51 protein-coding genes (1 of these 51 only partly in view) are annotated in these 57,528 nt (G+C 75.1%); 22 read left to right on the top strand and 29 right to left on the bottom strand.

Features of this window, described 5'->3' with window-relative positions; genetic code table 11:
• Positions 1–197, top strand: partial view of a hypothetical protein gene (locus ACI79G_RS17035; RefSeq protein ID WP_456882302.1) — the end only. 271 nt of this gene lie to the left of the window's left edge; only the last 197 of its 468 coding nucleotides appear in the window; the start codon falls outside the window, past its left edge; its stop codon occupies positions 195–197.
• Positions 198–234: 37 nt separating this feature from the next.
• Here ACI79G_RS17035 and ACI79G_RS17030 read toward each other — a convergent pair whose 3' ends face one another.
• Positions 235–1,092: a glucose 1-dehydrogenase gene (locus ACI79G_RS17030; protein WP_456882301.1), complete on the bottom strand. Its 858-nt coding sequence runs from the start codon at positions 1,090–1,092 to the stop codon at positions 235–237.
• 217 nt (positions 1,093–1,309) lie between these two features.
• On the opposite strand from ACI79G_RS17030, the gene ACI79G_RS17025 reads away from it, so the two are divergent.
• Entirely contained in the window at positions 1,310–3,856 is a 2,547-nt protein-coding gene (locus tag ACI79G_RS17025; RefSeq protein ID WP_456882300.1) for a DEAD/DEAH box helicase, read from the top strand.
• Between the two features lie 164 nt (positions 3,857–4,020).
• Positions 4,021–4,521: a hypothetical protein gene (locus ACI79G_RS17020; RefSeq protein WP_456882299.1), complete on the top strand. Its 501-nt coding sequence runs from the start codon at positions 4,021–4,023 to the stop codon at positions 4,519–4,521.
• A 74-nt stretch (positions 4,522–4,595) separates the two neighbouring features.
• Here the strand turns inward: ACI79G_RS17020 and ACI79G_RS17015 are convergent, their stop codons facing one another.
• Complete coding sequence (locus tag ACI79G_RS17015; protein ID WP_456882298.1) at positions 4,596–5,948, bottom strand: ATP-binding protein; 1,353 nt, start codon at positions 5,946–5,948, stop codon at positions 4,596–4,598.
• A gap of 207 nt (positions 5,949–6,155) precedes the next feature.
• Here ACI79G_RS17015 and ACI79G_RS17010 point away from each other — a divergent pair, with 207 nt between their 5' ends.
• From ACI79G_RS17010 to ACI79G_RS17000, 3 genes are read left to right on the top strand one after another with little or no spacing between them, the layout of a single operon-like run.
• Positions 6,156–6,935 carry a sulfite exporter TauE/SafE family protein gene (locus tag ACI79G_RS17010; RefSeq protein ID WP_456882297.1) on the top strand — a complete coding sequence of 260 codons (780 nt, stop codon included), beginning with the start codon at positions 6,156–6,158 and terminating at the stop codon, positions 6,933–6,935.
• Between the two features lie 55 nt (positions 6,936–6,990).
• Complete coding sequence (locus ACI79G_RS17005; protein WP_456882296.1) at positions 6,991–7,737, top strand: hypothetical protein; 747 nt, start codon at positions 6,991–6,993, stop codon at positions 7,735–7,737.
• A complete protein-coding gene (locus tag ACI79G_RS17000) occupies positions 7,734–8,501 on the top strand; it encodes a sulfite exporter TauE/SafE family protein (protein ID WP_456882295.1) in 768 nt (255 codons plus the stop codon). Before ACI79G_RS17005 ends, ACI79G_RS17000 begins: the two co-directional genes overlap by 4 nt.
• A gap of 83 nt (positions 8,502–8,584) precedes the next feature.
• Here the strand turns inward: ACI79G_RS17000 and ACI79G_RS16995 are convergent, their stop codons facing one another.
• Complete coding sequence (locus ACI79G_RS16995) at positions 8,585–9,268, bottom strand: hypothetical protein (protein ID WP_456882294.1); 684 nt, start codon at positions 9,266–9,268, stop codon at positions 8,585–8,587.
• 452 nt (positions 9,269–9,720) lie between these two features.
• Between ACI79G_RS16995 and sbnA the strand changes: the two genes are divergently transcribed.
• From sbnA to ACI79G_RS16965, 6 genes are all read left to right on the top strand, one after another.
• A complete protein-coding gene (sbnA, locus tag ACI79G_RS16990; protein ID WP_456882293.1) occupies positions 9,721–10,815 on the top strand; it encodes a 2,3-diaminopropionate biosynthesis protein SbnA in 1,095 nt (364 codons plus the stop codon).
• A gap of 1 nt (position 10,816) precedes the next feature.
• Positions 10,817–13,972 carry a Pls/PosA family non-ribosomal peptide synthetase gene (locus ACI79G_RS16985; protein WP_456882292.1) on the top strand — a complete coding sequence of 1,052 codons (3,156 nt, stop codon included), beginning with the start codon at positions 10,817–10,819 and terminating at the stop codon, positions 13,970–13,972.
• The gene (locus ACI79G_RS16980) at positions 13,969–16,503 is read left to right on the top strand and encodes a non-ribosomal peptide synthetase (protein WP_456882291.1); all 2,535 of its coding nucleotides are present in this window, start codon (positions 13,969–13,971) and stop codon (positions 16,501–16,503) included. The genes ACI79G_RS16985 and ACI79G_RS16980 overlap by 4 nt, the downstream gene beginning before the upstream one ends.
• Positions 16,500–17,480: a TauD/TfdA family dioxygenase gene (locus ACI79G_RS16975; protein ID WP_456882290.1), complete on the top strand. Its 981-nt coding sequence runs from the start codon at positions 16,500–16,502 to the stop codon at positions 17,478–17,480. Before ACI79G_RS16980 ends, ACI79G_RS16975 begins: the two co-directional genes overlap by 4 nt.
• Positions 17,481–17,509: 29 nt before the next feature.
• A complete protein-coding gene (sbnB, locus tag ACI79G_RS16970; RefSeq protein ID WP_456882289.1) occupies positions 17,510–18,550 on the top strand; it encodes a 2,3-diaminopropionate biosynthesis protein SbnB in 1,041 nt (346 codons plus the stop codon).
• A 102-nt stretch (positions 18,551–18,652) separates the two neighbouring features.
• On the top strand, positions 18,653–19,453 hold the full coding sequence (locus ACI79G_RS16965) for a 4'-phosphopantetheinyl transferase family protein (protein WP_456882288.1): 801 nt from the start codon (positions 18,653–18,655) through the stop codon (positions 19,451–19,453).
• Here ACI79G_RS16965 and ACI79G_RS16960 read toward each other — a convergent pair.
• From ACI79G_RS16960 to ACI79G_RS16905, 12 genes are all read right to left on the bottom strand, one after another.
• On the bottom strand, positions 19,405–21,075 hold the full coding sequence (locus ACI79G_RS16960; RefSeq protein ID WP_456882287.1) for an alpha-amylase family protein: 1,671 nt from the start codon (positions 21,073–21,075) through the stop codon (positions 19,405–19,407). The two genes, ACI79G_RS16965 and ACI79G_RS16960, sit on opposite strands and share 49 nt — an antisense overlap.
• A 10-nt stretch (positions 21,076–21,085) precedes the next feature.
• Positions 21,086–21,619 (bottom strand): GNAT family N-acetyltransferase, encoded by a 534-nt coding sequence (locus tag ACI79G_RS16955; protein WP_456882286.1) that lies wholly within the window; start codon positions 21,617–21,619, stop codon positions 21,086–21,088.
• Positions 21,616–22,665: a TIGR03885 family FMN-dependent LLM class oxidoreductase gene (locus ACI79G_RS16950; protein WP_456882285.1), complete on the bottom strand. Its 1,050-nt coding sequence runs from the start codon at positions 22,663–22,665 to the stop codon at positions 21,616–21,618. The genes ACI79G_RS16955 and ACI79G_RS16950 overlap by 4 nt, the downstream gene beginning before the upstream one ends.
• A gap of 878 nt (positions 22,666–23,543) precedes the next feature.
• Positions 23,544–25,094 (bottom strand): putative bifunctional diguanylate cyclase/phosphodiesterase, encoded by a 1,551-nt coding sequence (locus tag ACI79G_RS16945; RefSeq protein WP_456882284.1) that lies wholly within the window; start codon positions 25,092–25,094, stop codon positions 23,544–23,546.
• Positions 25,095–25,194: 100 nt separating this feature from the next.
• A complete protein-coding gene (locus ACI79G_RS16940; RefSeq protein WP_456882283.1) occupies positions 25,195–25,419 on the bottom strand; it encodes a hypothetical protein in 225 nt (74 codons plus the stop codon).
• Between the two features lie 192 nt (positions 25,420–25,611).
• On the bottom strand, positions 25,612–26,589 hold the full coding sequence (locus tag ACI79G_RS16935; RefSeq protein WP_456882282.1) for a tripartite tricarboxylate transporter substrate binding protein: 978 nt from the start codon (positions 26,587–26,589) through the stop codon (positions 25,612–25,614).
• A 27-nt stretch (positions 26,590–26,616) separates the two neighbouring features.
• Entirely contained in the window at positions 26,617–27,285 is a 669-nt protein-coding gene (locus ACI79G_RS16930; RefSeq protein WP_456882281.1) for a 3-oxoacid CoA-transferase subunit B, read from the bottom strand.
• 73 nt (positions 27,286–27,358) lie between these two features.
• Positions 27,359–28,024 (bottom strand): 3-oxoacid CoA-transferase subunit A, encoded by a 666-nt coding sequence (locus ACI79G_RS16925; RefSeq protein ID WP_448619646.1) that lies wholly within the window; start codon positions 28,022–28,024, stop codon positions 27,359–27,361.
• Positions 28,021–29,715: a thiamine pyrophosphate-binding protein gene (locus ACI79G_RS16920; protein WP_456882280.1), complete on the bottom strand. Its 1,695-nt coding sequence runs from the start codon at positions 29,713–29,715 to the stop codon at positions 28,021–28,023. The genes ACI79G_RS16925 and ACI79G_RS16920 overlap by 4 nt, the downstream gene beginning before the upstream one ends.
• Entirely contained in the window at positions 29,699–30,667 is a 969-nt protein-coding gene (locus tag ACI79G_RS16915; RefSeq protein ID WP_456882279.1) for a Bug family tripartite tricarboxylate transporter substrate binding protein, read from the bottom strand. The genes ACI79G_RS16920 and ACI79G_RS16915 overlap by 17 nt, the downstream gene beginning before the upstream one ends.
• Positions 30,664–32,268 (bottom strand): tripartite tricarboxylate transporter permease, encoded by a 1,605-nt coding sequence (locus ACI79G_RS16910; RefSeq protein WP_456882278.1) that lies wholly within the window; start codon positions 32,266–32,268, stop codon positions 30,664–30,666. Before ACI79G_RS16910 ends, ACI79G_RS16915 begins: the two co-directional genes overlap by 4 nt.
• A 1-nt stretch (position 32,269) precedes the next feature.
• The gene (locus tag ACI79G_RS16905; protein ID WP_456882277.1) at positions 32,270–32,770 is read right to left on the bottom strand and encodes a tripartite tricarboxylate transporter TctB family protein; all 501 of its coding nucleotides are present in this window, start codon (positions 32,768–32,770) and stop codon (positions 32,270–32,272) included.
• Positions 32,771–32,889: 119 nt separating this feature from the next.
• Here ACI79G_RS16905 and ACI79G_RS16900 point away from each other — a divergent pair, with 119 nt between their 5' ends.
• The gene (locus tag ACI79G_RS16900) at positions 32,890–33,804 is read left to right on the top strand and encodes a LysR substrate-binding domain-containing protein (protein ID WP_456882275.1); all 915 of its coding nucleotides are present in this window, start codon (positions 32,890–32,892) and stop codon (positions 33,802–33,804) included.
• A 23-nt stretch (positions 33,805–33,827) separates the two neighbouring features.
• Here ACI79G_RS16900 and ACI79G_RS16895 read toward each other — a convergent pair whose 3' ends face one another.
• On the bottom strand, positions 33,828–34,814 hold the full coding sequence (locus tag ACI79G_RS16895) for a Bug family tripartite tricarboxylate transporter substrate binding protein (protein WP_456882274.1): 987 nt from the start codon (positions 34,812–34,814) through the stop codon (positions 33,828–33,830).
• A gap of 212 nt (positions 34,815–35,026) precedes the next feature.
• Here ACI79G_RS16895 and malQ point away from each other — a divergent pair, with 212 nt between their 5' ends.
• On the top strand, positions 35,027–36,919 hold the full coding sequence (gene malQ, locus ACI79G_RS16890; RefSeq protein ID WP_456882273.1) for a 4-alpha-glucanotransferase: 1,893 nt from the start codon (positions 35,027–35,029) through the stop codon (positions 36,917–36,919).
• 66 nt (positions 36,920–36,985) lie between these two features.
• On the opposite strand, the gene ACI79G_RS16885 is transcribed toward malQ, so the two are convergent.
• A complete protein-coding gene (locus ACI79G_RS16885; protein WP_456882272.1) occupies positions 36,986–38,914 on the bottom strand; it encodes an ExeM/NucH family extracellular endonuclease in 1,929 nt (642 codons plus the stop codon).
• Between the two features lie 231 nt (positions 38,915–39,145).
• On the opposite strand from ACI79G_RS16885, the gene ACI79G_RS16880 reads away from it, so the two are divergent.
• From ACI79G_RS16880 to ACI79G_RS16865, 4 genes are all read left to right on the top strand, one after another.
• A complete protein-coding gene (locus ACI79G_RS16880) occupies positions 39,146–39,460 on the top strand; it encodes a hypothetical protein (RefSeq protein WP_456882270.1) in 315 nt (104 codons plus the stop codon).
• Positions 39,461–39,536: 76 nt separating this feature from the next.
• Positions 39,537–39,734, top strand: a complete 198-nt coding sequence (locus ACI79G_RS16875; protein WP_456882269.1) for a hypothetical protein — start codon at positions 39,537–39,539, stop codon at positions 39,732–39,734.
• A gap of 89 nt (positions 39,735–39,823) precedes the next feature.
• Positions 39,824–40,273, top strand: a complete 450-nt coding sequence (locus ACI79G_RS16870) for a hypothetical protein (protein ID WP_456882268.1) — start codon at positions 39,824–39,826, stop codon at positions 40,271–40,273.
• The gene (locus ACI79G_RS16865) at positions 40,261–41,058 is read left to right on the top strand and encodes a DUF998 domain-containing protein (RefSeq protein WP_456882267.1); all 798 of its coding nucleotides are present in this window, start codon (positions 40,261–40,263) and stop codon (positions 41,056–41,058) included. The genes ACI79G_RS16870 and ACI79G_RS16865 overlap by 13 nt, the downstream gene beginning before the upstream one ends.
• A gap of 12 nt (positions 41,059–41,070) precedes the next feature.
• Here ACI79G_RS16865 and ACI79G_RS16860 read toward each other — a convergent pair whose 3' ends face one another.
• Positions 41,071–42,078 carry an Acg family FMN-binding oxidoreductase gene (locus ACI79G_RS16860; RefSeq protein WP_456882266.1) on the bottom strand — a complete coding sequence of 336 codons (1,008 nt, stop codon included), beginning with the start codon at positions 42,076–42,078 and terminating at the stop codon, positions 41,071–41,073.
• Positions 42,079–42,201: 123 nt separating this feature from the next.
• Between ACI79G_RS16860 and ACI79G_RS16855 the strand changes: the two genes are divergently transcribed.
• On the top strand, positions 42,202–43,080 hold the full coding sequence (locus ACI79G_RS16855; protein ID WP_456882265.1) for a universal stress protein: 879 nt from the start codon (positions 42,202–42,204) through the stop codon (positions 43,078–43,080).
• A 2-nt stretch (positions 43,081–43,082) separates the two neighbouring features.
• On the opposite strand, the gene ACI79G_RS16850 is transcribed toward ACI79G_RS16855, so the two are convergent.
• Both ACI79G_RS16850 and ACI79G_RS16845 read right to left on the bottom strand, forming a co-directional pair.
• Positions 43,083–44,003, bottom strand: a complete 921-nt coding sequence (locus ACI79G_RS16850; protein WP_456882264.1) for a DMT family transporter — start codon at positions 44,001–44,003, stop codon at positions 43,083–43,085.
• A gap of 139 nt (positions 44,004–44,142) precedes the next feature.
• Positions 44,143–44,892: an SDR family oxidoreductase gene (locus tag ACI79G_RS16845; protein WP_456882263.1), complete on the bottom strand. Its 750-nt coding sequence runs from the start codon at positions 44,890–44,892 to the stop codon at positions 44,143–44,145.
• A 78-nt stretch (positions 44,893–44,970) separates the two neighbouring features.
• Between ACI79G_RS16845 and ACI79G_RS16840 the strand changes: the two genes are divergently transcribed.
• On the top strand, positions 44,971–46,515 hold the full coding sequence (locus ACI79G_RS16840) for a helix-turn-helix domain-containing protein (protein WP_456882262.1): 1,545 nt from the start codon (positions 44,971–44,973) through the stop codon (positions 46,513–46,515).
• 9 nt (positions 46,516–46,524) lie between these two features.
• Positions 46,525–47,253 carry a GNAT family N-acetyltransferase gene (locus ACI79G_RS16835; RefSeq protein ID WP_456882261.1) on the top strand — a complete coding sequence of 243 codons (729 nt, stop codon included), beginning with the start codon at positions 46,525–46,527 and terminating at the stop codon, positions 47,251–47,253.
• A gap of 139 nt (positions 47,254–47,392) precedes the next feature.
• On the opposite strand, the gene ACI79G_RS16830 is transcribed toward ACI79G_RS16835, so the two are convergent.
• From ACI79G_RS16830 to ACI79G_RS16820, 3 genes are all read right to left on the bottom strand, one after another.
• Complete coding sequence (locus ACI79G_RS16830) at positions 47,393–48,151, bottom strand: SDR family NAD(P)-dependent oxidoreductase (protein WP_456882260.1); 759 nt, start codon at positions 48,149–48,151, stop codon at positions 47,393–47,395.
• A gap of 167 nt (positions 48,152–48,318) precedes the next feature.
• Positions 48,319–49,056, bottom strand: coding sequence for a DUF5995 family protein (locus ACI79G_RS16825; protein WP_456882259.1), 738 nt, complete (start codon positions 49,054–49,056; stop codon positions 48,319–48,321).
• A 121-nt stretch (positions 49,057–49,177) separates the two neighbouring features.
• Complete coding sequence (locus ACI79G_RS16820) at positions 49,178–51,124, bottom strand: PucR family transcriptional regulator (RefSeq protein WP_456882258.1); 1,947 nt, start codon at positions 51,122–51,124, stop codon at positions 49,178–49,180.
• Between the two features lie 276 nt (positions 51,125–51,400).
• Here ACI79G_RS16820 and ACI79G_RS16815 point away from each other — a divergent pair, with 276 nt between their 5' ends.
• The gene (locus ACI79G_RS16815) at positions 51,401–52,411 is read left to right on the top strand and encodes a DUF2877 domain-containing protein (RefSeq protein WP_456882257.1); all 1,011 of its coding nucleotides are present in this window, start codon (positions 51,401–51,403) and stop codon (positions 52,409–52,411) included.
• A 181-nt stretch (positions 52,412–52,592) separates the two neighbouring features.
• Here the strand turns inward: ACI79G_RS16815 and hisG are convergent, their stop codons facing one another.
• The 6 genes from hisG to ribD form a co-directional block, all read right to left on the bottom strand.
• Positions 52,593–53,459, bottom strand: coding sequence for an ATP phosphoribosyltransferase (gene hisG / locus ACI79G_RS16810; RefSeq protein WP_091217869.1), 867 nt, complete (start codon positions 53,457–53,459; stop codon positions 52,593–52,595).
• 85 nt (positions 53,460–53,544) lie between these two features.
• Positions 53,545–53,808, bottom strand: a complete 264-nt coding sequence (locus ACI79G_RS16805) for a phosphoribosyl-ATP diphosphatase (protein WP_091217871.1) — start codon at positions 53,806–53,808, stop codon at positions 53,545–53,547.
• The gene (gene ribH / locus ACI79G_RS16800; RefSeq protein ID WP_456882256.1) at positions 53,805–54,329 is read right to left on the bottom strand and encodes a 6,7-dimethyl-8-ribityllumazine synthase; all 525 of its coding nucleotides are present in this window, start codon (positions 54,327–54,329) and stop codon (positions 53,805–53,807) included. Before ribH ends, ACI79G_RS16805 begins: the two co-directional genes overlap by 4 nt.
• On the bottom strand, positions 54,326–55,633 hold the full coding sequence (locus ACI79G_RS16795) for a bifunctional 3,4-dihydroxy-2-butanone-4-phosphate synthase/GTP cyclohydrolase II (protein WP_456882255.1): 1,308 nt from the start codon (positions 55,631–55,633) through the stop codon (positions 54,326–54,328). Before ACI79G_RS16795 ends, ribH begins: the two co-directional genes overlap by 4 nt.
• Positions 55,634–55,694: 61 nt before the next feature.
• Complete coding sequence (locus ACI79G_RS16790) at positions 55,695–56,348, bottom strand: riboflavin synthase (RefSeq protein ID WP_456882254.1); 654 nt, start codon at positions 56,346–56,348, stop codon at positions 55,695–55,697.
• Between the two features lie 2 nt (positions 56,349–56,350).
• A complete protein-coding gene (ribD, locus tag ACI79G_RS16785; protein ID WP_456882253.1) occupies positions 56,351–57,439 on the bottom strand; it encodes a bifunctional diaminohydroxyphosphoribosylaminopyrimidine deaminase/5-amino-6-(5-phosphoribosylamino)uracil reductase RibD in 1,089 nt (362 codons plus the stop codon).
• Positions 57,440–57,528 lie beyond the last annotated feature (89 nt).

Here is a 57,528-nt window from a genome sequence, read left to right as displayed (position 1 = left end):
CGCGCGTCGAGGAGCTGCCGGGGAGGTGCGTCGAGCTGCAGCTGGCGCAGGGCCCGGGGACGGCACCGGCGGACGATCCCGGGCGGACCGCCGCCCTGGCCGACGCCGCGTCGCTGGGCTACCAGGCCCGCGGGGTGCGCCCCGACGGCTCGGTGACGCCGTGGAGCGAACCCGTCGTCGCCGGCAGCGTCGGCTGAGCCGGCCCCGGGCGCGTGGCGCGCCCGGGGCCCTCCTTCAGAGGATCGGCTTGCCGCCGGTGACCGCGACCCGCGCGCCCGAGACGTAGGACGCCTCGTCGCTGGCCAGCATCACGTAGACCGGCGCGAGCTCGGCCGGCTGCCCGGCGCGGCCCAGCGGCACCTGCTGGCCGAAGCTCTCCACCTTCTCCTCGGGCATGGTCGCCGGGATCAGCGGCGTCCAGATGGGGCCCGGGGCCACGCTGTTGGCCCGGACGCCCTTCTCGGCCAGCATCTGCGCGAGGCTGGCGGTGAAGTTGGCGATCCCGGCCTTGGTCATCGCGTAGGCGATGAGGTTCGGGCTCGGGTTGTCGGAGTTCACCGACGACGAGTTGATGATCGACGCCCCCGGCTGCATGTGCGGGACCGCGTCCTTGGTCAGCGTGAACATCGCCGTCAGGTTCAGCGCCACCGTGTGGTCCCACTCCTCGTCCGAGATCTCCTCGATCGAGTCGTGGCTCATCTGGAAGGCCGCGTTGTTGACCAGGATGTCGACCTTGCCGAACTCCTCGACCGCCTTCGGGATGATCGTCTTCTGGTGCGCGCGGTCGGCGAGGTCACCGGGGACGAGCACGCACTTCCGGCCGGCCTCCTCGACGTACTTGGCGGTGTCCTTGGCGTCCTCGTGCTCGTTCAGGTACGAGATCAGGACGTCGGCGCCCTCGCGGGCGAAGGCGATCGCCACGGCCCGGCCGATGCCGCTGTCGCCGCCGGTGATCACCGCCGCCTTGCCGGTCAGCCGGCCCGAGCCGCGGTAGCTCTCCTCGCCGTGGTCGGGCTTGGGGTCCATCTGCCCGAGCGTGCCGGGGACCTGCTGCTGCTGCGCGGGCTGGGACTCGGGGCGGGGTTCGGACATGGCACTACCTCCGTGGACGTGGCCGTGGACGTGCGGGACGGCGGTGCGCCGGCGCTCTTCTCACGCCGCCCGGGAGCCGGGTCACCGCCGCGTCCTCCGCCCGCTACCCCCGCACGCACTCCTCCGAACCGGCCCGGTCGCGAACCGGTGGACCCCGCGACCGCCTGCCGGGCCCTGCGCGGGAAGTTCCGCCGCGTCCGGCACGCTGTCCCCCACGATGACCGCCACCGCCCCTCCCCTCCTCGACGACCCGTCGGACCTCTCGGCCCTCCGGGCGCGCGGCGCCGACCCCGACGAGCTGTTCACCTCGTTCGCCGCCTGGGCCCAGGCGCAGGGCACCGTGCTGTACCCGCACCAGGAGGAGGCGCTGATCGAGCTGGTCAGCGGCGCCAACGTCGTCCTCGCGACGCCGACCGGATCGGGCAAGTCGCTGGTGGCCACCGGCGCGCAGTACGCCGCGCTCGCCGAGGGACGGCGCAGCTGGTACACCGCGCCGATCAAGGCCCTGGTCAGCGAGAAGTTCTTCGCGCTGTGCGGCGTCTTCGGCGCCGAGAACGTCGGCATGCTCACCGGCGACGCCGCGGTCAACCGGGACGCCCCGATCATCGCCTGCACCGCCGAGGTCCTGGCCAACGTCGCCCTGCGAGAGGGCGCGGACGCCGACGTCGGCCTGGTCGTGATGGACGAGTTCCACTTCTACGGCGACCCCGACCGCGGCTGGGCCTGGCAGGTGCCGCTGCTCGAGCTGCCGAGGGCGCAGTTCCTGCTGATGAGCGCCACCCTGGGCGACACCGGCTGGCTGCGCGAGGACCTCACCCGCCGCACCGGGCGGCCCACCGCGCTGGTCGCCGGCGCCGAGCGCCCGGTGCCGCTGCACCACTACTACGCGACGACGCCGATGCACGAGACGATCCAGGAGCTGCTGGACACCCGGCAGGCGCCGGTCTACGTCGTCCACTTCACCCAGGCCTCGGCGCTGGAGCGCGCGCAGGCGCTGATGAGCGTCAACGTGTGCACCAAGGAGGAGAAGGCCGCGATCGCCGAGATGATCGGCGGCTTCCGGTTCACCACCTCCTTCGGGACGACGCTGTCGCGGCTGGTGCGGCACGGCATCGGGGTGCACCACGCCGGGATGCTGCCCAAGTACCGGCGGCTGGTGGAGCAGCTGGCCCAGGCCGGCCTGCTCAAGGTCATCTGCGGCACCGACACCCTCGGCGTCGGCATCAACGTGCCGATCCGCACCGTGGTCTTCTCCGCGCTGTCGAAGTACGACGGCACCCGGACCCGGCTGCTCAACGCCCGCGAGTTCCACCAGATCGCCGGGCGGGCCGGACGCGCCGGCTACGACACCGCCGGCACCGTCGTCGTCCAGGCACCCGAGCACGAGGTGGAGAACCTCCGGCAGTTCGCCAAGGTCGCCGAGGACCCCAAGAAGCGCCGCAAGCTGGTGCGCAAGAAGGCGCCCGAGGGCATGGTGCCGTGGTCGGAGGGGACCATGCGCCGGCTGGTCGAGGCCGAGCCCGAGCCGCTGACCAGCAACATGCGCGTGTCGACGGCGATGGTGCTCGACGTCGTCGACCGCCCCGGCGACCCGTTCGCCGCCATGCGCCGGCTGCTCACGGAGAACCACGAGCCGCGCAAGCGCCAGCTGCGGCACATCCGGGAGGCCATCGGCATCGCCCGCTCGCTGCTGCAGGCCGGGGTGCTGGTGCGGCTCGACGAGCCGGAGCCGGACGGACGCCGCCACCGGCTGACCGTCGACCTGCCGCCGGACTTCGCGCTCAACCAGCCGCTGTCGACCTTCGCCCTGGCCGCGATCGAGCTGCTCGACCCGGCCGGCGACACCTACGCCCTCGACGTGGTCAGCGTCATCGAGGCCACCCTCGACGACCCGCGGCAGATCCTGGCCGCGCAGCTGAACAAGGCCAAGGGCGAGGCGGTGGCCCGGATGAAGGCCGAGGGGATCGAGTACGAGGAGCGCATGGAGCTGCTCGAGGAGATCACCTACCCGCAGCCGCTGGCCGAGCTGCTCGAGCACGCGCTGGAGGTCTACACCCGGTCGAACCCGTGGGCGGCCGATGCGCACCTGTCGCCGAAGTCCGTCGTCCGCGACGTGTGGGAGAACGCCTACACCTTCCGCGAGCTGGTCAACGCCTACGGGCTGACCCGCGCGGAGGGCGCGGTGCTGCGCTACCTCTCCGACGCCTACAAGGCGCTGCGCTCCGGCGTCCCCGCGGCCGCCCGCACCGACGAGGTGACCGACCTGGTCGAGTGGCTCGGCGAGCTGGTCCGCCAGGTGGACTCCTCGCTGCTCGACGAGTGGGAGCAGCTGACCAGCCCGGACCAGCCGCTGGACGCGCCGGTCGCCGTCCCGGTCCGCCCGCGGCCGCTGACCGGCAACGAGCGAGCGTTCACGGCGATGGTGCGCAACCAGCTGTTCCGGCGGGTGGAGCTGTTCGCCCGCCGCCGCTGGTACGACCTGGGCGAGCTCGACCGCGGCTCCGGGTGGGACGCCGAGCGGTGGGGCGAGGTGGTGCAGGCCTACTTCGCCGAGCACGCCGAGCTGGGCACCGGCGCCGACGCCCGCGGCCCGGCGCTGCTCATCTGGGACAGGAGCGAGCCCGGGGTCTGGCGGGTGCGGCAGATCCTGGACGACCCGGCCGGCGACCACGACTGGGGCTTCGACGTCGAGGTCGACCTCGAGGCCTCCGACGAGGAGGGCGCCGTGGTGCTGCGCCTGGTCGAGGCCGGCAGGAGGGACTGAGGAGGTCCCCTCCCTGAACCGCCGGTCCGGGTTTAACCGAGGTCTTGCCTCCTCCTGGGCTGCTGCTCGGGATCGCCCGCCTAGCGTCGAGGACGCAGGGATCGACGTCCTGCCGACGACGTGACCCCGCCCCCGGCGACACCGCCGGCTCGAGGGAGGCTCCCGTGGACCTTCGCCTGGTGGCTTTCAACCTCATCGCCCGAGACGCCACGCTGTTGATGCTGCTCGCCAACGACGCCCGGCGCCTGGAGGCGGACGGCGCGGCGGAGGACCCGCCGGCGTCCTGCTCCGTCTCCCTGCGGTGGGCGGTCGACGAGCACGGCTCCGCCCCGGCCGGGTCCGAGCTCCTGACCCTCCAGGTCCACGTCGCCGGGGACGACTCGTGCTCCATGGCGCAGCTCGACCACGTCCTGCAGCGGCTGCGCGCGGCCCTGACGACCGTCGGGCCGAACCCGTGCATCACCGCCCGGTGCCTGACGACGTCCGGCCCGGTCCCGGACAGCCGCTCCGGCACGGTCGTCCGGACCAGCACGTGGCGGATCGCGCCCGTGTCCACCGAGCCGAGGACCGCGGCCGCCACCCGGCTCGCGCCGTGGTGCGTGTGGAGCGAGCCGGACGGGTCCGGCCTCCGGGTGGCCGGTCTCGGCGTCCTCAGCCTGAACTGACCGGGCCCGCACCCCTCCCGGGGTCCGGGCGCGGTCCAGGAGCACCCCCGCCGAGGAGGGTGTGCCCAGGGGGGTCACCGGTCGTACGACCCCGCGGCGGCGACCCCGCGCGCGTCCCGGGTCTCGACCGGGACCGCGGGCAGCAGGAGGGTGAACACGGGTGGCGCCGCACGGGTGAGCTGAAGCCGGCCCTGCCCGGCCTCGGCGAGCCGGCGGGCCAGCGGGAGCCCGATCCCGTGCTCGCCGCGCCGGTCGGCCCGCGGCCCGAACACGGCCCTCCCGTCGTCCGGGACGCCGGGGCCCTCGTCCGAGACGTCGACCGCCACGGCGCCCGTGGCCTCCCGGACGGTGACGGTCACGGTGCCTCGACCGTGGGTGCACGCGTTGTCGACGAGCACGCCGAGCACCTGGCGGACCGCCGCGGTCGACGCCCGGGCCTCCGGCGCGCCGGGGTCGATCCGGACCTCGAGGTCCCGGCCGTGCAGTGCCAGCCGGGCGTCCCACTCCGGCGACAGCTCACCGACCAGCGTGCCGAGGTCGACCGGACCGGTCCGAGCGCCCTGTCCGGCGCGGGCCAGCGTCAGGACCTCGTCGATGATCGCCTCCAGGCGGTCGGCGTCGACCAGGCTCGCGGCGATCGCCGGCCTGGGGTCGACGTCCGTCCGTTCCAGTGCCGCCTCCAGGCGCAGCCGCATCCCGGCCAGCGGCGTCTTGAGCTGGTGGGAGGCGTCGGTCGAGAAGGCGCGCTCCCGGGCGAGCAGGTCGTCCAGGCGGGCCGCGGTCGCCTCGAGCGCGGCGCCGACCGCGTCCGTCTCCTCGATCCCTCCCCGACGGGTCCGGACGCTGAAGTCGCCCTCCCCCAGCCGACGTGCGCTCTCCTCCAGCTCCTCCAGGGGCTGCGCCAGCCGACGGGCCTGCCGGCGCCCGACCAGCCAGGCGACCGTCACCGCGACGGTGGCCAGCCCCGCCATCCCCGCCCACATGAGACCGACCGCACCGAGCACGTCCGCACGGGACGCGGTCACCACCACCGCGCCGATCACCTCGTCGGAGTGGGTGACGGGGACGGCGACCACCCAGAGGTCCCCGTCGGTCACGGTGGAGACCTCGCCGTCGTAGGCCCCGGCCAGGACGCCGGGGTCGCTGTCCCGGACCGCCCCGGCCAGCCGCTGACCGTCCCGGTCGAACACGGCTGCGGCGACGGCCTCGTCGTCGTCCCCGACGTCGTCGAGGACCTCCGGGTCGATCCGGTCGTCGTGGTACACGTCGCCGGCCACGGTGATCGCCAGGTCGCTGGCGTCCCGCACCAGGTGTCCCCACTGGTGCTGCAGCGCGTACTGGAGCAACGCCACGCCCAGCGGCACGGCGAACAGGACCGTGGCGACGACGGAGGTCAGCACGGCCAGGCTGATGATCCGGGTGCGCACGGACGTCGCCTCCGATCGGCCGTGGCCGGGGCTCGGCGGTGGGCACGCGGGCACCCGGCGCGGCGTGCCTGCGGTCGTGTGCCCTCCGGAGTCCCGGAGGCGGCCGCCTGATACCGGCGCGGGGAGGAACGCCCCGTGGACCGGTCCCTCGCACGCCCACTGGATCCGGTTCCCTGCGGGCGTGGCACGCTTCCGGGCGATGACCCGATGACCCTGCTGGAGATGCTGGCGGTCGCCGCGGCAGGGCTGGCCGCGGGTGCCATCAACGCCGTCGTCGGCTCGGGCACGCTGGTGACCTTCCCGGTGCTGCTGGCCGTCGGCCTGCCGCCGGTGACCGCGACGATCAGCAACTCCCTCGGCCTGGTGCCGGGCAACCTCGCCGGCTCGCTGGGCTACCGGCGCGAGCTGGCCGGGCAGCGCTGGCTGCTGCTGCGGCTGCTGCCCGCCTCGGTGCTCGGCGCGCTGACCGGCGCGTTCCTGCTGCTGCACCTCCCGGCGAGCAGCTTCGAGGCGATCGTGCCGGTGCTCGTCGGGCTGGCCGTCGTCCTCGTCGCCGTCCAGCCGCTGGTGTCGCGGGCCCTGGCGCGCCGGCGGGCCGTGGACGAGCCGCCGTCGGGGATCGGCCCCGGCCGGCTGGCCGCGCTGTTCGCCGGCGCCTACACGACCGGCAGCTACGGCGGCTACTTCGCGGCCAGTCAGGGCGTGCTGCAGATCGGCGTCTTCGGGCTGCTGCTGCACGAGTCCCTGCAGCGGCTCAACGCGATCAAGAACGTGCTCACGCTCGCGGTCAACGGGGTGGCCGCCGGGGCCTACGTCGTCGTGGCGACCGACCGCGTCGACTGGCGCGCGGCCGGGCTGGTCGCGGCCGGCTCGCTGCTGGGCGGGTACGTCGGCGCCCGGTTCGGTCGCCGGCTGCCCTCGGCCGTGCTGCGCGGCGCGATCGTCGCGCTCGGGTGCGTCGCGATCGCCGTCCTGCTCACCGGGTGATCCTCCGGGACCGGCCGGTGTCGGAGCCTGCAGGTCCACGAGGCAAGCTGGACCCATGACCGGGAGTGCAGCCGAACGCTTCGACCAGGCCCTGGCCACCACACCGGTCGACCTCGACGGACCCGAACTGCTGCCCTGCCGGCTGGCGCGCGCCAGCGCCGCCGCGCTCGGTGTCGACGGCGCCGGGCTGAGCCTGCACGTGGGCGTGCTCCGGACGCCGATCGGTGCCAGCGACGCGCAGACCGCGCACGCCGAACGCCTGCAGTTCACCGTCGGCGACGGCCCCTGCCTGCGCGCGCAGGACAACGGCTCGGTGATCGCCTTCTCCCTCGAGGACATCGCGCGCAACTGGCCGGAGCTGTGGGCCTCGCTGCTCAACGAGACAACCTACCGCGGCGTGCTCTCGGTGCCGCTGCCCCCACCGATGGGGCCGCTGGTGGTCCTGGACCTGTACGTGCGCGACCCCGCGCGGCTGACCTCCCTCGACCGCGACGAGCTGCAGGCGGTCGCCCGGGTGACCACGCACGAGCTGGCGGTCACGGTGTCCGGGCCGGAGTTCCCCGAGGACGGCAGCAACTGGCTGGAGGGGCCGGACGCGCAGCGGCGCGCCCTCGTCTGGCAGGCCATGGGTCTGGTCGGCATCGCCTTCGGGCTCGACGCCACCGACGCCATCGCCACGATGCGCGCCTCGGCGATCGCCGCGGGCCGGGTGGTGGACGACGTCGCCGAGGACATCGTCGCCGGCCGCCTGGTGCCGGCCGACCTGCGAGCGGCCCCGGACCGCGACGGCCACGGCAGGTGACCCCTGCGGAGTTCGCCCTGCTCGTGCTGGCCGGCGTCGGCGGGGGGCTGACCGGCAGCATCGCGGGCCTGGCCTCGCTGGTGAGCTACCCGGCGCTGCTCGCGGCCGGTCTGCCGCCGGTGGCGGCGAACGTGACCAACACCGTCGCCCTGGTGCTCAACGGCGTGGGCGCGGTGAGCGCCTCCGGGCCGGAGCTGCGCGGGCAGGGACGGCGGCTGCTGCGGCTCGCGAGCGGTGCGGTGCTCGGCGGCGCGGCCGGTGCGGCCCTGCTCCTGCTCACGCCGTCGGACGCCTTCGAGCGCATCGTGCCGTGGCTGATCGCCGGGGCCGCGGTGGCGCTGCTGGTGCAGCGGCCGCCACGGGAGCTGGCCGCCCGAGGGGCCGCCACGCACCCGACGCACCGCGACCCGTGGTGGCTGCCGCTGGCCGTCGCCGCGATCGCCGTCTACGGCGGCTACTTCGGAGCGGCGGCCGGCGTGATGCTGCTCGCGCTGTTCCTGCTGTCGACCGGCGAGGGCCTGGCGGTCGGCAACGCGATGCGCAACGTGGTGCTCGGCCTGGCCAACCTGACGGCCGCGGTGGGCTTCGCCGTGTTCGCCCCCGTCGCCTGGTCGGCGGCGGTACCGCTGGCGATCGGCCTGTTCGTCGGCGGGCGCCTCGGCCCGCGGGTGGTGCGCCGCGCACCGCAGCTGCTGCTGCGCCGGCTCATCGCCCTCGCCGGACTCGGCCTGGCGGTGCACCTCGCCGTCCAGGCCTACGGGTGAAGGACCCCCCTTCCTCCCACACCTCGCAGGCTCAGGCGGAGGGCCCCTGGAGGGTGGCCGTTCCACCACCTCACCGGGGCGGCTCAGTTGCTGACGTAGGCGGCCAGGAAGAGGACGAACGCGCTGGCCAGCAGCAGCAGCCGGGCCGGGGTGAGGCCGTTGATGAGGTTGGCCGTCGCCTCCACCCAGGCCGGCCGGATGCCGGCCTCCCGCGCACCGCGGCGCACCAGCCGGACCTCGTCGGCCAGCAGTGCCCCGGCCGCGCCCAGCATGCCGAGCCCGACGGTGAGGAAGACCAGCGCCAGGCGCTCCCGGAAGGCCTCGGCGACCTCGCCGAGCAGCAGCACGACGACCAGTCCGGTGAGCAGGCCGACCACCGCACCGGCGACGGGGGCCCACGGGCCCATCCGGGTCAGCGGGAACGGGACCCGGGCGCCGATCCGGGGACGGCGGGCGACCGGACCGGTCGGCGGGGCGCCCTCCGCCGTCGCCGGGCCGGGGCCAGCGGCCGGCTGCGGCGGCGCCGGCGGCGTCCCGACCGGGATCGGGCCGGTCGCCGTCGGGCCGGACGGGACCGCGCCGGACGGGACCGGGCCGGACGGGACCGGGCCCGAGGGCACGGGCTCGGACGGCGCGGCGCCCGCGGGGCCGGCACCGGACGGCGTGGCGCCGGACGGGGTCGCCCCGGCCGGGGTCGTGCCGGCGGGCTCGGCCGCGGGCAGCTCGGTGGTCACGGGGGACGACGGGGTGCGGGGTGCCTCGGACATCACCGTCCACGCTAGGCGGAGGGGCCGACGGGGGCAGGGAGGCCGGTGCGGGTGTCGACGCGTCGACACCGCGACACGCGTGCTGAGCAGGGTCCCTGGTCCCGGGCCGTCCGGACTACACCGGATGGCCGATGGAGACGAAACCTCCTCGTAACACAGACTTCCTGGACCACACCGGCTCGACGTCGCCCGGCGGTGCCGTCGGTCCTGCCGGTCCGGCGAGCGCGCAGGGGAGCCCATGGTCCCGACCCAGCCCGAGCGGATGCCCCTCGGACGTCGCTGTCCAGCTTGCCGCGCCGGTCCCGCCCGTCTCCTCTCCTGACCGTCCAGTCCGCCCCCGCTGTATCACCCGCCGCCCGCCGCCCTCTGTGTCAGTGCGAGCGCCACTCAGATCCCGTTCCCCCCGGTTCCCACGAGCAGCCGCGTGCGCTGCCACCCCTGAGGAGACCGTTGTGACCGTCATCTCCGTCCCGCAGGCCTTCAACGAGGACGACCTGTACGTGGACCTGCGGTCGATCGTCGACGTCCCGCTGTACCTCAAGTGCGAGGGCTTCAACTTCGCCGGCTCGATCAAGCTCAAGGCCGCCACCGAGATGGTCGAGGCCGCGGAGCGGGACGGCGTCCTGACGCCGGACTCCGTGCTGATCGAGTCCTCGTCGGGCAACCTCGGCGTGGCGCTGGCCATGATCGCGGCCAGCCGCGGCTACCGGTTCCTCTGCGTGACCGACCCGCGCTGCAACCTGTCGACCCGGCGGCTGATGGAGGCCCTGGGTACCCAGGTGCACACCGTCACCGAGGAGGACCCGGGGGGTGGCGGCCTGCTCGCGGCGCGGAAGAACTACGTGCGGGCGATGTGCGCGTCCGACAGCCGCTACGTGTGGCTCAACCAGTACCGCAACCCGAACAACTGGGGAGCGCACTACCGCCGGACGGCGCCGGCCATCGCCCGTTCCTTCCCCGAGCTGGACGTGCTGTTCCTGGGTGCGGGCACCACCGGCACCCTCATGGGCTGCGCGCGCTGGTTCAAGGCGTGGCACCGGCCGGTGCGGATCGTCGCCGTCGACAGCGTCGGTTCGGTGTCGTTCGGCGGACCGCCGAGCCGGCGGGTGATCCCCGGCCTGGGCAGCGGTGAGCGGCCGGAGATGCTCGACGAGTCCTACGTGGACGAGGTGGTCATGGTCGAGGAGGCGGACACGATCCGCGCCTGCCACCAGCTGGCCCGCCGCGGGTTCCTGTTCGGCGGCTCCACGGGCACGGTGGTCAGTGGGGCGGCGAGCTGGCTGGCCCGCAACGGGAGCGCCGACGTCACGGCCGTCGCCATCGCACCCGACCTGGGCGAGCGCTACCTCGACACCGTCTACCAGACCAACTGGCTCGAGGACCTCTTCGGCAAGGACGTGCTGGACCCGGTCCGGGACGCCCACCCGTTCCCGGAGGGCCTGTCGCGGCCGGCCGAGACCGGCGCCGAGCCGGGTGGCAGCACCCTGGTCTCCTCCCGGCCGGACGCCGACGTCGTCCAGCTGCCCCTGCCGCGGTCGGGGAGCTGACGTGCTGGGACACCCCGTGGACGTGGTCTCCGCCGGCGCGGGCGCCCCCGCGCCGGCGGCCGACCCCGTGGTCACCGGCTACACCGCGGTGCTGGCCGAGGTCCTCCAGGTGGACACCGTCGACGCCGACGCGCACGTCTTCGACGACCTGGGCGCGGACTCCATGGTCATGGCCCGCTTCTGCGCCCGCGTGCGCAAGGACCCGGACCTGCCGGCGGTCTCCATCAAGGACGTCTACCAGCACCCGACGCTGCGCGGCCTGGCTGCCGCGCTGGCTCCCGCACCGGCTGCGAGCCCCGTCCTGGACGGACTGGCGGCCGTCCTGGCCGAGGTGCTGCAGGTGGGGTCCGTCGATCCGGACGCGCACGTCTTCGACGACCTGGGCGCGGACTCCATGGTCATGGCCCGCTTCTGCGCCCGCGTGCGCAAGCAGCCGGACCTGCCGGCGGTCGCGATCAAGGACGTCTACCAGCACCCGACGCTGCGCGACCTGGCCGGCGCACTGGCCCCCGCACCTGCGGGCGACCCGGTGCTCACCGGGTTCACCGCGGTGCTGGCCGAGGTGCTCGCCGTCGAGGCGGTCGACCCCGACGCGCACGTCTTCGACGACCTGGGTGCGGACTCCATGGTCATGGCCCGCTTCTGCGCCCGCGTGCGCAAGGACCCGGACCTGCCGACGGTCTCCATCAAGGACGTCTACGCCCACCCGACGCTGCGCGACCTGGCGGCGGCCGTGGCCGGACCGGTCCCGGCGGTCGCCGAGCCGGACGTCGACGCGCCGGGACAGGGGGCACCGGTCCGCAGGGTCCGGCGGGCCACCGGCGTCGAGCACGTGCTCTGCGGGGTCCTCCAGGCCCTCTTCTTCGTCGGCTACTGCATGCTGGCCGCGACCATCATGGTCACCGGCTTCGACTGGATCTCCGACGGCGGGGGCGTGGTCGACCTCTACGCGCGGTCGGTCGTCGTCGGCGCCGTCTCCTTCGTCGGCCTGAGCATCCTGCCGATCCTGGCCAAGTGGGTGCTGATCGGCCGGGGGAAGGCGCAGCAGTTCCCGGTCTGGAGCCCGGCCTACGTCCGCTTCTGGATCGTCAAGACGATGGTCCAGTGGAACCCGCTGCTGCTGTTCTTCAACGGCACACCGCTGTACGTCGTGTACCTGCGGGCGCTGGGCGCGAAGGTCGGCAGAGACGTCGCGATCTTCGTCAGGCAGGTGCCGGTGTGCACCGACCTGCTGACCATCGGTGACGGCACGGTCATCCGGAAGGACGTCCTGCTCAGCGGTTACCGGGCCCACGACGGAGTGGTCCAGACCGGCCGGATCACCTTCGGCAGGGACGTGGTCGTCGGCGAGGCCTCGGTCATCGACATCGAGACGTCGATGGGCGACGGCGCACAGCTCGGTCACCGCTCCTCCCTGCAGGCCGGTCAGGCGGTGCCCGCCGGCGAGAGCTGGCACGGGGCGCCGGCCCGGCGGGCCGACGTCGACTACGGGCTGGTCCCGCCCATGCGCGTCAGCAGCCGCCGCAAGGTGGTGTACACCACCCTCAAGCTGTCCACGGTGCTGCTGCTGGAACTCCCCCTGGCGATCGGCGGCGTGGGCCTCCTGTTCCTGCTGTTCCCCGGCCTGGCCGCACTGCTGGAGACCGGTCCACTGGCCTTCACGAGCGTCACGTTCTACCTGGATGCCATGGTCGGCTCGCTGGTCCTGTACTTCGGCGCCTACCTCGTCGGCTTCCTGTTCGTGACCACCGTGCCGCGAGCGCTGAGCCCGTTCATCACGCCGGGCAGGGTCTATCCCCTCTACGGCTTCCACTACTCGGTGCAGCGGACGATCACGAGGACGACCAACGCCAAGCCGCTGCTGAGGCTCACCGGCAACAGCTCCTACGTCGTCCACTACCTCAAGGGCCTGGGGTACGACCTTGGGCGGGTGGTGCAGACCGGGTCGAACTTCGGCGAGGCGGTGAAGCACGACAACCCGTACCTGACCTCGGTGGGCAGCGGGACGATGGTGGCCGACGGGCTGTCGGTCATGAACGCCGACTTCTCCAGCACGTCCTTCACGGTGTCGCGGGCCTCGATCGGCGCGCACAGCTTCCTCGGCAACGCGGTGGCCTACCCCGCGGAGGCCAAGGTCGGGGACGACGTCCTGCTCGCGACGAAGGTCATGGTCCCGATCGACGGGGAGATCCGGGAAGGTGTCGGGCTGCTGGGCTCGCCGGCCTTCGAGATCCCGCGCACCGTCTCCCGCGACGCCACCATCGACGCCCACCTGCAGGCCCCGGGTGAGCTGGCCCGGCGCCTGGCCGCCAAGAACCGGCACAACCTCTGCACCATGGCGTTGTTCCTGCTCACGCACTGGGTGAGCTTCTTCGCCGCGACGCTGATCACCACGACCGCGTTCGACCTCCACGACCGCTATGGCGGCGTCCTGCCGCTCGCTGCGGCCCTGGTGCTCGACGTCCTGTTCATCACGTTCTTCGGTGTGCTGATCGAGCGCGTCGCCACGGGGTTCCGGCCGCTGACCCCGCAGCAGTGCTCGATCTACGACCCGTACTTCTGGTGGCACGAGCGCTACTGGAAGGTGATGGCCGAGACGCAGCCGAAGCTCTTCAACGGCACGCCGTTCAAGCCCGTCCTGTGGCGGCTGCTGGGCGTCCGGATCGGCCGCCGGGTCTTCGACGACGGGGCCATCATCCCGGAGCGGACGCTGGTCACCATCGGCGACGGCTGCACCCTCAACGCCGGCAGCCACATCCAGGCCCACTCGCAGGAGGACGGCGGTTTCAAGTCCGACTACATCACCATCGGCGCCGGCGTCACGCTCGAGGTGGCCTCCTGGGTGCACTACGGCGTGACCATGGGCGACGGTTCGGAGCTGGGCCCCGACGCCTTCCTCATGAAGGGCTCCGAGGTGCCCCCGGGCGCCCGCTGGGTGGGCAACCCGGCCGAGGAGCTGCCGCAGGCACCGGTGGCCCCGCCACCCCGCGAGCTACCCACCCCCGCCGACGCGCCGGCGCCCCCGCCGGACGACGACCTTTCCTCCCTGGAGGAGCTCATGGACGTGATCGAGGAGGACGCCCTCGCGGCGATCCCGCTCCCGCGCCGTGCCGGCCGGCACCGGGCTCGCGGACGGCACGAGGCAGGTGCCCGGTGACCGCCCTCGGCACGCGCCCGGCCACGGACGCCCACCGGGCGTTCTGGCGGGAGCTGCTGCTCGCCGGCGGGTCGACGGCCCTGCCCCGCTGGGCCCCCGACCCGGTGCCGGGCACCGCGGAGGTCGAGGTGCCGCTGTCCGACGCCACCCTCGTCGCGCTGCGCCGGCTGGCCGACCGGCTCGCCGTCCCGCTGGGGTCGGTGCTGCTGGCCGCACACGGCCGGGTGCTGGCCGCGCTGACCGGCGAGCCCGACGTCGTCACCGGCTACGTCGCCGGGGACGGCGGGACACCGCTGCCCTGCCGGCTGCGGGTGGACGTCGGCTCGTGGCGGCAGCTGGTCCGGGCGGCCGCGACCACCGAGGCCGGGCTGCTGGCGCACCGGCACGCGGACCTCTCCGCCCTCCGCCGCGAGCTCGGCACCTCCGGGCCGTCGTCCGAGGCGGTGTTCGACCCCACCGGCGTCGGCGGCGAGCTGCCCGGCGGCGCGGTGCTGGCGGTCGTGCCGGTGCACCGCGGCGAACGTCTGGCCCTGCGGCTGTCGTACCGCACCGACGTGCTGGACGCGGAGGCTGCCGCGCGCATCGGCGGCTACCACCGCACCGCGCTGGACGAGCTGGCCACCGACCCGGACGCCGCGCCGATGACGGCCGTGCTGCTCTCGACCGACGAGCTGGTGTCCCAGCTCGACGGGCTGGCCGGGCCGCACCGCGAGCTGCCCGACCGCCGGGTGCACGAGCTCATCGAGGAGCAGGCCCGCCGGCACCCGGACGACGTCGCCGCCGTGCACGGCGCGGAGCGGATCACCTACCGCGAGCTCGACGGCCGCGCCAACCGGGTGGCCCGGGCGCTGCTGGCCCGCGGGCTGCAGGCCGAGGACGTCGTCGCGGTGGTCACCGAGCGCGACCTGGACTGGCTGACCGCCGTGCTGGCCGTGTTCAAGGCCGGTGGCGCGTACCTGCCGGTCGAGCCGCACTTCCCGGCCGACCGGATCGCCCGGACCCTCTCCCGCGCGGAGTGCCGGCTGGTGCTCACCGAGCCGGGCAGCACCGCCTCCCTCGACGCGGCCCTCCAGGAGCTGCCCGGGGTGCAGGCGCTGACCGTCGGCGGCGCCGCGGCCGAGGGGCACCCCGCCACCAGCCCCGGCGTGCAGGTGGGCCCCGACCAGCTGGCCTACCTCTACTTCACCTCCGGCTCGACCGGTGAGCCCAAGGGGGCGATGTGCGAGCACGCCGGGATGCTCAACCACGTCCTGGCCAAGATCGACGACCTCGGCGTCGTCGAGGGCGGGGTGGTCGGGCAGGTCGCACCGCAGTGCTTCGACATCTCGCTGTGGCAGCTGGTGTCGGCGCTCGTCGTCGGCGGGCGGACGGTCATCGTGCCGCAGGAGGTGGTCCTCGACGCCGAGCGCTTCGTCGACCGGCTGGTCGAGGAGCACGTCACGGTGGTGCAGGTGGTGCCGTCCTACCTCGAGGTCGTGCTGACCTACCTGGAGGCCCACCCCCGTGCGCTGCCGGACCTGCGCTGCGTGTCGGTCACCGGGGAGGCGCTGAAGAAGGAGCTCGTGCAGCGCTGGTTCGCCGCGCAGCCGGGGATCGCGCTGGTCAACGCCTACGGGCTGACCGAGACCTCCGACGACACCAACCACGCGGTGCTGCGGGCGGTGCCCGACACCGACCGGGTGCCGCTGGGCCGGCCGATCGCCAACGTCGAGGTGCGGGTGGTCGACGAGCACCTGGTGCCGGTGCCGCTGGGCGCGCCCGGGGAGATCGTCTTCTCCGGCGTCTGCGTCGGCCGCGGCTACGTCAACGACCCCGAGCGGACCAGGGCGGCCTTCGTGCCCGATCCGTACCGCCCGGGCCGGCGGCTGTACCGCAGCGGTGACTCCGGGCGCTGGCTTCCCGGCGGCGAGCTGGAGTTCCTCGGCCGGCGGGACAGCCAGGTGAAGATCTCCGGCTTCCGGATCGAGATCGGCGAGATCGAGAACACCCTGCTGCGCGTGCCCGGCGTGCGCGACGGCGCGGTCGTCGTCGCCGAGGGCCCCGACCGCAGCCGGCACCTGGTCGCGTTCTGGACCGGCCCCGACCCGATCCCGGACGACGTCCTGCGGAACTCCCTCGCCGGGTCCCTGCCGGTGTACATGGTGCCGCGGGCCTTCCACCGGCGGGAGTCCCTGCCGCTGACCCCCAACGGCAAGATCGACACCAAGGCGCTCACCGCGCTGGCCGGGGAGCTGCTCACCGGCAGCCAGGAGCACGACGCACCGACCACGCCGACCGAGCGGCGGCTGGCGGACGTCTGGTCGACGGTGCTCGGCATCCCGGCCGACCGGATCGGCCGGCGGGACTCCTTCGCCGCCCTCGGCGGGACCTCACTGTCGGCGGTCAAGCTCCTGGTCGCCCTGGGCCGCGCGGTGTCGCTGAAGGAGCTCCAGGCCGCACCCGACCTCGCCGCCCTCGCCGCGCTGCTCGACGGGCGCGCCGGCTCCTCCCCCGTCCCCTCCCCCCGGACTCCGGAAGGCAGTGCCTCATGACGTCCCCGTCCGTCCTCGACGTGGATCTGCGCCCCGGCAGTCCCCCGGTGCTGCGGGCCGGCTCGCCCGGGAACCCCGCGGCCTGGGCCGCCGAGCACCGCGGCGCGCTGCGCGCCGCCGTCCTCGAGCACGGGTCGCTGCTGGTCCGCGGCCTGGGCCTCGCCGACGCGGACACGGTCGCCGCCGTCGCCGGCCGGCTGACCGACCGGCTGGTCGGTGAGCGGGAGGCCTTCGCCCCCCGGGAGCCTCGACCCGGCGGGCTGCACTCGTCCACGCCCTGGCCGGCCAACCAGCCGATGTGCATGCACCACGAGCTCAGCTACGCGCTCGAGGTGCCCGGCCTGCTGCTCTTCGCCTGCCTCACCGCGCCCACCGCGGGCGGGGCGACCGCGGTCGCCGACGCACCGACCGTCCTCACCGCCCTGCCGGCGGACCTCGTGGCCCGCTTCGAGCGGGAGGGCTGGATGCTCACCCGCAGCTACAACGACGAGATCGGGGCCTCGGTCGAGGAGGCGTTCGGCACCGACGACCGAGGCGCCGTCGAGGGCTACTGCCGGGCCAACGGGATCGAGTTCGAGTGGCAGCCCGACGGTGGCCTGCGCACCCGGCAGCGGCGCAGCGCCGTCGTCCGCCACCCCGTGACCGGGGAGCGGTGCTGGTTCAACCAGGTCGCCTTCCTCAACCAGTGGACGCTGGCCGAGGAGGTGCGCGAGTACCTGGTGGACGTGTACGGCGAGGACGGGTTGCCGTTCAACACGCGGTTCGGCAACGGCGACCCGATCGGCGAGGACGTCGTGCAGGTTGTCAACGAGGTGTACGAGGCCAACACCGCCCGGAACCCCTGGCAGGACGGCGACCTGCTGCTGGTCGACAACATCCGCACCGCGCACAGCCGGGAGGCCTACGAGGGCCCCCGCGAGGTGCTCGTCGGGCTCGCCGACCCGACCCGCCTGGCCGAGCACGCGCCGACCGCCTGACGCCCGCCCGCCCCACCTCCAGGAGTCCCATGTCCCAGCAGCTGACCGTGCCGCCGTTCGCGGTGGTCCCCGGTGCACAGGTCCAGTCCGCCCTCCACGGGCGCGAGAAGCAGATCGTCGAGCTCGTCGAGGCCACCTACCTGCTGCACGCGGGAGGGGACACGGTCAACCCGCCGTCCTACTTCCTGCGCTTCCCCGATCGGCCCTCGGCGCGGATCATCGCGCTGCCGGCCTCCGTCGGCGGCGACGTCCGCGTCGACGGGATGAAGTGGATCTCCAGCTTCCCGGACAACGTGGCCGCCGGCATCCCCCGGGCCTCGGCCGTGCTCATCCTCAACGACCACGACACCGGCTACCCGTTCGCCTGCATGGAGGCGTCGGTCATCAGCGCCACCCGGACCGCGGCCTCGGCCGCCGCGGCCGCCGACTGGCTGAGCCGGGGCCGCAGCGGGGGCCGCCCGACCCGGGTCGGCTTCGTCGGGACCGGGCTCATCGCCCGGTACGTGCACACCTACCTCGCCGCCACCGGCTGGTCGTTCGACGAGATCGGCGTGCACGACCTCTCCGCCGACAGCGCGGCCGGTTTCCGCGGCTACCTGGAGCACTCGGGGACGTCGGCCCGGCTCACCCTGCACGACACGGCCGAGGAGCTGATCCGCGGCAGCGACCTGGTCGTGTTCGCCACGGTCTCCGCGGAGCCGTACGTCAGCGACGTGTCGTGCTTCGACCACGCCCCGCTGGTGCTGCACGTGTCGCTGCGCGACCTCGCGCCGGAGGTGCTGCTGGCCTCGACCAACCTCGTGGACGACGTCGAGCACTGCCTCAAGGCGAACACGTCCCCGCACCTGGTCGAGCAGATGACCGGCAGCCGCGACTTCCTGCTCGGCACGCTCGCCGACGTGATGACCGGCCGGGTGACGGTGCCCGAGGGCCGGCCGGTCGTCTTCTCGCCGTTCGGCCTGGGTGTCCTCGACCTCGCGGTCGGGAAGGCGGTCTACGACGAGATCGCCGCGACCGGGCAGCTGCACGTCGTCGAGGACTTCTTCAGCGAACTGCGGCGCCACGGGTGAGGGGCTCGGGCGGTCGCCGCGGAGGAGGACGAGCGTGGACGGTCTGACCGGACCGGCCGGCTCGGTGGAGGGGGCGACCCGCGTGGACGCCGGGGACCGGGGGTGACCCCCGTGCCGCTCGCGTACGGCCGGCCGCCCTGGCCGCGGTCCGGACCCGACCTCGCACCGCTGCCCGGGGTGTGCCAGGTGTGGTGGGCCCGGCCGGGCGACGTGCGCCCGGAGCACGACGCGCTGCTCGGGGAGGCCGACCTGGCCCGGCGGGAGCGGCTGGCCCGCCCGGCCGACCGGCAGCGGATGACGGCGGGTGCGGCGGTCGCCCGGCTGGTGCTGGGGACCGCGCTCGGGACGCCGCCGGCCGACCTGCGGATCGACCGGACGTGCACCACCTGCGGCTCGCCGCACGGCCGGCCCCGGCTGGCCGACGCCGACGGCCCGGACTTCTCGGTCTCCCACTCGGGCCACTGCGTCGTCGTCGCCGTCCTGCCGGGTGGCCGGGTGGGCGTGGACGTCGAGCAGGTCGGCCGGTTCGCGCCCGGTGAGCTCGAGGAGCTGGCCTCGTGCGCGCTGGCCGACCCGGAGTGGGAGCACGTGGCCCGCCTGCCGGTCGCCGCGCGGCCGCGGGCCTTCACCGTGTGCTGGGTGCGCCGGGAGGCGGTGCTCAAGGCCACCGGTCAGCGGCTCGACGTCCCGCCGGACGGGCTGGCCCTCACCCCGCCGCGGGTGCTGTCCCGGGACGGGCGGGAGCCGGTGTGGCTCCGCGACGTGTCCGCCCCGCCGGGCTTCGTCGCCGCGCTGGCGGGCCTGGGCACCCCGCCGGACGACGTCGTGCACCGCGACGCCGGGCCGCTGCTGCGTCAGACGAGCCGGCGGTCGTCCGGCCCGACCACGCGCAGCCACCGGTAGCCGTAGCCGTCGAGGGCCAGCTCGACCCCGCCGTCCCCGTCGACCGGCTGCTCGCCGTGGGACAGCAGGTCGACCAGCCGGTGCCCGGCGTCGCAGCCCTCGAGGGTGAGCGGGACGCTGCGCGGCTCCGCGCCGAGGTTGTGCACGGCGACCAGCGCGCCGTCGTCCCAGCTGCACAGGTGGGCCAGCACCTCGGGGTGCGGCTGCTGGAGGACGGTGGAGGCGCCCCAGCCCAGCTCGGGTGACTCCCGGTACCGGCGGACCAGCAGCTTCACGAACGACAGCAGCGAGTCGGGGTCGCGGCGCTGGTCGGCGACGTTGACGAAGCGCGGGGCGAACCCGCCGTCGACGACCGGGCCGGGCAGCCGGCCGGGGTCGGCGGTGGAGAAGCCACCGTTGGGTCCCGCCGTCCACTGCATCGGCGTCCGGACGGCGAGCCGGCCCTCGGCGTCGAGGTCCTCCCCCATGCCGATCTCCTCGCCGTAGAACAGCACCGGGGTGCCGGGCAGGGAGAACAGCAGGCTGTAGACCATGCGCACCCGGCGCGGGTCGCCGTCCAGCATCGGCGGCAGCCGGCGGCGCAGCCCACGGCCGTAGACCTGCATGCGCTCCTCGGGGCCGAAGGCGGCGAAGACCTCCTGCCGCTCCTCGTCGGTGAGCTTGTCGAGGGTGAGCTCGTCGTGGTTGCGCACGAAGGTGGCCCACTGGCTGTCCGGGCTGATGGCCGGACGCTGGGCCAGCGCGGTGGTGAGCGGACCGGCGTCCCCGCGGGCCAGGGAGAGGTAGAGGGCCTGCATGCCGACGAAGTCGAACAGCATCGTCAGCTCGTCGCCGTCGGCGCCCCCGAAGAAGTCGACCTGCTGCTCGTGCGGCAGGTTCACCTCGCCGAGCAGGATGCCGTCGCCGGTGCGGCGGCCGACCAGCTGGCGCAGCGCGCGCAGGTACTGGTGCGGGTCCGGGAAGCGGTCCCGGTCCTCCTCCTGCACCTCGAGGAAGAAGGGCACGGCGTCGACGCGGAAACCCGACAGCCCCAGCTGCAGCCAGAAGTCCATGACCTTGGCGACCTCGTCGCGCACCCGCGGGTTGGCCACGTCCAGGTCGGGCTGCTGCCGGTAGAAGCGGTGCAGGTACCACTCGCCGGTGGGCTCGTTGAAGGTCCAGAGGCTCTGCTCCTGGTCGGGGAAGACGACCTGGTCGGAGGTGTCCGGCGGCTCGTCGTCCCGCCAGACGTAGAAGTCGTGGAACGGGTCGTCGCGGCTCTGCCTGGCCCGCTGGAACCAGGGGTGCTGGATCGAGGTGTGGTTGACGACCAGGTCGGCGATGACCCGCATGCCGCGGTCCTTGGCGGTGCGGATGACCTCGATCAGGTCGCCGTGGCTGCCCAGCCGCGGGTCGACGCCGTAGAAGTCGGTGATGTCGTAGCCGTCGTCGCGCTCGGCGGTCGGGTAGAAGGGCATGAGCCACAGGCAGGTCACCCCGAGGTCGGCGAGGTGGTCGATCCGCTGCGCGAGTCCCGGGAGGTCGCCGCAGCCGTCGCCGTCCCAGTCCATGTAGGTCTCGACGTCGAGGCAGTAGACGACGGCGTTCTTCCACCACAGGTCCGCGGTGTCGGTGATGCGCATACCGGCGTCCCTACCGCATCCCGGGCTCGTCGAGCAGCTGGAAGAGCAGGTGGTCCTGCCACTCGCCGGCGATGCGCAGGTAGCGCGGGGCGACACCGATGGGGGTGAACCCGCTCTTGCGCAGCACCCGCTGGGAGGCGGCGTTGTGCAGCAGGGTGCCGGCCTGCAGCCGGTGCAGGCCGGCCTCGCCGAATGCCCACCGGGTCATCGCGGCGACCGCGGCGGTGGCGACCCCGCGGCCGGTGGCGTGCCGGGAGACCCAGTAGCCGAGGTCGCCGGAGAGGAAGGGCCCGTGGACGACGTCGTTCACGGTGATCCGCCCGACCGGCTCGCCGTCCAGGAGGACCACCCCGGGCAGGAGGCCGCCGAGCCGGTGCAGGTCCAGCAGCCGGGCGGTGTCCTGGCGCTGGAACTCCTCGGTCCAGTAGCCGTCCGGGCGCGCGGGGTCCCACGGCGCGAGGTGGTCGCGGTTGGCCGTGAGCAGGGCGGTGAGGGCCGGGACGTCGTCCTGGCTGACGAGGCGGACGGTGACGTGCCCGCTCACGGGAGCGCGGCCGGCTGCAGTTCTTGGTCGGGACGGCGCGGCTGCGACGGGGTGGCCGGGTCGGTGGCCACCGCCGGGGCCGGGCGGGTCACGTCGAGCTGCGGCAGGACGTGCTCGCCGAAGGCGTCGAGGAAGGGCAGCTGCTCCTTGCCCACGTGGTGGAGGTAGATCTCGTCGAAGCCGAGCTCGGCGTACTCGGCGATCCACTCGGCGTGCTGCCCGAGGTCGGAGCTGACCCGGACGGCGCCCTCGACCGCCTCCTGCGGCACGTGCTGGCTGGCCTGCTCGAAGGCCTCGGGGCCGTCGATGTCCCAGCACAGCGGCGGCGGGAACGTGTTGGTGCGCCACTGCTCGTAGGCGATGGCCTTCGCCCGGTCCGGGTCGGGGTCCCAGCAGAGGTGCACCTGGAGCACGAGCCGGCCGCGGCCGCCGGCGTCCCGGTAGGCGCCGGTCAGCTCGCGCAGGGTCTCGTGCGGCTGGTTGATGGTGATGAAGCCGTCGGCCCAGTCGGCGTGCCGCCGCGCCGTCGGCACGCTCATCACCGGGCCGATGAGGGCGGGCTGCTGCTCGGGCAGGGACCAGATCTTGGCCCGCTCGACGGCCACCAGCCCGCGGTGGGTGACCTCCTCACCGGCGAGCAGGGCACGGATGACGTCGACGCACTCGCGCAGCCGGGCGTCCCGGATCCGTTTGGGCGGCCACGGGTCCCCGGTGATGCGTTCGTTCATCACCTGGCCGCTGCCCAGTGCCATCCAGAAGCGCCCGGGGAACATCGCCGCCAGCGTCGCGGCTCCCTGGGCGATGATCGCCGGGTGGTAGCGCTGCCCCGGCGCGTTGACCACGCCGAGCGGCAGGCCGGTGGTGGCGAGCGCGGCGCCCAGCCACGACCAGGCGAAGCCCGAGTGCCCCTGTGCCTTGTTCCAGGGCGCGAAGTGGTCGGAGCACATCGCGGCGGTGAAACCGACCTCCTCCGCGTGCTGGACCGCCCGCAGCAGTTCAGCGGGGTGCACCTGCTCGTGCGAGTTGTGGAACCCGATCACCGTCATGGCGGGCCCCTACCCCGCTGCCGCCGCCGCTACCTGCGGGATCGGCCGAGCGGTGGCGGGGGCACGGCGACCGCGTCGCGGTGGACGGCGGCGATCGGCGGTGGGGGGCGGTGACCTCCCGTCCCGTTCGGCTGGCGGTCGGACCGCGGTCCACAACCGGCGCTGCGCGACGGTCGGCGTGTAGGCGTCGGTCGGGTCGGGCCGGGTGATCACCGGGCAGCCGCCGGTCCCGTCCGGATGGTGACGGCATCCCCGGCGGGCCGCTTGCCGCGGTTGTCGCAGGGTCGCGGCCGCCTGCAAGGCGCCGTGGTCGTCGGTGAACGAGAAGCTGACCGACCCGCCGGGCGGGGTGTGCAGGCCGACCGCGTCGAGCTGGGCGAGCAGGTCGCGCACGTGTCCGGCGGTGATCGGGGTGCCCGCCACCGTCCCCGTGGGCTCCGCCACGCCGCCCGGCCTCGGCCGGGCGGTCGGCGGCGAACGCGGTCACCAGCTCCAGCTCGGCCGCCTTTCCCGCAGGCGTCCGGGCGTGCACCGGCAGCAGCTCACCCAGCCACGGCGCGGCGGGAACCGGCGGACCGAACGCCGGCGACGTCAGGTCGGCCACAATCAGCCCGACCCCGAACCCGCCACCGAGGAACACGCTCAACCTACGGCCGGGGTACGACGGTTTCCGGGCCTTGACCTGCGGAAACGTCGCCCGGCGCGGTCCCGGCGAGTCGATCATGGGGTTGGTGCCGGCGACACGCGTAGACGCGCCGCTGCGTCCGACGACAACCCCATGATCAACGCGGGTGGTGAGGCGGGGAGCCGGGGGGCGAGGCAGGGTGACCACCACGGTGGTGAGGCAGCGACCCGGGCGGCGGCTGGGTGCGCGGACGTCAGGCGGGGGCGGCGGTGCCGGTCCCCTCGGCGGGCGTGCTGGCGCCGCCGAGCAGCAGCAGCTCGGCGTCCGTGTGCTCGAGCGGTGCGGCGAACAGGTAGCCCTGGGCCAGAGCCACCTGGCCGTCGCGCAGGTGGGTGCGCTGGCGCTCCTGCTCGATGCCCTCGGCGACGATCTGCAGGTCGAGGGTGTGCCCGAGGTTGATCAGCCCGCGCAGGATGGCCGGCATCGGCTCGGCGTCGTCGATGGTGCTGACGAACGACCGGTCGATCTTGAGGATGTCGACGGCGAACTGCCGCAGGTGCGACAGCGACGAGTAGCCGGTGCCGAAGTCGTCGAGCGCCACCCGCACGCCCAGGCCGCGCAGCTCGTGCAGCCGCTCGGCGGCCAGCACGGGGTCACGCACCAGCACCGACTCGGTCAGCTCGAGCACCAGGGCCGATGGCGGCAGCCCGCTGGCGGTCAGCGCCGTCCGCACGTCGTCGAGCAGCCCCGGCGACCCGAGCTGGGACGGCGAGACGTTGACCGCCATCGACAGGTCGGTCGCGGCCGGGTGGTCGCGGCGCCAGGCGGCCGCGGCGGCGCACGCCTCGGTGAGGACCCACCGGCCGATGTCGGGGACCAGCCCGATCTCCTCGGCCACCGGCAGGAACCGCTCGGGCAGCACGACGCCGAGGGTCGGGTGCTCCCAGCGGATCAGCGCCTCGAAGCCGGTGACCCGCTCGCTGCCCAGGTCGACGACGGGCTGGTAGACCAGCCGGAACTGCCGGTCGGCGACCGCGGTCCACAGGTCGACCTCGAGCTGGCGGCGCTCCGCGGCGACCGAGCGCATCTGCGGGTTGAACACGACGTAGCGGCCCGGCCCCGAGCCCTTGGCCCAGTACATGGCGTTGTCGGCGTCGCGCAGCAGCGAGGACGCCGTCGCCGCGACGTCGCCGGTGGCGATGCCGATGCTCGCCGAGACGGTGACCCGCTGACCGCCCAGGTCGACGGGGCCGGAGAGCGCGGCGAGCACCCGCTCGGCGATCCGGGTGGCCTCCTCCACGCCGGGCGAGCGCTCGACGAGGATGGCGAACTCGTCGCCGCCGAGCCGGGCGAGCGTGTCCTCGGTGCGGACGGCGGACTGCAGCAGCCCGCCGACCTCGCGGATGAGCCGGTCCCCGGCGGCGTGACCCAGGCTGTCGTTGACGGACTTGAAGCCGTCGAGGTCGAGGAAGACGACCGCCACCTCGCCGCCGCTGCGAGCGGTGCGGCGCAGCGCGAGCTCCAGCCGGTCGGTGAACAGCGCACGGTTGGCCAGGCCGGTGAGGACGTCGGAGAAGGCCAGCCGGGCCAGGTCGGCCTCGGTGCGCCGCACCCGGTGGGCGCCGAGGGCGGCTGCGCCCGCGGCCGCGACGCCGCTGAGCAGCAGGTGCAGCAGCGCCTGCAGGGAGCCGGTCACCAGGAGGGCGACGGCGAGGTGGGTCGCGGTCAGCGTGGCCGCCAGCGCCCCGGAGAGGACCGCGATCTGCGGGCCTCGGGCCGGGGGCCGGGCCGGTACGTCGTCCACTGCTGGCCTTCCGTCGGGGAGTGCGTCCCCGACGGTCTCGGCGTGCCGGCCCGGCCGCTTGAGCGGACCGGGCCGGGCCCACCCCCAGGGGTGATCCCGGTCAGCCGAGCAGGTCCGCGACCCGGCCCGGGTCGTCGGCGACGTCCAGGTGCTCGCCGGCGCCGTCGTCGACCACCGTCCAGCCGCGGGCCCGCGCGGCGGAGGCCTCGGCGTCGTAGGACGCCGACAGGTGCACGTACCGGGCGTCGTCGTCCGGCCACTCCTCGGGCACCGGGACGGCGACGTCGTAGACGTCGGCCGGCAGCTCGTGCCCCTCGGCCAGCACCGCCGCCCGCAGCCGCTCGTCGGGCAGCAGCCAGGTCCGGGACGGCGACCGCGCTCCCCCGCCGCCGCAGCTCCGCGGCGAGCGGCTGCAGCACCGCCGGGCCGAGCAGCGGCGGGTGCACCAGCAGCGAGGAGGACACGGCCCCGGGCTGGCGGCAGGTCGTCGACCGACCGCCGCTGGAGGGCCGACGGTTCAACTGCCGAGGAGGGGCTCGTACACCTCCTGGGTCCGGTCGAGGACCTGCTGCAGCTCGTCGGCGCCGCGGAACTCCTCGTCGATGTACTCCGCGCCCACCTGCTCGACGACCGCGGGGTCGTCGTGGGCGGTGCGCAGCGCGTCCTCGAGGACGGTGACGACCTCCTCGGGCATCCCGGCCGGGCCGGCGAGGCCGAACGTCGAGCCGGACAGGGTCAGCTCCGGGAAGCCGGCCTCGACCAGGGTGGGCGTGCCCGGCAGCCAGGACAGCTGCTCCTCCGAGGAGACCGCCAGCGGCCGGAACTGCCCGCTGTCGATGTTCGCGGTGACGTCGGAGGAGGCGTTGATGAGGACGGCGTCGACGTTCCCGCCGAGCAGCGCCGTCGTCATCTCCGCGTTGCCGTTGAACGGCACCGCCGTCACCTCGACGCCGTACTCCTCGCGCAGCCGCTGCAGCTCGATGCCCTGCGGGGTCGAGGCCCCCGGGACGCCGACGGTGACGACGCCCGGCTGCTGCCGGGCGGCGGTGAAGAAGTCCGCGGCGGACCGGTACGGGGAGTCGGCACCGACCGCCAGGACGGAGGGCACCTCGGCCATGACCCCGATCGGCGTGACGTCGTCCTTGGTGTACCCCACCTCGTTGGCCAGGGGTGTGAGGACCAGCGTCCCCGCGGTCACCAGGGACAGGGTGTGCCCGTCGGGCTCGGCGGCGAGCAGCTCCTGGGTGGCGAGCGCACCGGAGCCGCCGGGCAGGTTCTCGACCACCACGGTCTGCCCCAGCTGCTCCTCCAGCGAGGTGCCGTACGCGCGGGCGGTCAGGTCGGTGGGACCGCCCGCCGCGTACGGGACGAGCAGCCGGATCTCCTCGGTCGGGTACGCGGCCGGGTCGCCGGCCGCGCCCCCTCCCTGCTCGGCGCAGGCGGCGAGCAGGCCGAGGGCGGTCAGCGCCGCGATGGTGCGGACGGGACGGGGCATCGTTGCCTCCAGGGACGTCGGGTGGCCTCAGCCGGGGCGGACCACGGCCAGGTCGGACGGGAAGGTCAGCCGGGCGCCGGTCACCGCCTGCAGGGCGTCGGGCGTGACGCCGGGCGCCACCTCCCGGACGACGAAGCCCTCGGGGCCGACGTCGAGGACGGCCAGGTCGGTGTAGACCCGGTCCACGACGGCCGCGGCGGTCAGCGGGTAGGTGCAGTGCGCCAGCAACTTCGGGCGGCCGTCGCGCGTGGTGTGCGTGGTCACGACGAGGACCCGCTTCGCACCCACGGCGAGGTCCATGGCCCCGCCGACGGCCGGCGGCAACGCGGCCTCGTCGGTGGCCCAGTTGGCCAGGTCGCCGGTCTCGGACACCTGGAAGGCGCCGAGGACGCTCACGTCGAGGTGCCCGCCGCGCATCATCACGAACGCGTCGGTGTGGTGGAAGAAGGAGCCGCCGGGCAGCAGGGTCACCGGCTGCTTGCCGGCGTTGATCAGCTCCGGGTCCTCCTCGCCGGGCGACGGTGCCGGTCCCATCCCGAGGATGCCGTTCTCGCTGTGGTAGACGATCTCCTTGTCCGGCCCCACCACGTCGGCGACGAGCGTGGGCAGGCCGATCCCGAGGTTGACGTAGGAGCCGTCGGGGATGTCGCGGGCGACCCGGCGGGCGACGTCCGTCGGTGACAGCGGGCGGATCACGAGTTCCCCCGGCCGGCGCTCGCCGGTCCCGTGCCCGGGGATGCCGTGCCCCCGCGTGCCCTCGCGAGCTCGGTCACGCGGCCACCTCCACCACGCGGTCGACGAAGATGCCGGGCGTCACGACGGCCTCGGGGTCGAGCTCCCCCAGCTCGACGAACTCCCGCACCTGGACGACGGTCAGCGCGGCCGCCGTCGCCATCGTCGGACCGAAGTTGCGGGCCGCGGTGCGGTAGACGAGGTTGCCCCAGCGGTCGGCTCGGTGCGCCTTGATGAGCGCGACGTCCGCCGGCAGGGGCCGCTCGAAGACCTGGCGGCGGCCGTCGAGGACCCGGACCTCCTTGCCCTCCGCGAGCAGCGAGTCCGCGCCGGTCGGCGTGAAGAAGCCGCCGAGCCCGGCGCCGGCCGCGCGCATCCGCTCGCTGAGGGTGCCCTGCGGGACGAGCTCCAGCTCGATCTCGCCGGCCCGCCAGAACTGCTCGAACCACACCGAGCCGGCCGAGCGCGGGTAGGAGCAGATGATCCGGCGGACGCGGCGCTCGCGGATCAGCGCCGCGATGTCGGTCTCCCCGCTGCCGGCGTTGTTGGTCACCACCGTGAGGTCCCGGGCCCCCTGCTCCAGCAGGGCGTGCACCAGCTCCACCGGGACGCCGGAGTTGCCGAAGCCGCCGACGAGCACGGTCGCGCCGTCGGCGACGTCCGCCACGGCCTCGGCGAGCGTGGCCACCCGCTTGTCGATCACGGTGCCGCCTGCCGGCGCCGATACCAGCGCGGCGAGGTGGACGGCGGCGGGGTGAGCGCCGCCCGGACCACCAGGACGTCCGGCCCCTGGGCGTCGAGGCTCTCCGCCAGTGCGGCGGCGAACTCCTCGCCGAAGCCGTCGACCGCGCGGGCCGGGACGCCGAACGACCGCGCGAGGGCGACGAAGTCCGGGGTGGTCAGGTCCACGCCCCGGGCCGGGACGCCGGAGTGCAGCTGGTCGAACCGCAGCATCCCGTAGCCGCCGTCGTCGACGAGGACGGTCGTGACCGGCAGCCGTTCCTGGGCGAGGGTCGCCAGCTCCCCGCAGGCGAACAGGAAGCCGCCGTCCCCCACCAGCGCCAGGGCCCGGCCCCGGCCCGCGGCGGCCGCGCCGATCGCGGCGGGGAACGCGTAGCCGAGGGTCCCCCAGCCCAGCGCGTAGGCCAGCCGCCGCGGACCAGGCACGCGGGCGAAGGCGGCCGCCCAGTAGCCGGCGATGCACATGTCCGCGAGCAGCACCCCGGTCCGGTCGGACACCCGGTCGAGGGCGTCGAGCAGCCCCTCGGCCTGGGGCTCGTCCGCGCGCACCAGCGCCCGCACCTCGCCGGCCACCGCGTCCAGGGTGCTGCGGAGGGCGGGCAGACCGTCCCGCCGCGGCAGGTCGTCGAGCAGGGCGGCGAGCACGGCGGACACGTCGCCGGCCACGGTGACGTCGGCCCGGTAGTTCTTGCCGGCGTCGGCGGGGTCGACGTTCACGGCGAGCAGCGTCGGCGGCCGGGGCATCGCCCAGTTCTGGGTGTTCGTCCCGTCGAGGTCGCTGCCCAGGGAGACCACCAGGTCCGCCTCGTCCCACAGCCGGCCGATCGCGGGGACATGCGGCGGGCCGGGCACCAGGCAGGGGTGGTCGGGCGGCAGCAGGCCGCGCCCGCCGAAGGTGGTGACCACCGGCGCGGCCAGGCGCTCGGCGAGCTCGCCGACGAGGTCGCCCGCGCCCGAGCGCAGCGCCCCGCCACCGGCCCACACCAGCGGGCGGCGGGCGCGGGCGAGCAGCTCGCGGGCGCGGGCCAGCTCGTCGCCGTCCACCGGCTGCTCGGGGTGGGGCCGCGCCGGCGTCCGTCCGGGGCTGCCGGCCGGTGCGCCGAGGAGGTCGGTGGGGACCCCGAGGTAGACCGGCCCGGTGGCCGGCCGCAGGGCGACCGAGCCGGCGCGGACGGTGTCCGCGTACAGGTCCCCGGGCGCTGCCGTCGCCACGGTGGCCTTGGTGACCGGGGCGAACATGGCGGCCTGGTCGCGGGTCTCGTGCAGCACGCCGCGGTACACGCCGGGACGCCGCAGCGTCGACGGGATGTCCGTGGCCACCACGAGCACCGGCGCCCCCGAGGCCATCGCCTCGCCCGTGGCGCCGAGCGTGTTCGCCGCACCGGGCCCCGTGGTCACCACGGCCACACCCAGCCGGCCCGTGGCGCGGGCGTACCCGTCGGCCGCGTACACGGCGGCCTGCTCGTGCCGGACCCCCACCACCCGGAGGCCCGCCGCGGCGGCGGCCTCCCAGACGGCGAGGTTGTGCACGCCGGGCAACCCGAACACCGTCTCCACTCCGAGGTCCTGCAGGCCCGCGACCAGGGAGTCCGCGCCCGTCCCCCGCGCCGGGCCGCCCGCCCCGGCCCGGGTCGCCTCAGCCGCCGACGACATCGCGGAAGGTCTCCTCGGTCTCGGTGAACAGCCCGGCCAGGTCCGCGCTGCCCAGGAACTCCTCCGGCACGTACCGCGGGTCCAGGGCCTCGACGACGGCCTCGTCCTCGCTCGCGCTACGCAGGGCGCCCTCGAGCGTCGAGACGACCTCGTCCGGCGTCCCCGCGGGCGCGATGACGCCGAACGTCGTCGTGCTCTGGGTCAGCTCCCGGTAGCCCAGCTCGACGAAGGTCGGCGCGTCGGCGTAGGGCAGCCGCTCCTCGGTGCCGACGGCGAGCAGCCGCAGCTCACCGGACTCGATCGCCGGCAGCACGTCCTGCGAGAGGTTCACGAAGCCGGCGGCGACGTTGCCGCCCAGCAGCGCGGTCTGCACCTCGGCGTTGCCCTCGAAGGGGACGACGGTCAGCGGCACGTCGTGGAGCTCGGCGATCCGCCGGGTCTCCGCGGCGTGGGTGTTGGTGGCTCCGGGGGTCCCGACGGTGACGGCCTGGGGGTCCTGCCGTGCCGCCCCGAACAGCGACTCCAGGTCCTGGTGCGGGGAGTCGGCCGGGACGACGATGCCGGAGGGCACCTGGGTGACCACGCCGACCGGGGCGAAGTCCTCGCGGGTGTAGCCGACGTCGTTGGCCAGGTAGTTGAGCACCGCGGTCGGCAGGGCCGTCATCGACAGCGTGTGGCCGTCGGGCTGCGACGCGATGAGCTCGGTGTACGCGGTGGCGCCGGACGCCCCGGGCAGGTTCTCGACGACGACCGGCTGGCCGAGCTCCTCCTCCAGGTGTGCGCCGAGCGCCCGCGCCGCGATGTCGGTCGGGCCGCCGGCGGTGTAGGGCACCAGCAGGCGGATGTCCGTCGAGGGGTAGTCGGCGGCGGCGACGGACGCGGGGTCCTCGGCGCACCCGGAGAGGGCGGCGGCGGTGACCAGCAGGACGGCGAGGGGGCGCAGGGGTCTCATCGTTCTCCAGGGGCGGACGGGACGTCGGTGTCGACGCTGTCGGAGGCGCGGCGGGTGTCGCGCCCGGGCGTCGGTGCCGTGCCGAGGTCGGCCTCGCCCTCGGGTTCGACGTGCCGGAAGGCGGCACGCCGCCGCCGGGCCATGACGAGGCTGAGGACCACCACCGCGGCCATGACGGCCAGCAGGCCGCCGGACAGGGGGCGGGTCACGAAGACGTCGAGGCTGCCGCCGGACAGCAGCATCGACTGCCGGAAGGCCCGCTCCATGATCGCGCCGAGCACGAAGGCGAGGACCAGCGGGCCGGGCTCGAAGCCGGTCTTCTTCATCAGCCAGCCGATGACGCCGAAGACCAGCACGACCCACATGTCGAAGGAGTCGTTGTTGACCGAGAAGACGCCGGCCATGGTCACCAGCAGCGCGAAGGCGGCGAGGACGCCGGCCCGCACCCGGAGCAGCTGCACGAAGACCCCGACCAGCGGGATGTTCAGGACCAGCAGCATCACGTTCCCGACGACCATCGACGCGATGACGCCCCAGAAGATCTCCGGCTCCTCGCTGATCAGCTGCGGTCCCGGGGTCACCCCCTGGATCAGCAGGGCGCCGAAGATGAGCGCCAGCACCACGTTGGCCGGGATGCCGAGGGTCAGCAGCGGGATGAACGCCGAGGTGGACGACGCGTTGTTCGCCGTCTCGGGCCCGGCCACGCCCTCGATGGCGCCCCTGCCGAAGCGGCTGGGGTCCTTGGCGCGGCGCTTCTCCAGGGCGTAGGAGGCCAGCGAGGAGATCACCCCTCCGCCGCCGGGCAGCACCCCGATGACGAAGCCGAGCACCGAGCCGCGGGCGATGGCCCCGGAGGAGTCCCGGAGGTCCTGCCGCGTGGGCCAGATGTGCCTGATCCTGCGGGTGACCGCCTGCACCTTGTCCGTGCGTTCGAGGCTGTGCAGGATCTCGCCCACCCCGAACAGGCCCATGGCCACCGCGACGAAGTCCAGCCCGTCGAAGAGGGCGACCGAGCCGAACGTGAACCGGGTGGTGCCGGTGATGGGGTCCTGCCCCACGGTGGCCAGCAGCAGGCCCAGCGCCGCCATCGACAGGCTCTTCAATGGCGACCCGCTGCCGAGGTAGGTGACCAGCAGGATGCCCAGGGCGGTCAGCGCGACGTACTCCGGCGGACCGAAGGAGACCGCCAGGTCGGCCAGCGGCGGCGCGAGCAGCATCAGGCCGAGGACGGACAGGATGCCGCCGACGAACGAGCCGATGGCGGCGATGCCCAGCGCCGGCCCGGCCCGGCCCTGCCGAGCCATCTGGTAGCCGTCGAAGGTGGTGACGACCGAGGCCGCCTCGCCCGGCAGGCGCAGCAGCACCGAGGTGATCGTCCCGCCGTACATCGAGCCGTAGTAGATGCCGGCCAGCAGGATCACCGCGGTCGCCGGCTCGATGGTGTAGGTCAGCGGCAGCAGCAGCGCGATCGTGGCGGTGGGGCCCAGACCGGGCAGCACGCCGATGACGGTGCCGATGAGCACACCGGCGAAGACGTAGAGCAGGTTGACCGGGTCGAGGGCGACCGCGAAGCCCTGGACGATGCCGTCGGAGATCCCCACGTCAACCCCCCAGCAGCTGGTCGACCGGGCCCGCGGGGAACGGCACGCCGAGGACGACGACGAAGACCAGGTGGAGGACGATCGCGCCCGCCACGGCGAGGACGAGGGCCATCCGCCAGGACTCGCCGCCCAGGAAGCGCAGCCACGCGAACAGCAGCAGGAACGCGGAGACGACGAAGCCGATCGTCTGGAACAGGACGATGAAGAGCGCCAGGCCGGCCAGGCCCGCGACGATGCGCGCCGTCCCGGCCGTCCAGGGCTCGTAGTCCTCCGCCGGGTCGAGGAACAGCAGCACGACCGACGTGGCGATCAGGAGCCCGGCCACGATGGTCGGCCAGAGACCGGGGCCGGGCGCGGTGAGCTCGCCGAGCCCCATGTCCCGGCCGACGAGCAGGGCGCCCACCCCCAGCGCCAGGAGCAGCAGCGGGGCGAGCCGGCGCAGCTGGGACCGGGCCGATCGGGGGTGTCGTGCGGGCGCCGGTGCTGGCGGAGACGCGGACATGGGTTCCTCGTCGGGTCGCGGCCGGGTGTGACGCCCGACACTACGAGCGGGCATTGTTCGTGGTCCAATTCCGAATCGGGACGCCGTTCATAACGCACCTGCATCGATCGGGGGGACCCGTGGAACTCCGCCACCTGCGGGCCTTCACCGCCGTCGCCGAGGAGCTGCACTTCGGCCGGGCGGCGCGCAGGCTGCACCTCGCCCAGCCGGCGCTGAGCCAGCAGGTCAAGCACCTCGAGCAGGACGTCGGTGCGGCGCTGCTCGAGCGGACGACCCGGCAGGTGCGGCTCACCAGCGCGGGAGCGGTGTTCCTCGAGCACGCCTCCCGCGTCCTGCGGGAGGCCGAGCTGGCCCGCGAGTCGGTGCTGGTCACCGAGCGGGGCGAGCGGGGTGAGCTGCGCGTGGGGGTCACCGGTGTCATCACCTGGCGGCTGCTCCCCCGCATGGCGCGCGCCTACCGCCGGCGCTACCCGCACGTGCGGCTGGAGCTGCGGCCGTCGGTGTTCAGCGCCGCCCAGGTGAGCGCACTGATCGACGGGGAGATCGACGTGGGCTTCCTGCGGGCGCCGGTGCCCGCGGGGCCGCTGGCCAGCCGGGTCATCCTCAACGAGTCCCTCATGGCCGTGCTGCCGCAGGACCACCCGCTGGCCGGCCGGGCGGAGGTGGACCTGGCCGACCTGTCCGACGAGAACTTCGTCAGCTACGTCTCGATGCAGGGCTCGGCGCTGCGGGACGCCGCGGTGCACGCCTGCTTCTCCGCGGGCTTCACGCCGCGCGTGGTCCAGGAGGCGCCGGACACGCACACCGTCGTCGCGCTGGTGGGCGCCGCGGTCGGCGTGGCCCTGATGCCGGCGTCGGCCGAGACGCTGCAGATCGAGGGCGTCGTCTTCACGCCGATCGCCGGTGGCGTCGACGTCCGGGTGCCGATCGCCCTCGCCTGGCGGGAGGGCGACACCTCTCCGGTGCTGGCGAACTTCCTCGCCACCGCCGAGGAGGTGCTGCCCAGCCCCGGGCCCGGGAGGGGCGGCCCCTGACCGCACCCGGACGCCCTCCGCGGCTACTCCTGGAGGAGCGGGCCGTAGACCTCGACGATCTCGTCGATCCGCGCCCGGAACTCCTCCCGGCCGATGAACTCGTCGGGCACGTACTGGTCCCCCAGGGCCTCGACCACCTCCGGCTGCTCCAGGCAGGCGGCGACGCCCTCCTCGAGGGTCTGCAGGACCCCGTCGGGCGTGCCGGCCGGAGCGGCGAGCCCGAACACCGACACGCTGTTGGTGAGCTCGGGGTAGCCCAGCTCGGCGAGCGTGGGCACCTCGGGCAGGTAGTCGACCCGCTCCTCCGGGCTGATCGCCAGCGGCACGAAGCTGCCGGCCTCGATGTTCTCCAGCACGTCCTGGGAGGCGTTGATGAAGACCGCGTCGACGTTCCCACCGAGCAGCGCGGTGGTCATCTCGGCGTTGCCGGTGAACGGGACGAGGGCCAGCTCGACGCCGTACTCCTCGGCCAGCCGCCGCAGCTCCATCGCCTGGGACGTCGTCGCGCCGGGCACCCCGACGGTCACCCGGCCCGGGTTCTGACCGGCCTCGGCGAACAGCGCCCGGGCGTCGGCGAACCGCGACCCCTGTCCCACGGCCAGCACCGAGGGGATCTCGGTGACCGCGGCGATCGGCACGTAGTCGTCGTTGGTGTAGCCGACCTCCTCCTGCAGCGGGTTGGTCGCCGAGGCCGGCACGGCGATCAACGACAGGCTGTAGCCGTCGGCGCCGCCCTGGATCATCGCCTGCATCCCGAGCGACCCGGAGGCGCCCTCCCGGTTCTCGACGACCACGGCCCGACCGAAGTCCGCGGCCAGGCAGTCGCCGACGGTGCGCGCCGCCAGGTCGGTGGGGCCGCCCGGCGCGTACGGCACGTAGAGGGTGATGTCGTCGGCCGGGAAGTCCTGGGCGGCGGCTCCCCCCTCCTCGTCGCGTTCGGCCACGCAGGCGGTGAGCAGGACGGCGGAAGCCGCCGCGAGGACGGGCAGGGACGACCGGCGGGATCTCATGCGTGCCTCCACGGGGTGCGCTCGGGCCGGCGGCGGGTGGCGCCGTCGTCCCGGAGCCTGGTGTGCCGGTCGCCCGGATGTCATCCGGAGCGGCGAACCGTCATGAACCTGTGACCGTCGTCGCTCGACGCCGTCGTGGGGGGTGACGGGGAGAGCGGCACCACGCTCGGTGCGCCGTGTGGGCGGCGGGCGGGCTGGGGAGTATCGGGGGCGTGACGCGCACTCCCACCACCGACGAGTGGGGCATCGACGCCAGCTGGCTCGACGCCCTCGACGAGGAACACCAGGTCGCCGAGGCCACCATCGAGCGGCTGCGCGAGGTCATCGGCACCCCGCCGGCGGACCTCGAGGACCGCGCTCCCATCGTCGCCCGCCCCGGCGACGTCCTGGAGGTCGACGAGGCCGAGGTGACCCTCGAGGACGGCTCCACCCGGCACGTCGACGGCGAGCTGCCCGACGACTTCCCGCTCGGCTACCACTGGCTGCAGGCTCCCGGCGGGCCGCGCCGCAGGCTCGTCGTCTCCCCCGGCCGCTGCTGGCTGCCCGACGACCGCGCCTGGGGCTGGGCGGTGCAGCTGTACGCCACCCGCAGCCGCGGCAGCTGGGGCATCGGCGACCTCGCCGACCTGCGCGCGATCCGCGAGATGGCCGCGGACCAGGGCGCCGGGTTCGTCCTCATCAACCCGCTGCACGCCGTCGCCCCGACGCCGCAGCAGGAGGCCAGCCCCTACCTGCCGGCCACCCGCCGGTTCCGCAACCCCGTCTACCTGCGGGTCGAGGAGGTGCCCGGCGCGCACGCCGTCGACCTCGACGGCGCGGCCGGTCGGGCACTGGGCGACGGCGAGCTCATCGACCGCGACGCGATCTGGGCCCGCAAGCGCGAGGTGCTGCACCGGGTCTTCGACGCCGCCGGCCACGACGACCCCGCCTTTCCGGACTGGTGGTGGCACCAGGGCCAGAAGCTGCAGGACTGGGCGACCTGGTGCGCGCTGGCCGACGTCCACGGCCCGGACTGGCACACCTGGCCCGAGGAGCTGCGCGACCCGCGCAGCGACGCCGTCGGGCAGTTCGTCGCCGAGCACGAGCGCGACGTCGCCTTCCACGCCTGGCTGCAGTGGTGCCTGCACCTGCAGCTGGAGCGCGCGACCGAGGGGATGACGGTCATCCAGGACCTGCCGATCGGCGTCGCCGGCGGCGGTGCGGACGCCTGGACCTGGCAGGACGTGCTCGCCCAGGGGGCGACCGTCGGCGCCCCGCCGGACGCCTTCAACTCGCAGGGCCAGGACTGGGGCTCCCCGCCGCTGGTCCCCTGGCAGCTGCGCGCCGCGGACTACGAGCCGTTCGTCGAGTCGATCCGGGCCACGATGGCCGGTGCCGGGGGCCTGCGCATCGACCACGTGATGGGCCTGTTCCGGCTGTGGTGGGTGCCCTCCGGCGAGAGCGCCGCGGACGGCGCCTACGTGCGCTACCCGGCCGAGGACCTGCTCGACATCGTCGCGCTGGAGAGCCACCGGGCGCAGGCCGTCGTCGTCGGCGAGGACCTGGGCACCGTCGAGGAGGGCGTCCGCGAGGCCATGGCCGAGCACGGCATCCTCAGCTACCGGCTGCTGTGGTTCGAGGACGACGACCCCGCCGAGTGGCCCGACGAGGCGATGGCCGCCATCACCACCCACGACCTGCCCACGGTGGCCGGGCTGTGGACCGGGGCGGACCTCGAGGAGCAGCGCGAGTACGGCACCGGGACCGACGAGGAGCTCGAGCGCGGCCGGACGTCGCTGCTGGAGAAGCTGCCGGGCCTGCGGAGGAACGCCCGGGCCGAGACGGCGGTGAAGCGGGCGCACGAGCTGCTCTCCCGGGCGCCGTCGCTGCTGCTCTCGGCGACCCTGGACGACGCCGTCGGCGAGCGGCGCCGGCCGAACATGCCCGGCACCACCGACCGGCCCAACTGGTCGCTGCCGCTGCCGGTGCTGGTGGAGGACCTCCCCGCGCACCGGCTGCTGCAGGAGGTGGCCCGGACGCTGGCGGACGGGGTCGACCGCACCAGCGACCCGGAGGAGGACGCCCTCGGCGAGCAGCCCGGCGGGGAGGCCCGCGAGGGCGCCTGACCCGAGTCCGCGTCCGGCGCGGTCCCCGGTCCCGGGGGCCGCGCCGGACGCGTCTCCGGCGACGGCTCAGGCCGCCGGGTCGAGGACGTCGTCGCCGTTGCCCCCGCGCAGGACGTCGTCCCCCTCGGTGCCGGTGACGGTCGGGACCGGGCCCCGGCAGCGCTCGTCGAGGTCGATCCCGACGACGAGCGGGTCGTGGTCGCTGGAGCGGTACGGGTCGGCGGCGTAGAGCGCCGGGTCGCCGTCGTACTGGTAGGCCGAGGACTCCACCGAGTTGACGTTCCAGTGCACGACGTCGGTGACCTTGGCGGTCAGGGCGGCGGTGCCCAGCGCGTGGTCCAGCGAGCCGGACAGCCCGTCGAAGACGTAGCTGTACCGGCCGGGGTCGAACCACTCGCCGAGGTCGGTCCAGCCGGCGCTCCGCAGCTCCTCGACCGGGTCCTCCTGGCTGTAGGCGTTGAGGTCGCCCATCAGGACGACGTCCTCGTCGCCGGTGCGCTGCGCCAGCCCGGCGGCGAAGGCCGCGAGCGACCGGGCCTGCCGGACGCGGTCGCCGTTCCACTGGCCCTGCCCGTCGCCGTCGTCGACGTTGTCCCCGGTGGCGTTGCCAGGGGTCTTGGACTTGAAGTGGTTGGCGACCACGGTGAAGGCGTCCCCGTTCGCGGCGAACGTCTGCGCCTGCGGCTCGCGGGCGTCGGCCCACACGGCCTCGTCGACCAGGCCGACCGGGTCGCCGACCGGCCGGACCCGGTCGGTGCGGTGGACGATCCCGTTGCGGATGGCGTCGCGCTCGACGCCGTACAACTCCTCCGGCAGCGGCACGTAGGCCCACACCTCGGCGCCCGCGACCTCGTTCAGCCGCCGCACGAGGTCGGCCAGCGCGGTGTCGGCGTTGCCGGGGGTCAGCCCCGTGGCGTCGGTGTCCTCGACCTCCAGCAGCGTGACGACGTCGGCGTCCAGCGCCCGGATCGCCGGGACGATCTTGCCGGCCTGCTCCTCGAACTCCTCGGGGCTGTCGGCGCCGCGGCCCGCGTCGCCGAGGGTGAGGAAGTAGTTGAGCACGTTGAACGTCGCCAGCCGGACGTCGCCGCCGACCGGTCCGGGGGCCACGGTGCGGGTGTCCTGCGGCGCGAAGACGCCGTCCGCCGTGCCGTCGGCCGGCTGCAGCCGCCACGCGCCGAAACCGAACCCGAGGACCAGGGGCTCGGTGGGCTCCAGGACGTCGCCGACGCGCACCGGGGTGTCCGGGGACAGGTACGGCCGGTCCGTGAGGGACCTCGAGTCGTCCCGGCCGTCGTCGAGCAGGACCTGGCGCGCGGCGTTGCCGGCGACGACCGCGGCGGCCTCCGGGGTGCCCGGCCGGGCGACCTCGGTGGGCTGCACGAGCACGCCGCCCTCGGAGAGGGTCAGCTCGCCGTAGCGGGTGAGCGCGAAGACCTCGCTGACGGTCAGCGCGTCGGCCGGTCGCACGAGCACGCCCTCGAGCCGCTCGCGGGCGGCGTCGTCGGCGGGCAGGTCGAGGGCCGCCGGCGTCGGCTCGGGCAGCAGGTCGTCGGTGCAGACGGCGACGGCGGTGCGCGCCGCGACCTGGGTCTGGCCGAACGACTCGCCGGGCACGCCGGTGACCGCGACCTCGTCGCCGAGTGCGACCGGGACGGTGCTGAGCACGAAGACGCCGTCGGACGTGGCCGGGTCGCCGTCCCCGGCGTCCTGCAGGTGGAAGCCCTCGAGGCCGTCGGGACCCTGCAGGTCGGCCACGACCGTGCCGCGGACGGTGACCGTCCGCCCGGCCAGCGGCGTGGCCGCGCCGCTGCCCTGCACCGCACCGACCGGGTGCGTCACCGGGGCCGCGCAGACGTCGGCCGGCTGCTGCTGGGCCGGCGCGGCGGGCGCGGCCGACGCGAGGGTCGGCAGGCCGGCGACCGCGAGGGCGACGACGGGGACGCCGACGGCGGCACGGACGGCGCCGCGGCCGGGGCGGGTCGGTGGCTGCACGGGGACCTCCGGTGGACGACGATGACGACCGGACGCTGGCAGCGCCGCGGGGACGCTGCGGTCACGGTAGGTGGTCGATCGATGACACGCCCACCGCGGATCCGCGGGACCGTCGGTGACCGCCGCGGTGACCCGTGGTGCGCGGCGCGGACGCCGCCTCCCCCGGTCACCGTCCTCCGCCACCCGGCGCTCGGATCGAACAGGCGTTCGACCTCGTGCGACACTCTCCGCGTGGCTGGCGGCATGCACCCCGGGCGGTCCGGTCGCTCCCTCGGCGAGCGCGCGGCGCGCTCGGGCCTCGGTCCGCCCGAGCCCCCGGCGCCTCCCCCGCCGTCGGCCGCGACGAACCGGCCCGACCGGGCGCGCGGCCGGCACTGCTGGGTGCACGACCCGCCCGGTGCCCCCGGTGTGTGGCCGGGGCTGCTCGTGGAGTGGCGGCAGGGTGGGGACGGCTGGTCCGGCCGGGTCACCTACGCCGTCGCCGGGCCGCAGGGCACCGTGCTCGTCGAGGCGTGGGTGCCCGCCGCTCTCCTCGAGCAACGCTGATCACGGGTTACCGCCGTCCCCGGGTGGCTATGGCCCCTCCCGACGCACCGTCCCCTGACGCGAAGGAGAGAGACCCGTGAGCGAGCCCGACCGTCCCAACCTCGACGACGTCATGGAGACGACGGAGTCGGCCCCGCGCGACCGGCAGCAGCACGCCGGGGGCTACACCCGCTCCGACGACGAGCTGCAGCACCGGACCGAGCACGAGCGGCAGTTGGTGGACGCCGACGACGCCGACCCCGCGGGCGCCGACGTCCACTCCGCGACCGATTGACCGATGACGCTGCGGTCCTCCGGACCGCACCGCGGCCACGTGCCGATCCCGGCCGGCGCTGGGCCGTCACCGGTCCGGAGGGGGTCCGGTTGAGCCGCCTGGGGCCGGGGGACGTCGCCTGCTGGGTGCTGAAGTCCACCCGCCCGCCGGAGCTGATCGACCCCGGCTGGCGGGAGGGCACGGCGCTCGAGCTGACCCGTTGCGTCCGGCGCTCCTACCGGCTGGACCTCGTGCACCCGGGCCAGCCGTGCCTGCTGTGGGTCAGCGGCCGGGCCGACCCCGGCGTGCACGCGCTCGGCGAGGTGACCGGCGGGGCCGAGCAGCGCGACGGCGGACCGGTCCTCCCGGTCCGGCTGACCCGGCTGCCCTCGCCCGTCGCCCGCGCCGACCTGCTGGCCGACGCGGCCGCCCGCGACGCCGAGGTGCTGCGGATGCCGGCCGGCAGCAACCCGTCCTGGCTGTCCCCGCAGCAGTACGCCGCCGTCCTCGCCCACCTGCCCCCGCCCCCGGACGCGGCGCTGGGACCATGGCCGGTGTGACTCCCACCCGGTACCGCTGGGGCGCGATCGCCTGGCTGCTGACCCTGCAGTTCTTCGTCGTCGAGACCGTCGTCCAGCTGCAGACCGGCGGCTCGTACAGCCGCGCCGACGACGTCATCAGCGCCCTGGGGACGTCGGACTCCGCGGCGCCGCTGCTGATGAACGCCTCGTTCGTCCTGCAGGGCCTGCTCATCGCCGCCGGCACGGTCCTGCTGCGCCCCGCGCTGGCCGGCCTCGGCGGCCGGATGGTCCCCGCCTTCCTGACCGCGGCCGCCGTCGGCGTCGTCCTCGTCGGGCTCTTCCCGCTCGGCAGCCAGGACGACCTGCACCAGGCCGGTGCCGGGCTGCACTTCGTCGGCGGCGGGCTGGGGCTGCTGGCGCTGGCCTACGGCGTCCGGCCGCGCTCGGAGGCCCTGGGGACGGCGCTGGCGCTGCTGGGCCTGCTGAGCAGCGCGATGACGGTCTTCTTCGCCCTCGGCATCACCACCTTCCTCGGCGAGGGCGGCACCGAGCGGGCCTCGGCCTACCCCATCCCGATCGGGCTCGCGCTGGCCGGCGGCGCGCTGTGGGCGCTCAGCCGGCGCCCGCAGGCCGACCCGCGCCCCTCACGCCGCGAGCTGCGCGTCCAGGAGCGGGCCGAGCGCGCCGAGCGGGCCCGCGAGCGCGACGCCGCCCTGGAGGCCGCGACCGCCCGCCCCGAGCCGGCCCGGACGCAGACCGACACCGAGCCCGACGACGACTTCGACCCCGAGGACCCCTGGGCCGCCTCCCGGCGCCGCAACTGAGGGGGATCCGTCTCACCCGGTCGGCTCGAACCGGAGCACCTCGCTGACCGGACGCCGTCCCGACGCGGGGCCGCCGGTGGTCGACGGGTAGCCCATCCGCAGCAGCATCTGCGGGTAGCCGACCAGCGAGAGCCGGGCGCGCATCCGGGTGCGGGTGGCCGGCCAGTCCAGCGCCTGGGTCAGCGGCGAGGTGGCCAGCCCCTCCACCGTCGCCACGAGCAGCAGCCGGCCCAGCGCCCGGCCGGCCAGCAGCCACGCCGTCCGGTCGTCGCCGTCGGTCCCCAGCAGGACGACGGTCGGCCGCTCCACCTCCGGTGGGGGCGCCGCGGGGTCACCGGCCGGCAGGAAGTCGTGCGGGGCGCGGCTGCCGGCGACGAAGTCGCGGACCAGCCAGTTCGACGGCCGCGTCGCCGGGTCCTCCTCCGGGACCGCGCCGACCGGGATGCCGTCCACCGCCGCCGGGTCGGTGCGCAGCCACCGCTCGAGCTCGGCGAGGTACTCGGGGTCGCTGCGCTCGAGCTCCTCGGCGCGGGAGACCAGGAAGGCGGTGGCCAGCTCCTCGTCGGAGCCGGTGACCGTCTTGACCCAGACACCCAGCAGCCCGGCGTCGGCCTGCATGCGCTCCAGCACGCCCTCGGGGACGGCGCGCGGCAGGAACGGCGCCCGCTCGGTGTGCCGCCGGCCGATCGCCTCGGCCAGGGCGGCGTCGGCGGGCGCGACCTCGCGCGGTGCCCCGGCGCGCACGGTGGCGAGGTGGTCGGGGTCCTCCGCTGTCGGCAGCAGCTCGATCTCCGCCTCGACGCCGGCCGCCCGCAGCGCGACGGCGGCGAACTCGGCGGCCACGCCGCAGCTGATCACCTGCTGCCGGCCCGTCCGGTCCAGCACCGGCAGCGCCCGCTCCTGGTCCCGGTGCAGCTCGAGGCGGTCGCCGGAGGCGGTGAACCGCCACGGCTGGGTGTTGTGGATCGACGGTGCCCGGGTGGCGGCGCCCACCACCGCCGTCCACTGCTGCTCGTCCATCCCGGCTCCTCCCCGCCCGGGACGACGACACCCCGGGACTCTCCTGCCTAGCCCGTGGACGGCGCCAGGTCGACGGTCCGTGGCCCCTCCCGGGAACGACCCGCTCGGAGGACGATGCCCGCCATGAGCGCACCCGACACCGGTGTCCGACGCCCCCGCGTCCTGGTCGGCTACGACGGTTCCCCGAGTGCGGTGAACGCGATCGAGGCGGCTGCGGCGCTGCTGCCCTCGGCCACCGCCTCGATCCTCAACCTGTGGGAGCCGCCGTTCACCTCCCCCGAGCTGCGGCACCGCGTCATGGAGCGCGCCTCCAACGCCGAGGCGCTGGGCCGGCTGGTGGAGCACGAGGGCAGGGCCGAGTCCGAGCGGCTGGCCCGCACCGGGGTCAAGCTCGCCAAGGCCGCGGGCTGGGACGCCGAGCCGCTGGTCAAGCGCACCTACGGCGGCGACGGTTACGCGTTCGCCCGCACCGCCGAGGAGCTCGACGCCGACCTGATGGTCGTCGGATCGCGCGGGATGAGCGGCATGCGCGCCTCGATGGGCAGCGTCTCGGAGCTGGTGGTGCACGTCAGCCCGGTGCCGGTGCTCGTCGTGCCGCACCCGCTGACCACGGTCGAGTGGACGGCGGTGGAGTCCGGGCCGGTCGTCGTCGGCAACGACGCCTCCGAGCACGCGCAGCGGGCGCTCACCGCGGCCACCACGCTCTTCCCGCACCGGAAGCGGCTGATGGTCACCGTCGAGGAGTCCGTGGGCTCCCCCGCCCCGTCCCCCGTCGAGGGCACCGAGCTGGTCACCGTCCGCTGCTCCGGGCGGGCCGGCCGGCCGCGGGCCACCGCGGCGACCCTGGCCGACGAGGCCGCCCGCCGCCGCGCGGCGGTGGTGGTCGTGGGCAGCCGCGGCCGCGGGGGCGCCCGCGACACCCTGGTCGGCCACGTCACCCGCGCGCTGCTGCACTGCGCGCACCGGCCGGTGCTCGTCGTCCCGTCCCGCCCGGCCGGCTGAGCTCAGGCGCTCGCGGCGGCCCGCTGCACCTCCGGGTCGGGCCGCCGCACCGCCGCGCGCCGGCGGGACAGCGCCACGCCGGCCAGGCAGACCGCGCCGCCGGCCACGGCCAGGGGCGGCGGCACCTCGTCGAGCAGCAGCCAGCCCATCAGCACCACCAGAGGCGGCACGAGGTAGGTGGTGACGCCCAGCCGCCCGGCGTCGGTGCGCGCCAGCGCGTAGGCCCAGGTGCTGAAGGCCAGCGCGGTCGGCACCGCGCCGAGGTACACCAGCCCGGCCACCGACCCGGGCGAGGCCGCGCCCAGCTCCGCGACCAGCGACCCGGCCCAGGGCAGGCAGCACAGCGCCCCGACCGCGCAGGCCGTGGCCGTGACCTGCAACGGGGGCAGCCGGCGCAGCACCGGCTTCTGCGCGACGACCCCCACGGCGTAGGTGACCGCGGCGACCAGGCAGAGCACCACGCCGAGCACGTCGGCCTCGGCGCCGCGGGTGGCCAGGCCGATGAGCAGCACGCCGGCGAAGGCCACCACCAGGCCGGCGACCAGCCACCGCGGGAAGCCCTCGCCCAGCCACAGCCCGGCGAGGACGGCGATGAGGACCGGTCCGACGTTGACCAGCATCGCCGTCGTCCCGGCGTCCAGGTGCTGCTCGGCCGCGTTGAGCGCCACGTTGTACACGCCGAACCAGCCGATCCCGCAGACCGCGAGCAGTCCCCACTCCCGCCGGGTGGGCGCCACCCACGGCCGCCCGGCCGCGACGAGCAGCAGGCCGAGCACCGCGGTGCCGACCAGCAGCCGGCCCAGTGCCAGCGCCCCCGGCGAGAGGTCGGCCCCCACGGCGCGGATGCCGACGAACGCCGACGCCCAGGCCAGCACGGTGACGGCGACGGCGGCGAGCACGGGGACGGCGACGCGACGGGGCACGCAGCGACCCTAGGTCGGCCGGCCGACGCTCCACCGGCGCTTTCCGGACGTCGTCCTCCCCGTTGCGGTCCCTGGCAGAGTGGCCCCGTCCCGGGTCCCGCCCTGAGCCTGCGAAGGGCGGGGAGGACGGGGTCCTTCTTCAGCCGCGCAGGTGCTCGGCGTAGGTGCGCCGCCCGCGCGCGCCACGGGTGGGCAGCGCGCCGCCGTCACGGACCGCCGCCGAGAGCCGGCCCGGCACCGGGGTGGCCACGACGTGGGCGTTCGGCTCGCGCGCCGCCGCCCACGCCCGCGCGACCTCCGCCGCGGTCAGCTCCTCGGGTCCGCCGTACTCGACGACGTCCCCGGCCGGCGCCCCCAGCGCCACCTCCGCGGTGTGGGCGGCGGCCTCCGCGACGTCCACCGGCTGCAGCCGCCAGCCCATCGGCACCGGCAGGACCGGCCCGCGCCGGGCCGTGCTCAGCAGCTGGTCGACGAAGTGGTGGAACTGGGTGATCCGCAGCAGCGTCACCGGCAGCCCCGACGCCAGCAGCACCTGCTCGGCGGCGTACTTGGCGTGGTAGTAGCCGTAGGGGATGCGGTCGACGCCGACGATCGAGACGTAGACCAGGTGCCGCAGCCGCTCGCGGTCGACCGCCTGCACCAGCCGCCGGGTGCCCGCCACGTCGACCTCCCAGTGGGCGCGGTCGCGGACGCCCGTGGCCGCGTGCACGACCACCTCCGCACCGGCCAGCGCCGTCGGCAGGTCGCGGCCGGTGACCAGGTCCCCGCGCACCCCGCCCGGACCGGTCCCCCGTCGCGACATCTGCCGCACGCGGTGGCCGCCGCCCTGCAGGCGCTCGACGACCAGCCGGCCCAGCGGCCCCGTCCCTCCCGTCACGAGAACGTCCATGCCTGGAGTCTGGCCGGACCGTTCCGTCCCGGCGTGCCGAGGCCTCGTGATCTCACATGCGAGATATCGTGTCTGCTCGTGACGGTCACCGAACCCACCACCGACACCGCCATGCAGCGCATCGGCATGCTGGTCCGCGACGCCCGCCGGCACCGCGGGCTGACCCAGCAGCAGCTCGCCGAGCGGCTGGGCACCAGCCAGAGCGCCGTCGCCCGCATCGAGCAGGGCGGCCAGAACCTCACCCTCGAGCTGCTCGGCCGGCTCTCCGAGGCGCTGGAGCGGGAGCTGTTCAGCGTCGGCCCGTCCGGCCCCACCCACCTGCGGGTGGCCGGCGGCGTGCCGCTGCGCGGCAGCGTCGTCGTCAAGTCCTCGAAGAACGCCGCCGTCGCACTGCTGTGCGCGGCGCTGCTCAACCGCGGCCGGACGACGCTGCGCAACGTGGCCCGCATCGTCGAGGTGGACCGGATCCTCGACGTGCTGCGCTCGATCGGCGTCTCGGCCACCTGGGACGGGGCCGGCCGCGACCTCACCCTCGTCGTCCCCGACGAGCTCGACCTGGCCGGCATCGACGCCGACGCCGCCCGCCGCACCCGCAGCATCATCATGTTCCTCGGCCCGCTGCTGCACCGGGCGGCGTCGTTCGACCTGCCCTACGCGGGCGGTTGCGACCTGGGCACCCGCACCGTCGAGCCGCACATGATCGCGCTGCGCCCCTTCGGGCTGGAGGTCGAGGCCCGCGGTGGCCGGTACCACGCCGCGGTCACCGCGCCCGGCACGGCCGACCGCACCATCGTGCTGACCGAGCGGGGCGACACCGTCACCGAGAACGCGCTGCTGGCGGCGGCCCGCACCGACGGGACGACGACCATCCGCAACGCCAGCTCCAACTACATGGTCCAGGACCTCTGCCTGTACCTGCAGCTGCTCGGCGTCGAGATCCGGGGGCTGGGCACCACCACCCTGGTCGTCCGCGGGCGGCCGGTGCTCGACGCCGACGTCGACTACACGATCAGCGAGGACCCGGTGGAGGCGATGAGCCTGCTGACCGCCGGCATCGTCACCGACTCCGAGCTGACCGTGTGCCGGGCGCCGATCGAGTTCCTCGAGGTCGAGCTGGCCACCCTCGCCGAGATGGGGCTGCGCTACAGCCTCTCCCCGGAGTACCTGGCCGACAACGGGCACACCCGGCTGGTCGACGTCACCATCTCGCCGTCGCAGCTCAAGGCGCCGATCGACAAGATCCACCCGATGCCGTTCCCGGGCCTCAACATCGACAACCTGCCGTTCTTCGCCGTCATCGCGGCCGCGGCCACCGGCTCGACGCTGATCCACGACTGGGTCTACGACAACCGGGCGATCCACCTCTCCGACCTCACCCGGCTCGGCGCCGACGTCCGGCTGCTCGACCCGCACCGCGTGCTGGTGAGCGGCCCGACGCGCTGGTCGAGCGCGGAGGTGGTCTGCCCGCCGGCACTCCGCCCGGCGGTGTGCATCCTGCTGGCGATGCTCGCGGCCAAGGGGACGTCGGTGCTGCGCAACGTCGACATCATCGCCCGCGGCTACGAGCAGCTCTACGAGCGGCTGGTCGAGATGGGCGCCCGCATCGAGGTCTTCCACGACTAGGCCGCCGACGTGCTCGAGGTCGCCGCGGCCGACGTGGCGGGCTTCTTCGCGCCCGAGCGGCCCGGCCCGCTGGTCCAGCAGCACATCGCGCAGACCGGCGTGGGGGTCTGCCGGGTCGACCGGTGGCCGGCGCCGCGGACCGTGGTGGCCGAGTCGGGCGGCAACGTCGCGCTGCGAGGGGTGCCGCGCGAGATCGACGGTCTCGCCGGGTTCGTCGAGGCGCCACCCGAGTGGCTGCCGACACTGCGCGCCATGGACCCGGGCACCGCGATCTGGCCGCGCGTGATCGCCGTCCTGCCACCCACGGCGGAGACACCGCCGCCGGTCGCCGCGGTCCGGCGGCTGGGAGCGGGCGACGCGCCGGCACTGGCCGTGCTCCCCCCCTCGCTCGCCTGGATCGGCGCGACCTGGGGCGGCGCGGCCGGACTCGCGGCGTCCGGGTGGGCCTGGGCCGCGTTCGACGGCGACCGACCGGTCTCGGTCGCCTGCCCGTTCCTGGTCGGCCGGCGGTTCGAGGACCTCGGCGTGGTGACCGAGCCCGGGGCCCGAGGCCGCGGCCTGTCGACGGCGTGCGCCGCCGCGGTGGTGGCCGACGTCCGTTCCCGGGGGCGCACGCCGACCTGGACGACCAGCCCCGACAACCGGGCGAGCCTGGCGGTCGCGGCCCGTCTCGGCTTCGTGCGGGAACGCGACGACGTCCTCTACGCCGTCCGCACGCCGATCCCGCCGGTCGACTGAGGCAGGACCCTCCTGCCCCCACCCCTCGCAGGCCCGTGGCGGGGTGCCGTGCCACTCCCCCGCTGTTCCAGCCGCCCTGGCGCCGGTGCCAGCGCGGACGCGCGAGGAACAGCGCGAGGGTGCGGGCCGGTCGAGCCGCTCAGCGCTCCTGGTCGGTGGGGCGCACCAGCACTTCGTTGACCGCCACGTGCGGCGGCTGGGTGACCACGTAGACGATCGCGCGGGCGACGTCCTCGGCGTGCAGCGCCCGCATGCTCGTGTACATCTGCACCGACGCCGCCTTGGCCGCGGGCTGGGTGATGTGGTCGGTCAGCTCGGTGCTCACGGCGCCGGGCTCGACCAGGGAGACGCGCACGCCCCTCGTCGTCACCTCCTGGCGCAGCGACTCGCTGAAGGCGTTCACCGCCCACTTCGAGGCGTTGTAGACACCGGCGCCCTTGCGGGCCTGCCGGCCGGCGACGCTGGAGATGTTGACCACGTCGCCCGAGCCCTGCTCGACCATGCCCTCGATCGCCGCGTGCGTCATGTACATCAGCCCGAGCACGTTGGTGCCGAGCATGCGCCGCCAGTCCTCGGGATCGGCGCCGACGATCGTGCCGAGCAGCATCACCCCGGCGTTGTTGACTAGGACGTCGAGCCCGCCGAGCTCGCTGCGGGTGCGGGCGACGGCGTCGCGGCAGGACGCCTCGTCGGTGACGTCGAGGTCGAGGGTGACCACCTTCGCGCCGGCCTCGCCGAGCCGAGCGGCCAGGCCGTCGAGCCGGTCGCGACGACGGGCACCGATCGCGACGGACGCGCCCCCCTCGGCCAGAGCCACGGCCGTGGCCTCGCCGATCCCCGACGACGCGCCGGTGACCAGCGCGACCCTGCCGGACAGCGGCCGGACGACCTCTGTCACCGCTCGACCCCGGACTCGTTCCGCTCCTCGCTCGCCGGCGCTCGCTGCGATGCTCGCTCGCCCGTCGTCCTCGCGGCGCTCATGCGACCTCCTCCTCGTGCGACCACCGGGTGCGGCCGTCGTCCCAGCCTCGCCGATGCCCCCCGTCCCGGCAGCGCGGGGAGGGGTCAGGCCAGCGTGACGCCGAAGCCGCGGACGGCCAGCCGCACCAGCACCGGGCCGGGGCGCAGCAGGTCGTCGACCCGCGCCGCCGAGGCGGCCTCGAGGTCGGCCAGCCGCGCCGCGGCGGCGTCCGGACCCGCGCGGCGGGCGCGGTCGAGAGCGGCCGCGTTCGCCCACACCTTGCGCCGGGACTCGCGCAGGAACACCTGGCTGGCGGTGCGGTTGACCGGGGCCAGCAGCCGGTCCAGCGGCGTCCGCCGTCCCCCGGCGCGGTGCAGCTCGCCGTCCTCGGCGGCGACCCGGGAGGCGAGCACGCGGTCGATCCGCTCGTGGTCGCGCCCGCGCATCGCCCGCACCGCGGGGGTGTCGAACTCCTCCGGCGGGATGACCCGCACCAGCGACTGCGGCAGGTCGTAGTTGATGTGCGCGTTCATGCCCAGCAGCACGTGTGCCTCCGGGGGCAGCTCCGGCCGCGCGCCGAAGGCGAGCCGCCACGGCCGGGGGGCCGACGCCGGGTCGCTGCGGTGGGCGGTCAGCGCGTCGAGGTAGAGACCGGCGAAGTCGACGTCCCACTCCTCGACCCAGGCCGGGTCCTCGAAGGCGCCCGCGTCGATCGCCGCGCCGACGGCGACCGTCGTCCGCAGGTACACGCCCAGGAAGAAGCGCGCCGGGTCGCGGTCGGCCTCCAGCGGCGCCAGCAGCTGCCCCATGCGGTCGACCAGCGCCGCGACGGCCTCTGTCACGCCACGGCCCCGTTGCAGGGGCCCGCCGCGAGCGTGCGAGCGGTCGGACGGCCCTGGTGCAGGGTCCCACCGCGAGCGTGCGAGCGGTGGGGGGCGGCGGGGTCCTTCACGGGGTCCTTCGTCAGATCAGCGCGTCGAGGCCGTCGTCCGGGGGCAGCGTCATCGCGGCGTCCACCGGTGGGCGGTGTGGCTGGTCCAGGCCGCGCATGCGCGCCGCGTGCAGCGCCAGCAGCAGGTTGAGCCGCAGGGTCGGGTCGGTGGTGAAGGGCCCGAGCAGTCGCTCGAGCTTGCCGATCCGGTACCGCATCGTGTTGTAGTGGAAGTGCAGGCGGCGCGCGGACTCCGCGACGTTCAGGTTCGTCTCCAGCAGCACGCGCAGCGTCTCCCGCAGGTCGGCGGAGTCGGGGTCGGCGGCGTCGGCCAGCGTCCCCAGCACCTCGTCGACGTAGTTGCGCAGCTCGGTGCTGTCCGGGATCAGCGACAGCAGCCGGAAGACGCCGAGCTGGTCGAAGTGCGTCACCGCCTGCGTCCCGTGGATCTCCTGGCCCACGCCGAGGGCGCGGGACGCCTGCTGGTGGGCCTCGCCGAGCGCCGACAGCGAGCCGGCCGGGCGGCCGATGCCGGTGCCGAGCACCCGACCGACCCGGCGCACCCGGGCGTTGACCCGGCCGGTCACCGCGCTCACCAGCGAGGTGATCTCCTCCGGCGTCCGCCCGTCGAGGGGCAGCACGGTGACGATCTCCGTCGACAGCCCGGCCACCGCCGCGCCGGAGACCTCGGTCTCCAGTGCGGCGCGCCAGCCGTCGGCCAGCCGGTCGAGGACGTCGAGGGCGCGGGTGGGGTCGGCCTGCGGGTCGGCGGCGGTCTCCGTGGCGGTCACCAGGACGACGACCGGGCCGTCGAGCCGCCAGCCGAAGGACCGGGTCTGGGCCAGCGCCCGCTCGGTGTGCCGCAGCGACCCGGCGACCAGGCGGCGCACCAGGTCACCCTGGAAGCGCAGCTCGACCGAGTGCACGGCCTGCTGGCGGATCACCGAGAGCGCCGCGACCACCGCGGCCCGCTCGAGCAGGGCGCCGGCGCCGACGAGCAGCGGCCCGGCCCGGTGGACGGCGACCAGCCAGCCGTGCCGCTGGTCGCCGGCCATGATCGGCGCGACCGCGTACTCCCCCACCCCGCCGGGCAGCTCGTGGTGCCCCGGCACGAGCAGGATGCCGTCGGCCGGGGAGAGGTCGGCGTCGGCGAGCACGTCGGCCGGGGTGACGACGGTCTGGTCGGCGCGCAGGCCCGAGAGCCGGCGGGACGGCGCCATCATCGCCATCTCGTCCTCGGCCTCGGCGTCCAGCAGCCACAGCCAGTCGCTGATCTCGGCGACGTCCTCGGGCGGACCGGCGCTGGTGACGATCTCGCGGTCCGGTCCCAGGCCCAGCACGGCGGCGCCCTGCAGGGAGTCGGCGAGCTGCTCGGTGACCTCGGCCAGCCCCCCGCCGCTGAGCGCCACGTCGATGAACTGGTCGTGCATGCGACTGGAGAGCGCCAGCGCCTCGCTCTGCTTGCCGACGACGGCGCCGAGCACCTCGGAGACGACCTCGCCCATCCGCACCGTCGCGGGCAGGGCGAGCACCGGCAGCGCCCGGCGGTCGGCCTCGGCCAGCACGTCGGCCGGCACCGGCGGCGGCCCCTCCGTCCGGCGGTAGGCCAGCGCCGTGGTGCCCATGGAGTCCAGCCGCTCCACCAGGGCGCGGCAGTTGGCGGCGTCGGCCGGCGGCAGCCGCGCCCCGAGGACGACGAGGACGTCGGGCCCGGCGACGGCCAGGGGGTCGGCGGGGTCGTCGACCACCATGTAGCGGACCACCCGGTCGAGGCCGCCGTGCCCGGCGACGACCTCCGTCCCCGCGAGGCCGGGCAACCGCAGCGCCTCGGCCAGGCTGAGGCCCATGCGCTCCTGCCAGCTGGGCCGCTCCCCGCGGCTCTCGGTCACCGGCACCTCCGCTGCCGACAGGTGACGCCAGGACGAGACCAAGCCCTCACCCAGCGTGGGGACGACGAGGGGCGCTTCACCCTGGGTCACGACACCAACTTTCTCAGTTGCCGATGCACACGGCCACACAGCAGCACCCTGTCAGGAGTGCCCGGACCTGATCATCCATTCTTGGCGACATCCGCCATACTTGGGCGTGCGACGCGCCGCATAGGTTCGAGACCCGGTTCCACTCCGCCCGGTGGATGGTAGGCCGGTTCCCGCCTCAGGGTGCCGCCCACCTCCCTCCAGCGGGTGGACGGGCCCGGGCGGGGGGTCCCGAGCCGACGGTGCTCCCCGTGGTCTTCCAGCGTGAAGAGGGTCGCCATGCGCACCATCGACGAGACCGCAGGCCCGGGCGGCAACCGCCCCGGGGCTCCGACCTCCCCGCGTGGCCGCGCCGCGCGGGCCGGACTACCGACCATCCCGCTGCCGCGCGAGTCTGCCCAGGCCACCGCGCGCACGGCTCCCCCCGCCCGTGCCGCCACCGCCGTGCCCGCCTCGGCGAGCACCGGTGTCGCCGACCTCCTGCGCGGTCCGGTGCGCCCGGCGCGCGTCCTGCTCAGCATCCCCGCCGCCGTCTACCTGCAGGTGCCCACCGAGCGCGGCGGCGACGTCGTCGGCGTGCTCACCAGCGACGCCGCCCGGCTGCCGCTGGCCTGCGTGCTCTTCCGCCCCAGCAACGGCCGCCCGCTGGTGGCGCTGCCGCCCGACGCCCCGGCCGAGGTCGGCGGCGGGCGCATCGTCGTGGGTGACCTCGCCGTCAGCGCGGCCGCCTGGTGGGACCCGCGGCCCCGGCTGCCACGCCCCCGCCCGGCGCTGCTCCCCGAGGGCGTCCGCCAGCTCCGCAACGCCCTCTACGGCGAGGGGGTCCCGCACAGCGCGTTCACCCTCCCCGGCCTGCCGGCCGGTCCCGGTGGCCCGCTCGCCGCGCTGCGCGGCGCCGTCCGCCGAGCCGACCTCGACGCCGCCCTGCGCACCGCCACCCGGCTGATCGGCCTGGGCCCGGGGCTGACCCCGGCCGGGGACGACGTCATGGCCGGGACCATGGCCGGTCTCGTGCTGCTGGGCCACCCCGCCGCCGAGCGGTTCGCCGCCGCGGTCTCCGCGCTGGCCGCCGGCCGGACGACGGAGCTGTCCCGGTCGCTGCTGCGGCACGCGGCCGCCGGCCGGGTCAGCGCCGAGTACGCCGCGGTGCTGCACGGGCTGGTCGGCGAGCGTCCGCTGGGCCCGGCGATCGACGGTCTGCTGGCCACGGGCGCCACCAGCGGCCGGGCGATGGCCCTGGGGCTGTGCACCGCGATCGACCTCGTCGACCGGACCATGCGCGTCCGCTGAAGGAGGACCCCGAGAGCCCCCGTCCCGTCGGGACGGGGGCTCTCGTGCGTCGGGCGGGGGGAGGGCTCACCGGCAGTCGGGAACGGCCGCCGACCGCGTCCCCCGAGCAGGGACGGGGTCCGGGGCTCGGCTCGGTGGAGAACGGCACGTGGCCGCGGTGTCGGCCGGTAGGCCGACGGTGTCACAGCCGGCAGGCGTGGATGCTGGTGACGAGGATCGCGCGGGCGCCGAGCTCCCAGAGCTCGTCCATCACCCGGTTGGTCTCGTGCTGCGCGACCATGGCGCGCACCGCCGACCAGCCCTCGGTCTGCAGGGGGCTGACCGTCGGCCCCTCGAGGCCGGGGGTGAGCGCGGTGGCCTTCTCCAGCAGCTCGTTCGGGCAGTCGTAGTCGAGCATCACGTACTGCCGGGCCACCAGGACACCGCGCAGCCTGCGGCGCAGCTGCGAGACCGCGGGCACCTCCTCGGCCCCGGCCCGCCGCACCAGGATGGCCTCGCTGGTGAGCACCGGCTCGCCGATGATGTGCAGCCCGGCCGCGCGCAGCGTCGTCCCGGTCTCGACCACGTCGCACACGGCGTCGGCGACGCCGAGCCGGCAGGCGGTCTCCACCGCCCCGTCGAGCTTGACCACCGACGCCGCGATGCGCCGCTCGTCGAGGTGGCGCTGCAGCAGCACCGGGTAGGCCGTGGCGATCCGCTTGCCGGCCAGCTGCTCGACGGTCTCGATGCCGGACTCCACCGGCGTGGCGAACCGGAAGGAGGAGCGGCCGAAGCCCAGCGGCATGACCTCCACCGCGGCGGCGCCCTCGCCGACCGCCGGCGCGGTCTCCAGCAGCATGTCGCGGCCGGTGATGCCGACGTCCAGCGTGCCGGCGGCGACGTAGACGGCGATGTCACGGGGCCGCAGGTAGAAGAACTCGGTGTCGCTGTCGGGGTCGTAGACGGCGAGGTCCTTGGTGCTGCGGCGCTGCCGGTAGCCGCTCTCGGCGAGCATGGCAGCCGCGGGCTCGCTCAGGACGCCCTTGTTCGGCACGGCGATGCGCAGCACGGAGGGACTCCTTCGGTCGGGTTCGGTCGGTATGGGCTCGGCGGGAGGCGGCGTCAGAGCTGGGCGGCTTCAGAGATGGGCGGCTTCAGAGATGGGCATAGACGTCGTCCAGGGTCAGCCCGCGGGCGAGCATCAGGACCTGTACCCGGTAGAGGAGCTGGCTGACCTCCTCGGCAGTGCGCTCGGCCCCCTCGTGCTCGGCCGCCATCCAGGACTCGGCGGCCTCCTCGACGACCTTCTTGCCCGCGGCGTGCACGCCGTCGCGGACCGCCGTGACCGTCCCCGACGCGGGGTCGCCCGCGGCGACCTTGGCCGAGAGCTCGACGAACAGCTGGTCGAAGGTCTTCACGCGCGGCTCCCGTCGGCCGGTCGGATCGAGAAGCCGGTGGGCCGGGCGGGCCCGCGCAGGCCGCGGAGGGTCAGCGCCGTGGCCAGGGCGGCCACGGCCGCCTCCCAGCCCTTGTCCTCGGCCGAGCCGGGCAGCCCGGCCCGGTCGCGCGCCTGCTCCTCGGTGTCACAGGTGAGGACGCCGTTGCCGACGGGCTTGCCCGCATCGAGGGCGACCCGCGTCAGACCGGCGGTGACCGCGTCGCAGACGTACTCGAAGTGCGGCGTCCCGCCGCGGATGACGACGCCGAGCGCGACGACGGCGTCGTGCCGCTCGGTGAGCGCCTGGGCCACCACCGGCAGCTCCACCGCCCCCGGCACCCGGACGACGGTCGGCTCGGGGACGCCGCTGGCGACCGCGGCGGCGACCGCGCGCTCCAGCAGCGCCCCGGTGATCTCGGCGTGCCAGGTCGTGGCGACGATGCCGAGCGTCAGCCCGGCCGCGTCGACCGCCGCCGCCTCGGGCGCACCCCTCCCGCTCACAGCTGCTGCTCCCTCTGGCGCAGCGGCACGTCGGTGCGGGGCACGGTCGCCGCGTCGGCGGGACCGGACTCGGTCTCCGGCTCGATGATGTCCAGCAGGTGACCCATCCGGTCACGCTTGGTGCGCAGGTAGGCCAGGTTCTCCGCGGTGACGTGGCTGGGCAGCGGCACCCGGCCGGTCACCTTGAGCCCGTAGCCCTCCAACCCGGCGCGCTTGGCGGGGTTGTTGGTGAGCAGCCGCATGGTGTGCACGCCGAGGTCGACGAGGATCTGCGCGCCGGTGCCGTAGTCGCGGGCGTCGGCGGGCAGGCCGAGGTCGAGGTTGGCGTCGACGGTGTCGATCCCCATGTCCTGGAGCTGGTAGGCCTGCAGCTTGTGCAGCAGGCCGATGCCCCGGCCCTCGTGCCCGCGGATGTAGAGCACGATGCCGCGCCCCTCCTGGGCCACCGCAGCCAGCGCGGCCTGCAGCTGGGGGCCGCAGTCGCAGCGCAGCGAGCCGAACACGTCGCCGGTGAGGCACTCGGAGTGCACCCGCACGAGCACGTCCTCGCCGTCGCCGATGTCGCCGTAGACGAAGGCGACGTGCTCGCGCTCGTCGTAGGAGCTGCGGTAGCCGACGGCGGTGAAGGTGCCCGGCGTCAGCGGCACGGTGGCCTCGGCGACACGCTCCACCAGCTTGTCGAAGCGCTTGCGGTAGGCGATCAGGTCGGCGATGGAGATCAGGCACAGGTCGTGCTCGTCGGCGAAGACCCGCAGCTCGTCGCCGCGTGCCATCCCGACCGGGTCCTTCTCGCTGACCAACTCGCAGAGAGCGCCCGAGGGACGCAGCCCGGCGAGCACCGCGAGGTCGACGGCGGCCTCGGTGTGGCCGGGCCGGCGCAGCACACCGCCGTCCCTCGCACGCAGCGGCACGATGTGCCCGGGCCGGGCCAGGTCGGTCGAGTCGGTCTCCACCGAGGCGAGCAGCCGGATGGTGTGCGCGCGGTCGGCGGCGGAGATACCGGTGGTCACGCCCTCGCGGGCGTCCACGGTCACGGTGTAGGCGGTGCCGCGGCGGTCCTGGTTGACCCGGAACATCGGCGGCAGGTCGAGCCGGTCGGCGTCGGCCTCGGTGACGGCCACGCAGATGTAGCCCGAGGTGTAGCGGACCATGAACGCGACCAGCTCCGGGGTGGCCAGCTCGGAGGCGAAGATCAGGTCGCCCTCGTTCTCGCGGTCCTCGTCGTCCATCACGACGACCGGGCGGCCGCTCTTGACCGCGGCGATGGCGTCCTCGACGGTGTCGAGGCGGATGCTGGCGCTCACGAACCCTCCTCGCTGGCGCTCGTCGGCTCCGCGCGCTCGGCTGCTGTGCCCCTGCGTGAGTTCACGAGCGTGCTCCCAACAGGCGTTCCACGTACTTGGCGATCACGTCGACCTCCAGGTTGACCGGGCTCCCGGGAGGGACGGCACCCAGCGTGGTCTCGCGCAGGGTGGTGGGGATCAGGCTGACCTCGAACCACGGCTCGGGGTCGTCCGCGGCGCTGACGGCGCTGACGGTCAGCGAGACGCCGTCCACGGTGATCGAACCCTTCTCGACCACGTAGCGCGCCAGCTCCGGCGGCAGTGCGACCCGCACGACCTCCCAGTGCTCGCCGGGGGTACGGGTGACGACGGTGCCGACACCGTCGACGTGGCCCTGCACCAGGTGCCCGCCGAGCCGGGTGTGCGGGGTGACCGCGCGCTCCAGGTTGACCGGGTCGCCGGCGCCGAGGGCGCCGAGGCTGCTGCGGCGGAGGGTCTCGGCCATCACGTCGGTGGTCCACTCCTCGGCTGCGCCGTCGCCCCCCGGACCCGCCCCGGCGAACCCGGTGACGGTGAGGCAGACACCGTTGACGGCGATCGAGTCGCCCAGCGCCACGCCCTCGAGCGCCTTGCGCGCCCGGATGCGCAGCCGGGCGGCGTCCGCCTCCCGACCGACCCCGCCGGACTCCTCGCGGGCGAGCAGGACGCCGACCTCCTCGACGATGCCGGTGAACACGATCAACTCCCTCCGGTCGCGCCGTGGTGGTCCGCGACGCGCCGGTCTCCAGTGTGCCGGTCCGGCCGCAGCCGGATCTCCACGTCCCCGCCCAGGCGGGTGAGGTCGACGACCGAGAAGGTCAGCGCATCGCCGATCCCGGTGATTCCCAGGTCCCCGATCAGCGGTGCGCCGGCGCCCAGGAGCTTGGGCGCCAGGTGCACGACCGCCTCGTCGACCAGTCCCTCGCGCAGGAAGGCGGCGGCCAGCGTCGGCCCGCCCTCCAGCAGCACCCGCCGCACGTCGCGGGCGAAGAGCTCCTCGAGCAGCTCCCGCGGGCCGGCCGCGGCGCTGACCAGGGTGGGGGCGGCGTCGTCGAGCACCCGGGCGGTCCCCGGCAACCGGCCGCGGCGGTCGAGGACCACCCGCAGCGGCTGCCGCGCGGCGGCCGGGTGGGTGGGGGGCAACTCGGCGTCGCGGACGGTCAGCTGCGGGTCGTCGGTCAGCGCCGTCCCCGACCCGACGACGACCGCGTCACAGGTGGCCCGCAGCCGGTGGACGGCGGCCCGCGCCTCCGGGCCGGTGACCCAGCGGCTGCTGCCGTCGGCGGCGGCCACGCGGCCGTCGAGGGTGCCGGCGACCTTCCAGACCACGAACGGGCGGTGCTCGCGCACGCCGGTCAGCCACGCGCCCAGCGCGCCCTCCTCGGCGGCCTGCTGCTCCACGCCGAGCTCGACCTCGATGCCGGCGGCGCGCAGCCGGGCGGCGCCTCCCCCGGCCAGCTGCGTCGGTTCGGGGACGGCGACCACCACGCGGGCCACGCCGGCGGCGATGAGCGCCTCGGTGCACGGCCCGGTGCGGCCGGTGTGCGCGCACGGCTCGAGGGTGACGACGACGGCGCCCCCGCGGGCCCGCTCCCCGGCCTGTGCCAGCGCCCGGACCTCGGCGTGCGGGCCCCCGGGCGGTGCGGTCGCGCCCTCCCCCACCGGCGCCCCGTCGGCGGCCAGCACCACCGCGCCCACCGGCGGGTTCGGGCTGGTGGTGCCGAGGACACCCGCGCCCAGCTCGCGCGCCCGGGCCATGGCCGAGAGCTCGGCCGCGGAGACGCTCACCTCTGCCGCGCCGCGGCGGGCGGGGGGGCGCGGGCGCGGCCGCGGCGCGCCGGGGGCGGGGGGCCGCGGACACGGGCTGCGGCGCCGCA

This window comes from Geodermatophilus sp. SYSU D00779 (genome assembly GCF_054050595.1).
The sequence above is the reverse complement of the archived record's forward strand: the minus strand, read 5'-3'. Positions and strand labels throughout refer to the sequence as shown.

Excerpts from the sequence above, each read along its gene's own strand:
- ACI79G_RS16860 (WP_456882266.1), bottom strand. The coding sequence starts at position 42,078 with ATGGACGAGCAGCAGTGGACGGCGGTGGTGGGCGCCGCCACCCGGGCA.
- ACI79G_RS17025 (WP_456882300.1), top strand. The coding sequence starts at position 1,310 with ATGACCGCCACCGCCCCTCCCCTCCTCGACGACCCGTCGGACCTCTCG.
- ACI79G_RS16845 (WP_456882263.1), bottom strand. The coding sequence starts at position 44,892 with ATGGACGTTCTCGTGACGGGAGGGACGGGGCCGCTGGGCCGGCTGGTC.
- ACI79G_RS16915 (WP_456882279.1), bottom strand. The coding sequence starts at position 30,667 with ATGAGACCCCTGCGCCCCCTCGCCGTCCTGCTGGTCACCGCCGCCGCC.
- ACI79G_RS16950 (WP_456882285.1), bottom strand. The coding sequence starts at position 22,665 with ATGACGGTGATCGGGTTCCACAACTCGCACGAGCAGGTGCACCCCGCT.
- ACI79G_RS17030 (WP_456882301.1), bottom strand. The coding sequence starts at position 1,092 with ATGTCCGAACCCCGCCCCGAGTCCCAGCCCGCGCAGCAGCAGCAGGTC.
- ACI79G_RS16995 (WP_456882294.1), bottom strand. The coding sequence starts at position 9,268 with ATGTCCGAGGCACCCCGCACCCCGTCGTCCCCCGTGACCACCGAGCTG.
- ACI79G_RS16865 (WP_456882267.1), top strand. The coding sequence starts at position 40,261 with ATGGCCGGTGTGACTCCCACCCGGTACCGCTGGGGCGCGATCGCCTGG.
- ACI79G_RS16905 (WP_456882277.1), bottom strand. The coding sequence starts at position 32,770 with ATGTCCGCGTCTCCGCCAGCACCGGCGCCCGCACGACACCCCCGATCG.
- ACI79G_RS17005 (WP_456882296.1), top strand. The coding sequence starts at position 6,991 with ATGACCGGGAGTGCAGCCGAACGCTTCGACCAGGCCCTGGCCACCACA.
- ACI79G_RS16895 (WP_456882274.1), bottom strand. The coding sequence starts at position 34,814 with ATGAGATCCCGCCGGTCGTCCCTGCCCGTCCTCGCGGCGGCTTCCGCC.
- ACI79G_RS16935 (WP_456882282.1), bottom strand. The coding sequence starts at position 26,589 with ATGCCCCGTCCCGTCCGCACCATCGCGGCGCTGACCGCCCTCGGCCTG.
- ACI79G_RS16920 (WP_456882280.1), bottom strand. The coding sequence starts at position 29,715 with ATGTCGTCGGCGGCTGAGGCGACCCGGGCCGGGGCGGGCGGCCCGGCG.
- ACI79G_RS16855 (WP_456882265.1), top strand. The coding sequence starts at position 42,202 with ATGAGCGCACCCGACACCGGTGTCCGACGCCCCCGCGTCCTGGTCGGC.
- ACI79G_RS16960 (WP_456882287.1), bottom strand. The coding sequence starts at position 21,075 with ATGCGCATCACCGACACCGCGGACCTGTGGTGGAAGAACGCCGTCGTC.
- ACI79G_RS17010 (WP_456882297.1), top strand. The coding sequence starts at position 6,156 with ATGACCCTGCTGGAGATGCTGGCGGTCGCCGCGGCAGGGCTGGCCGCG.
- ACI79G_RS16815 (WP_456882257.1), top strand. The coding sequence starts at position 51,401 with ATGCGCACCATCGACGAGACCGCAGGCCCGGGCGGCAACCGCCCCGGG.
- sbnB (WP_456882289.1), top strand. The coding sequence starts at position 17,510 with ATGTCCCAGCAGCTGACCGTGCCGCCGTTCGCGGTGGTCCCCGGTGCA.
- ACI79G_RS16975 (WP_456882290.1), top strand. The coding sequence starts at position 16,500 with ATGACGTCCCCGTCCGTCCTCGACGTGGATCTGCGCCCCGGCAGTCCC.